Annotated in this window: 57 protein-coding genes and 2 tRNA genes (1 of these 59 running past the window's edge); 27 read left to right on the top strand and 32 right to left on the bottom strand. The window is 46.2% G+C overall.

Translation table 11 applies throughout. The features are described from left to right. The 19 genes from hypD to WB308_RS06880 form a co-directional block, all read right to left on the bottom strand. Positions 1-44, bottom strand: partial view of a hydrogenase formation protein HypD gene (gene hypD, locus WB308_RS06970; protein ID WP_424190410.1) — the beginning only. It extends 1,075 nt beyond the left edge of the window; the window shows 44 of its 1,119 coding nt (coding positions 1-44); the start codon lies at positions 42-44; the stop codon falls past the left edge of the window. 1 nt (position 45) lies between these two features. Continuing rightward, entirely contained in the window at positions 46-336 is a 291-nt protein-coding gene (locus WB308_RS06965) for a HypC/HybG/HupF family hydrogenase formation chaperone (RefSeq protein ID WP_424190323.1), read from the bottom strand. Between the two features lie 2 nt (positions 337-338). Continuing rightward, positions 339-1,136, bottom strand: coding sequence for a hydrogenase nickel incorporation protein HypB (hypB, locus tag WB308_RS06960; RefSeq protein ID WP_424190321.1), 798 nt, complete (start codon positions 1,134-1,136; stop codon positions 339-341). Positions 1,137-1,221: 85 nt separating this feature from the next. After that, positions 1,222-1,782, bottom strand: a complete 561-nt coding sequence (locus WB308_RS06955; protein WP_424190319.1) for a HupE/UreJ family protein — start codon at positions 1,780-1,782, stop codon at positions 1,222-1,224. An 80-nt stretch (positions 1,783-1,862) separates the two neighbouring features. After that, entirely contained in the window at positions 1,863-4,100 is a 2,238-nt protein-coding gene (gene hypF, locus WB308_RS06950) for a carbamoyltransferase HypF (protein ID WP_424190317.1), read from the bottom strand. Continuing rightward, positions 4,093-5,886: a hypothetical protein gene (locus tag WB308_RS06945; protein ID WP_424190315.1), complete on the bottom strand. Its 1,794-nt coding sequence runs from the start codon at positions 5,884-5,886 to the stop codon at positions 4,093-4,095. Before WB308_RS06945 ends, hypF begins: the two co-directional genes overlap by 8 nt. After that, positions 5,870-6,418 carry a HyaD/HybD family hydrogenase maturation endopeptidase gene (locus tag WB308_RS06940; RefSeq protein ID WP_424190313.1) on the bottom strand — a complete coding sequence of 183 codons (549 nt, stop codon included), beginning with the start codon at positions 6,416-6,418 and terminating at the stop codon, positions 5,870-5,872. The genes WB308_RS06945 and WB308_RS06940 overlap by 17 nt, the downstream gene beginning before the upstream one ends. Continuing rightward, positions 6,415-7,161: a Ni/Fe-hydrogenase, b-type cytochrome subunit gene (gene cybH, locus WB308_RS06935; RefSeq protein WP_424190311.1), complete on the bottom strand. Its 747-nt coding sequence runs from the start codon at positions 7,159-7,161 to the stop codon at positions 6,415-6,417. The genes WB308_RS06940 and cybH overlap by 4 nt, the downstream gene beginning before the upstream one ends. A 60-nt stretch (positions 7,162-7,221) precedes the next feature. Continuing rightward, a complete protein-coding gene (locus tag WB308_RS06930) occupies positions 7,222-8,940 on the bottom strand; it encodes a nickel-dependent hydrogenase large subunit (protein WP_424190309.1) in 1,719 nt (572 codons plus the stop codon). A gap of 3 nt (positions 8,941-8,943) precedes the next feature. Beyond that, on the bottom strand, positions 8,944-10,089 hold the full coding sequence (locus tag WB308_RS06925) for a hydrogenase small subunit (RefSeq protein ID WP_424190307.1): 1,146 nt from the start codon (positions 10,087-10,089) through the stop codon (positions 8,944-8,946). A 136-nt stretch (positions 10,090-10,225) separates the two neighbouring features. Next, a complete protein-coding gene (locus tag WB308_RS06920) occupies positions 10,226-11,923 on the bottom strand; it encodes a nickel-dependent hydrogenase large subunit (protein WP_424190305.1) in 1,698 nt (565 codons plus the stop codon). Positions 11,924-11,998: 75 nt separating this feature from the next. After that, positions 11,999-14,425 carry a hydrogenase small subunit gene (locus tag WB308_RS06915; RefSeq protein ID WP_424190303.1) on the bottom strand — a complete coding sequence of 809 codons (2,427 nt, stop codon included), beginning with the start codon at positions 14,423-14,425 and terminating at the stop codon, positions 11,999-12,001. Between the two features lie 3 nt (positions 14,426-14,428). Then, positions 14,429-14,860: a 4Fe-4S dicluster domain-containing protein gene (locus tag WB308_RS06910; protein ID WP_424190301.1), complete on the bottom strand. Its 432-nt coding sequence runs from the start codon at positions 14,858-14,860 to the stop codon at positions 14,429-14,431. Between the two features lie 94 nt (positions 14,861-14,954). Beyond that, positions 14,955-16,040, bottom strand: coding sequence for a nickel-dependent hydrogenase large subunit (locus WB308_RS06905; protein WP_424190299.1), 1,086 nt, complete (start codon positions 16,038-16,040; stop codon positions 14,955-14,957). Further along, entirely contained in the window at positions 16,037-16,381 is a 345-nt protein-coding gene (locus tag WB308_RS06900; protein ID WP_424190297.1) for an NADH-quinone oxidoreductase subunit C, read from the bottom strand. The genes WB308_RS06905 and WB308_RS06900 overlap by 4 nt, the downstream gene beginning before the upstream one ends. Beyond that, positions 16,368-16,898, bottom strand: coding sequence for an NADH-quinone oxidoreductase subunit B family protein (locus WB308_RS06895; protein WP_424190295.1), 531 nt, complete (start codon positions 16,896-16,898; stop codon positions 16,368-16,370). Before WB308_RS06895 ends, WB308_RS06900 begins: the two co-directional genes overlap by 14 nt. After that, positions 16,895-17,713: an NADH-quinone oxidoreductase subunit H gene (locus WB308_RS06890; RefSeq protein WP_424190293.1), complete on the bottom strand. Its 819-nt coding sequence runs from the start codon at positions 17,711-17,713 to the stop codon at positions 16,895-16,897. Before WB308_RS06890 ends, WB308_RS06895 begins: the two co-directional genes overlap by 4 nt. Next, positions 17,710-19,470, bottom strand: a complete 1,761-nt coding sequence (locus tag WB308_RS06885; RefSeq protein WP_424190291.1) for a proton-conducting transporter membrane subunit — start codon at positions 19,468-19,470, stop codon at positions 17,710-17,712. Before WB308_RS06885 ends, WB308_RS06890 begins: the two co-directional genes overlap by 4 nt. A 241-nt stretch (positions 19,471-19,711) precedes the next feature. After that, positions 19,712-19,788, bottom strand: a tRNA-Met gene (locus tag WB308_RS06880). 218 nt (positions 19,789-20,006) lie between these two features. Between WB308_RS06880 and groES the strand changes: the two genes are divergently transcribed. Further along, positions 20,007-20,267, top strand: a complete 261-nt coding sequence (gene groES, locus WB308_RS06875; RefSeq protein ID WP_424190289.1) for a co-chaperone GroES — start codon at positions 20,007-20,009, stop codon at positions 20,265-20,267. Positions 20,268-20,292: 25 nt separating this feature from the next. Then, positions 20,293-21,924 carry a chaperonin GroEL gene (groL, locus tag WB308_RS06870; protein WP_424190287.1) on the top strand — a complete coding sequence of 544 codons (1,632 nt, stop codon included), beginning with the start codon at positions 20,293-20,295 and terminating at the stop codon, positions 21,922-21,924. Between the two features lie 303 nt (positions 21,925-22,227). On the opposite strand, the gene WB308_RS06865 is transcribed toward groL, so the two are convergent. The 12 genes from WB308_RS06865 to WB308_RS06810 all read right to left on the bottom strand — a co-directional run bounded on the left by WB308_RS06865 (position 22,228) and on the right by WB308_RS06810 (position 32,754). Continuing rightward, positions 22,228-23,208, bottom strand: a complete 981-nt coding sequence (locus WB308_RS06865; protein ID WP_424190285.1) for a DUF475 domain-containing protein — start codon at positions 23,206-23,208, stop codon at positions 22,228-22,230. Between the two features lie 33 nt (positions 23,209-23,241). Continuing rightward, positions 23,242-23,937 carry a 2OG-Fe(II) oxygenase gene (locus tag WB308_RS06860; protein WP_424190283.1) on the bottom strand — a complete coding sequence of 232 codons (696 nt, stop codon included), beginning with the start codon at positions 23,935-23,937 and terminating at the stop codon, positions 23,242-23,244. Between the two features lie 2 nt (positions 23,938-23,939). Then, on the bottom strand, positions 23,940-24,329 hold the full coding sequence (locus WB308_RS06855; protein ID WP_424190281.1) for an ExbD/TolR family protein: 390 nt from the start codon (positions 24,327-24,329) through the stop codon (positions 23,940-23,942). A gap of 3 nt (positions 24,330-24,332) precedes the next feature. Then, positions 24,333-24,785 (bottom strand): TonB-system energizer ExbB, encoded by a 453-nt coding sequence (gene exbB / locus WB308_RS06850; RefSeq protein ID WP_424190279.1) that lies wholly within the window; start codon positions 24,783-24,785, stop codon positions 24,333-24,335. Positions 24,786-24,788: 3 nt separating this feature from the next. Beyond that, the gene (locus WB308_RS06845) at positions 24,789-25,622 is read right to left on the bottom strand and encodes a sensor histidine kinase (protein ID WP_424190277.1); all 834 of its coding nucleotides are present in this window, start codon (positions 25,620-25,622) and stop codon (positions 24,789-24,791) included. Continuing rightward, complete coding sequence (locus WB308_RS06840; RefSeq protein ID WP_424190275.1) at positions 25,612-26,268, bottom strand: response regulator transcription factor; 657 nt, start codon at positions 26,266-26,268, stop codon at positions 25,612-25,614. The genes WB308_RS06845 and WB308_RS06840 overlap by 11 nt, the downstream gene beginning before the upstream one ends. Then, positions 26,258-27,265, bottom strand: a complete 1,008-nt coding sequence (pyrC, locus tag WB308_RS06835; protein ID WP_424190273.1) for a dihydroorotase — start codon at positions 27,263-27,265, stop codon at positions 26,258-26,260. Before pyrC ends, WB308_RS06840 begins: the two co-directional genes overlap by 11 nt. 1 nt (position 27,266) lies before the next feature. Beyond that, the gene (locus WB308_RS06830; protein ID WP_424190271.1) at positions 27,267-28,637 is read right to left on the bottom strand and encodes a phosphomannomutase/phosphoglucomutase; all 1,371 of its coding nucleotides are present in this window, start codon (positions 28,635-28,637) and stop codon (positions 27,267-27,269) included. A 212-nt stretch (positions 28,638-28,849) separates the two neighbouring features. Then, the gene (locus WB308_RS06825) at positions 28,850-30,028 is read right to left on the bottom strand and encodes an ammonium transporter (RefSeq protein ID WP_424190269.1); all 1,179 of its coding nucleotides are present in this window, start codon (positions 30,026-30,028) and stop codon (positions 28,850-28,852) included. A 173-nt stretch (positions 30,029-30,201) separates the two neighbouring features. Then, entirely contained in the window at positions 30,202-30,540 is a 339-nt protein-coding gene (locus tag WB308_RS06820; protein ID WP_424190267.1) for a P-II family nitrogen regulator, read from the bottom strand. A gap of 127 nt (positions 30,541-30,667) precedes the next feature. Then, positions 30,668-31,999, bottom strand: coding sequence for an ammonium transporter (locus WB308_RS06815; protein WP_424190265.1), 1,332 nt, complete (start codon positions 31,997-31,999; stop codon positions 30,668-30,670). Positions 32,000-32,415: 416 nt separating this feature from the next. Further along, positions 32,416-32,754 (bottom strand): P-II family nitrogen regulator, encoded by a 339-nt coding sequence (locus tag WB308_RS06810; protein WP_424190263.1) that lies wholly within the window; start codon positions 32,752-32,754, stop codon positions 32,416-32,418. A gap of 182 nt (positions 32,755-32,936) precedes the next feature. Here WB308_RS06810 and gyrA point away from each other — a divergent pair, with 182 nt between their 5' ends. The 9 genes from gyrA (at position 32,937) to WB308_RS06765 (ending at position 41,483) form a co-directional block, all read left to right on the top strand. Further along, positions 32,937-35,420, top strand: coding sequence for a DNA gyrase subunit A (gene gyrA, locus WB308_RS06805; protein WP_424190261.1), 2,484 nt, complete (start codon positions 32,937-32,939; stop codon positions 35,418-35,420). Positions 35,421-35,470: 50 nt separating this feature from the next. Then, positions 35,471-35,926, top strand: coding sequence for an LPP20 family lipoprotein (locus WB308_RS06800; RefSeq protein ID WP_424190259.1), 456 nt, complete (start codon positions 35,471-35,473; stop codon positions 35,924-35,926). Next, positions 35,875-36,294, top strand: a complete 420-nt coding sequence (locus tag WB308_RS06795) for a hypothetical protein (protein ID WP_424190258.1) — start codon at positions 35,875-35,877, stop codon at positions 36,292-36,294. Before WB308_RS06800 ends, WB308_RS06795 begins: the two co-directional genes overlap by 52 nt. A gap of 63 nt (positions 36,295-36,357) precedes the next feature. Continuing rightward, on the top strand, positions 36,358-37,512 hold the full coding sequence (locus WB308_RS06790) for a sigma-54-dependent transcriptional regulator (protein WP_424190256.1): 1,155 nt from the start codon (positions 36,358-36,360) through the stop codon (positions 37,510-37,512). A 147-nt stretch (positions 37,513-37,659) separates the two neighbouring features. Continuing rightward, entirely contained in the window at positions 37,660-38,688 is a 1,029-nt protein-coding gene (locus WB308_RS06785) for an aspartate-semialdehyde dehydrogenase (protein ID WP_424190254.1), read from the top strand. Position 38,689: 1 nt separating this feature from the next. Further along, a complete protein-coding gene (locus tag WB308_RS06780) occupies positions 38,690-39,217 on the top strand; it encodes a YqhA family protein (RefSeq protein WP_424190252.1) in 528 nt (175 codons plus the stop codon). Between the two features lie 149 nt (positions 39,218-39,366). Continuing rightward, on the top strand, positions 39,367-40,410 hold the full coding sequence (hemE, locus tag WB308_RS06775) for a uroporphyrinogen decarboxylase (RefSeq protein ID WP_424190250.1): 1,044 nt from the start codon (positions 39,367-39,369) through the stop codon (positions 40,408-40,410). Between the two features lie 2 nt (positions 40,411-40,412). Next, entirely contained in the window at positions 40,413-41,351 is a 939-nt protein-coding gene (locus WB308_RS06770) for a radical SAM protein (RefSeq protein WP_424190248.1), read from the top strand. Positions 41,352-41,408: 57 nt separating this feature from the next. Further along, positions 41,409-41,483: transfer RNA gene (locus WB308_RS06765), tRNA-Asn, on the top strand. Positions 41,484-41,547: 64 nt separating this feature from the next. Here WB308_RS06765 and WB308_RS06760 read toward each other — a convergent pair. After that, positions 41,548-41,949, bottom strand: coding sequence for a hypothetical protein (locus WB308_RS06760; RefSeq protein ID WP_424190246.1), 402 nt, complete (start codon positions 41,947-41,949; stop codon positions 41,548-41,550). A 97-nt stretch (positions 41,950-42,046) separates the two neighbouring features. Between WB308_RS06760 and rfbA the strand changes: the two genes are divergently transcribed. From rfbA to WB308_RS06680, 16 genes are all read left to right on the top strand, one after another. Next, a complete protein-coding gene (gene rfbA / locus WB308_RS06755; RefSeq protein WP_424190244.1) occupies positions 42,047-42,937 on the top strand; it encodes a glucose-1-phosphate thymidylyltransferase RfbA in 891 nt (296 codons plus the stop codon). Then, entirely contained in the window at positions 42,934-43,506 is a 573-nt protein-coding gene (rfbC, locus tag WB308_RS06750) for a dTDP-4-dehydrorhamnose 3,5-epimerase (protein ID WP_424190242.1), read from the top strand. The genes rfbA and rfbC overlap by 4 nt, the downstream gene beginning before the upstream one ends. After that, a complete protein-coding gene (rfbD, locus tag WB308_RS06745) occupies positions 43,499-44,368 on the top strand; it encodes a dTDP-4-dehydrorhamnose reductase (RefSeq protein ID WP_424190240.1) in 870 nt (289 codons plus the stop codon). Before rfbC ends, rfbD begins: the two co-directional genes overlap by 8 nt. Then, on the top strand, positions 44,365-45,390 hold the full coding sequence (gene rfbB / locus WB308_RS06740; RefSeq protein WP_424190238.1) for a dTDP-glucose 4,6-dehydratase: 1,026 nt from the start codon (positions 44,365-44,367) through the stop codon (positions 45,388-45,390). The genes rfbD and rfbB overlap by 4 nt, the downstream gene beginning before the upstream one ends. Positions 45,391-45,392: 2 nt before the next feature. Continuing rightward, positions 45,393-46,415 carry a glycosyltransferase family 9 protein gene (locus tag WB308_RS06735; protein WP_424190236.1) on the top strand — a complete coding sequence of 341 codons (1,023 nt, stop codon included), beginning with the start codon at positions 45,393-45,395 and terminating at the stop codon, positions 46,413-46,415. 32 nt (positions 46,416-46,447) lie between these two features. Next, complete coding sequence (locus tag WB308_RS06730; RefSeq protein ID WP_424190234.1) at positions 46,448-47,284, top strand: glycosyltransferase; 837 nt, start codon at positions 46,448-46,450, stop codon at positions 47,282-47,284. Beyond that, positions 47,281-48,054, top strand: coding sequence for a glucose-1-phosphate cytidylyltransferase (gene rfbF, locus WB308_RS06725; protein WP_424190232.1), 774 nt, complete (start codon positions 47,281-47,283; stop codon positions 48,052-48,054). Before WB308_RS06730 ends, rfbF begins: the two co-directional genes overlap by 4 nt. Further along, a complete protein-coding gene (gene rfbG / locus WB308_RS06720) occupies positions 48,039-49,151 on the top strand; it encodes a CDP-glucose 4,6-dehydratase (protein ID WP_424190230.1) in 1,113 nt (370 codons plus the stop codon). Before rfbF ends, rfbG begins: the two co-directional genes overlap by 16 nt. Next, positions 49,148-50,929, top strand: a complete 1,782-nt coding sequence (locus WB308_RS06715; RefSeq protein WP_424190228.1) for a thiamine pyrophosphate-binding protein — start codon at positions 49,148-49,150, stop codon at positions 50,927-50,929. Before rfbG ends, WB308_RS06715 begins: the two co-directional genes overlap by 4 nt. Before the next feature lie 3 nt (positions 50,930-50,932). Beyond that, complete coding sequence (locus WB308_RS06710; RefSeq protein ID WP_424190226.1) at positions 50,933-51,796, top strand: acetaldehyde dehydrogenase (acetylating); 864 nt, start codon at positions 50,933-50,935, stop codon at positions 51,794-51,796. Between the two features lie 14 nt (positions 51,797-51,810). Beyond that, entirely contained in the window at positions 51,811-52,818 is a 1,008-nt protein-coding gene (gene dmpG / locus WB308_RS06705; protein ID WP_424190224.1) for a 4-hydroxy-2-oxovalerate aldolase, read from the top strand. 2 nt (positions 52,819-52,820) lie between these two features. Then, the gene (locus WB308_RS06700; RefSeq protein ID WP_424190222.1) at positions 52,821-53,825 is read left to right on the top strand and encodes an NAD-dependent epimerase/dehydratase family protein; all 1,005 of its coding nucleotides are present in this window, start codon (positions 52,821-52,823) and stop codon (positions 53,823-53,825) included. Further along, the gene (locus WB308_RS06695) at positions 53,822-54,751 is read left to right on the top strand and encodes an NAD-dependent epimerase/dehydratase family protein (RefSeq protein ID WP_424190219.1); all 930 of its coding nucleotides are present in this window, start codon (positions 53,822-53,824) and stop codon (positions 54,749-54,751) included. Before WB308_RS06700 ends, WB308_RS06695 begins: the two co-directional genes overlap by 4 nt. Continuing rightward, positions 54,748-56,082, top strand: a complete 1,335-nt coding sequence (gene rfbH / locus WB308_RS06690; protein WP_424190217.1) for a lipopolysaccharide biosynthesis protein RfbH — start codon at positions 54,748-54,750, stop codon at positions 56,080-56,082. Before WB308_RS06695 ends, rfbH begins: the two co-directional genes overlap by 4 nt. Further along, positions 56,069-57,046 (top strand): glycosyltransferase family 2 protein, encoded by a 978-nt coding sequence (locus tag WB308_RS06685; protein WP_424190215.1) that lies wholly within the window; start codon positions 56,069-56,071, stop codon positions 57,044-57,046. Before rfbH ends, WB308_RS06685 begins: the two co-directional genes overlap by 14 nt. Next, on the top strand, positions 57,043-57,671 hold a 629-nt coding region (locus WB308_RS06680), incomplete at its 3' end, for a glycosyltransferase family 2 protein (protein WP_424190213.1). The genes WB308_RS06685 and WB308_RS06680, both read left to right, overlap by 4 nt.

The raw sequence follows: 57,671 nt of genomic DNA, 5'->3' as shown, positions 1-57,671 counted from the left end.
GCATTACGAAAATCATCATAAAAGTTTTTAAGCTCAAGCCCCATCTCAGGTTCCGCCATTTGGACAGTTATCACTCTCTTCTATCGCGGCAAGCCTCTCTTGTTCATTCATCGCATCGAGTATCTCCCGATACACGTTGAGCGATTCGAGGGCATCTTCCTCGTCGATTTTGTTCATGATAAACCCGATATGAAGGAGCACGTAATCGCCAATTTGGACACTTCCTTCTTCCATTAGATCCAGCCCTGCAGTGCGCTGAACCCCCATCGTATCGACAGTAGCCGTATTGGTTTCGGGATCAATTTTGACCACTTTTGAGGGGATTGATAAACACATAATCAGCTTCTCATCTTTCGTTTAAATTCGATCCATTCAATCACTCCCATGATGGAGGCTTCGTCGTTGATATTCACTTCCAAAATATCAACATTGGGTTTGATCTTTCTAGCTTCCGCTTTCTCCCGTTCGATGTCGTATTTGAAATACGGCAACAGATCGGTTTTGGTAATGAGGATCAAATCCGCCGTGCGGAACATCACCGGATATTTGGCGATTTTGTCTTCACCTTCAGGGATCGAGACAAGGACGATATTGAGGTGTGAGCCTACATCGTAACTCGCCGGGCAGACAAGATTTCCGACGTTTTCGATAAAACAGACATCGAGTGGAGCTAACGGCAAGTCATGCAGCCCTTTGTGTACCATAAATGCGTCCAGATGACACGCACTCCCTGTCTGAATCTGCACCGCAGGTATCCCTTTGGCGATAAGACGATCGGCATCGCGCGACGTCTCCAAATCCCCCTCGATCACACCGAATTTAAATGGAGCCAAGCCTGCCATTGCTTCGAGGAGTGCCGTTTTACCGCTTCCCGGAGAACTCATAAGATTAATCGCCAACACCCCATGCTCATTAAAATGCTCACGGTTGTGGTGCGCCTCTTGGTCGTTTTTGTCCAAAATCTTTTTGATGACGTCGATCGTTTTTTTATCGTTCAACTGAGGGTTGTGGTGCAGTGTCTCATGCGCCGCCTGATGGGTATGAGAATGATCATAATCTCCGTGATCGTGGTGATGCGTGTCGTGGTCGTGGTGATGATCGTGATCGGTAATAGAACATCCGCAATCTTTGCACATAATAAAGTCCTAAAAAAAGTATATTTGAGTTCGTCATTCCCTCGAAGGCGGGAATGACGGGAGAGGTGAGAATGATGCTAGTATATCAAGAAAGAACTAATGCCAATCCTGAAGCGGCAATCGCTCCCCCCGCTGCGCGAGAGGCTTTAGATTCGGAAAGTTTATGCATCGCTAATCCAATAGCGATTCCTCCGATATGCAACAACGCCGTTGCCAATACAAACCCTGCCGCATATTCAACACCGCCCGCATTGAGAGGCATTTCCGCACCGTGCGCCGTTCCGTGGAAAATCGCAAACAATCCGACGATTGCCGAACTAAACATGACCGGCATTTTGACACCGAAACCGATCAATCCACCCAAAACGAGAACCGACGCTAAAATCCCCTCTTCGATAAACGGTACTTGAATCCCCATAGCCGCGCCTGCAACCATCATCAACACAAAACTAAGAGGAACTGCCCACAAAGCGCGTCCTCCCATTTGAGCCGCCCATAGCCCTACCGCGATCATCGCCAAAATATGATCAGCTCCCCCAACCGGATGGGAAAATCCCGCGCCGAATCCTGATACACTCCCCGTTCCCGTATGGGCCAAAATCGCCGCTTCTGCCAGGATAAATACACCCGTTATCTTCTTTAACATGCGCACTCCTCTTTTTATATCCTCTCATTATAATCAATAATTATTAAATCATCTCTAACAATCTTAACACACAATGCGCATTAATTAATCCGATTGAATACCCCCCACCATGCCTGCCCTAACGCAATGGAACCGTCATTGACCGGGGTGCGCTGCTGAGCGTAAAACGCCCTCGATGTAAAACGGCGGTAAAGGCGGCTCATCAATACCCGGTTTTGAAATACTCCCCCCCCGACGACGACAGGTAAATCGGGGTACAGAGCCGCAAAATGTTCAATCATCGCACTGATGGTTGCGATAAAACGGCTGGCAATGACCCTTTTTGCATCGTTATGAGACACCAGTGCGAGAATGTCATCGACCATCAAGCCCACATCGATCACCCCCTCGTTCACCTCAAACGCGAACGGCTCATCAATCAAAGGGTCGACGTATCCTTCCATGATCATCCCCCCCTGCCCTTCGTAATCGAGGCTTTGGACAAATCCCCCCAATGATGCCACCGCGTCGAAAAGCCTCCCCATCGACGTACTTTGCAGCGAATTCAACTTTTTGAGCCACATATGGTGCATTTGACGGATTTCATAAGGCAAAAACGCCTCGGTAGTCGGAAAATTCATCGATAATACCTCATCCAGCGAGTAACGTTCAAAGAGCAAGGACAACGCAATCCGACGCGGTTCTTTGATCGCCTTTTCGCCGCCCAGCAAAGCAAAAGGCTTGAGAGATCCGATCCGTTTATAGGTATGGGTATCCGCAATCATTACCTCTCCCCCCCACAATGCTCCCTCATCGCCGTGTCCCGTCCCGTCAAAGGCAAATCCGATCACCTTTTCCGTGAGCCCGTATTCGGCCATGCAGGCGAGGATATGGGCGTAATGGTGCTGTATTCCCCAATGTGAATCGGCGTGGTCGTACGCATAGCGGGTCGACGTGTACAAGGGATGGCGGTCATGGAATATAAGAGACGGTTCAGTCTGGTAAAACCGCTTGAAAGTATGGATGGAACGCTCGAAATACTCATCCGCTTCGATGCTCCCCAAATCGCCGATATGCCCTCCGAGGATCATATTGTTCCCGATACCCAGGGCAACGGCGCTTTTTTGATGTGCTCCTACCGCTAAAACAGGCTCATTCAAAGGTTCGTGCAACGGAAACGACACGGGAGCATATCCCCGTCCCATCCGTAATGTCACCCTCTTTCCATCAGCGATTTGAACGACCGAATCGTCCAATGCATTGACAATGGAACGGTCATGATCCAGTATCCCCTCCACCTTATCACCCAACAAACGGATAACCTCATCACCCCTCACGATAATCGGCTCATCACGGATATTGGCACTCGTTGCTATGAGAGGAACATCCATGGCCTCAAAAAGGAGCTGATGCAGCGGGGTGTAGGGGAGAAACACCCCAATCCGTCCGATTCCCGGCGCCACCTGTACGGAGAGAGCTGTTTCGTGTTTGGCATCGACGATCACGATCGGTTTGATCGCACCGGTGATAAGCTCCCTCTCGGCTTCATTGATGGAAGCATAGCGCTCAATCTGCTGAAGCGACCTAAACATCACCGCGAACGGCTTGGCTTTACGGTGTTTGCGCCGCCGCAGTTCTGACACCGCCGAATCGGAGGTCGCATCGCACATCAGATGAAATCCCCCAACCCCTTTGAGGGCAATGATTTTTCCCAATTTGAGCATTTGAACTGCCAAATCGATAGGATCTCCCGCGATCTCATTTCCCTTATTATCCAAAAACCTCAACTGCGGTCCGCATCGCGGACAGCTGATCGGCTCGGCATGGTAGCGACGGGAGGTCGGATCGCTGTATTCCCCCTCGCATTCGGGGCACATCGGAAAATGTTTCATTGAGGTTCGGACACGGTCGTAAGGGGGAAGCTGCATGATCGTATAGCGGGGACCGCAACCCGTGCAGTTGATAAACGGGTAACGGTATCGGCGGTTGGAGGGATCTTGCATCTCATACAAACACGCTTTGCACAGTGCGCTGTCCGGCGGAATCAGCGCCCCTACCCCCTCGTTATCCTCGCTTTGACGTATCGCAAACGTTTCATAGCCGACATACATCCCCTCCCGGCTCTCCATAGCGTCAATACGCCCCTGCACAGGAAGTTCCCGATGCAGTGCCTCGAAGAACGATGCCATCTGATCACCGTCCCCTTCTACCTCCATATGTACGCCGGAGCCGGTATTTTGAACAAACCCTTTTAGATTATAGCGAGTAGCAAGCTGATAGACGAGTGGGCGGAAACCGACCCCCTGGACAATACCGCGAATCTCTATTTTTTTATTCACTCCCAAGGCTCACCGCTCCCACAGCAACATTGGCCCCATCCATACTCAGTCGCTCATTATGAAATACGGGGTAATTGGGGCTGAGCGCGTTGTAGGTACACCTCAGCAGCTGACGGTTCTCAAACAGACTACCGCCGAGGGTCACACCTTCTATGGAAATATTTGCATCAGCAAGTTCAGCCTGTTGAGCAATAAAATCGGCCAGCGAATCGATGAATCCGTAACTGAGCAGGTATTCATCGACCCCGGCCAGTTTAAAACTCATCGCCGACCGGATAGCCAATCGTGGGTCTATCTGATAGCCATTCTCGCTCTTGAGCACTTTATAATCGATACGGGGTCCCGATTTTCCGTTGAATTCAAGGGCCGTCGCTTCGAGTTGTTCGCATCCGTTTTGAATACTATCCCCATCACAAAGTCCGATAAACAATGCGGCCATAGCCCAGAGTCTGATCAGCATCGACGCATCGCCCTCCCCTTCAAAGCGGGCCTGTTCTATTTTTTCAAACTGCTTTGGAAATACTTTTTGATAATTGGCTATCAGCCGTGCTCCCGCCTCATCCATCCGGGAAATCGACGTCAACATCCTTTTGGGAGAGGCGAGAGATACATCCGAAAAATCGGCCATAGGGGTATACCCTATTTTCGCCGAAAAACTGCATATCTGCGAACGGTGAGTCCGGCTAAGATAGATACCGCACAGTGATTGTCCCTGCAGACCATGTTCCAAAACAATCGAACGGAGGACGGCATGGGAGGGTTCAAAGAAAATCGGATGAGGAGAGGATGAGGGTTCCCCTTTGGCCACAAACCGTACACACCCCGAAGTAACCGGCTTGGCTACCGTATCCACAACAAGACCGTTTTGCCCTCCTGATGCCTCAAACCCCTCAAAGCTGCAGCAAGAGGCTTGGGTGAGAAGCATCGGATGGTGCCATGGAAGCATGTCGCGCCCGGCTGTTACAATGACAGGGTGTTTTAAGGCTGAAGCAACTCGAAGCAAAGGGGGATGGTTGCAATAAACGGCCTCAACCCCTTTACGCAATAAAGCGGTGCTTAAAGCCAGGGTAACCTTGTCATCCGCAAAAAACACCGGGTAAAAAGGTTTTGTCAAATCAAACTCGGCCCGAAATTTCAGCTTTGGCTTTAATCGGACAGAAGGTTTTTCGATTGTCATCAACGCATCCAGTTCCCCCTGTGTGATCAGCCATGAGGCGGAAATGTGCACCGGATCGCAGATTAAAATACCGCTCTCTTTAGCTTCCTCGCACTGCAGCAAAGAGAAACGGCGTATTCCGTTATAGGTAGGCAGCGTGATCGATTCTTCCGCAATCAACTTTTCAGCCAGTGTGATAAACAGCTCCTCCGCACTCAGAGTATCGGTCTGCGTGAATGTCCGCAGATCTTCCAGGGTCAATAACGTATCATTAAACCCGCAGACGAAACACGGTTCAAACGGATCCAGGGTCTGAGTGATCTTTTGCTGGCACTGAGGACAGCAGGGAACCTGATAATGAGTCTTTGTTTCCGCCAGCAGTTGAGGCTCATGCGGCGTCCCGTATTCCGTTAGGGTGTACCCTTGCAAAAACAGCGATTGCGGTACGTATGTTGAGACCAAGTCGGCGAGCGCTTCAAGCTCAGGTTGATCGCCCGACGCGGCTAGGACATACTCATGCTTCTCTTGATAGAGGTTCAGCGGGAGTCGGGAGTGTTTTCCGACCTCTTGCAGCAAACGGCCAAAGAGACCGTTATCGTGAATATAATGAAATCTAAACGCGATGTGCATCGGCAGACCGGAATGAGTCGGAAAGGAGGGAATGGATCATAACATCGCCGCGTCGGATAGGTTTGATCCCAAGGGTTGTCACATAGTCCAACAGGGTCTTTTCCATCAGGGGGATTGCATCGGCAACCCCATCCGAGAGAGAGAACTCCGTTATCTCAATCACTGTCGGTACCACACCCATGATCATGGTGGGGGGACGGTCTCCGAGGAGATCCATCATGTAGAGTGTCTGAAGCATTTCGACTTCATGGGCGCTCCCTTGCCAGTCAACCGCACTGGGGACCGCATCAAAATCAAAAAAATAGAGCTCGCCCGCTTTCACTCCCGGAGCATTGATCGTGTCGACAATGATGAGCCGGTCATACTCGACAATGATCGGGATAAGCCTCTGAGCGAGTGTCCCGCCGTCGAGTATCTCGAACTGATGTTCCCCCTCAAAGCGGTATTTCTGATCGATGTAGTTGATGAAATGGACCCCGATCCCCTCATCTCCAAAGAGAATGTTTCCGATACCTAAAAGCAATATTTTCATTGAGGGTTTGGGGATATTTCTTCCCGTTCCATAATTTTTCCACTCTCTCTTCTACGTTCTTTTATCATATGATAATCATACCCTGTGAACATAACATCAAGAGCATTATGTTTAAAACGGATAGCGGACCAAATCACCATATAAACATGAATCGGGATGAAGATTAAAAACCCCCACATCGTGATATGATGAATCAGACGTACGGTTGAGAGTCCACCCATCCAATATTCAATAGCTTTCATCGGTTCATACAACACTCCTCCGAGCCCTTGATGATACACATGGACATACAGTATCAATCCGCTTATCGATGTCACTACCGTAAATACCATAATCATAAAGTAGGAAAAAAACTGTAAGGGGCCATAAATGCCTTTTTTCTGCAGTTCCCCGATAAAAAAGTACGATTTGAGCTGAATGATCCACGACGTTAAGCTAAATTCATCCTCCAACGAACGCAGTTCCCTTTTGCTATCTTTGCCGAAAAAGAAAAGATAGATCCTCACTATTCCCGCCGAAATGAGGATAAGGCCCAATGCCGTATGCCATGAGACCCATTCGCCGTAGATAAGAGGATGATGGGAAGATCCGTGAGAGTGGAAAGGGCTGGCGATGTAAAACCCCGTCACCGTCAATCCCGTGATGACAATGGCTCGAAGCCAATGCAATAGACGATTTGCTGCACTGTAGACGAAACCAGGATAATATGCCCATTTCCGCTCTTTCATACGACGCTCTTCCATTTGACATTCCTTTAACTCTTAGCTGCATACCAAATCACTATGATTTCAGCAGTTATACTCTCAGCCAGCCGCTCCACTGCTTAAGGGATTGACCTTAAACGCGCTGATCTCTACCCCTTTGATATCCATTACATGGACCGAACACGACATACACGGATCAAATGAGTGAATTACCCTGAGCACTTCCAGCGGTTTGGTAGGATCTTCGAGCTTCAACCCGACAAGCGACGCCTCATACGGACCGACTTTTCCGGCACCGTCCATCGGTCCTGCATTCCATGTCGTCGGGACAACCGCTTGATAATTTTCAATCACCCCGTTTTTAACCCGAACCCAGTGGCTTAACGTACCGCGCGGTGCTTCGCCGATAAAACGCCCTTTGTACTCTTTATCCGGATCAATTTCAAATTTGGTATAGGTGGTATCGTCTGTTTTGATGTTCTCCACCAAAGAGTTGAACGTGATGATCGCGTTATCCGAAATCAATTTTGTCTGTAACATTCGTGCGGCGGTACGCCCCAGCGTCGTGAAGAGCGCGGCAACCGGTAATCCGGTCCGTTTCAAAAAGTCGTTAACCGCTTTTTGGACTTTTTCGTTCCCGCGGCCGTAATTGACCAGCAGACACGCCAAAGGCCCTACTTCCATCGCCTCTTTGTCATAGCGGGGCGCTTTGACCCAGCTGTATTTGTCCTTTTCATTGAGCACCTGTGCTTTGCCGTTCACGGTATCGCCATCGATAAACCCGGTATATTCAGGCTCTGTCACCCCTTCATAGGGCTGTAAGGGTTTCTCCCCTTTATACCAGGCATGGGTCACATCCTCTTCGATTTTCATCTCGTCAATATCATAGACCTTGGTGATGTCTCCGTTTTTGATGTAGCCGCTTTGGAAAAGGGACTCCGTACGGTTGAGTAAAAATGCCTCTGCACTCAGGAAGTTTTTCACCCCGACACCCCCCAAAACACTTGCTTCACTGCCGTATGCTTCTGCTGCCATCACGATGTCGGCATAATAGGCACGGTCGATAAAATCTTTGACTGTTTCGTATTTTGTTTTCCATTCCGCCAAGCGGGTCGGACTTAAAATATCACGAACGCAGGTCACACCCCCAACGACCAGACTTTGGGGATGCGGCTGCTTCGCACCGAAGATGGCAAACATCTGTGCGGCAACACGCTGAAGTTCGAGCGCTTTTAAATAGTGCGACAATGCGATGAGATTTTGTTCAGGGGAAAACCGATAGCTTTTGTTTCCCCAATACGCATTGGCAAACGGCCCGAGCTGCCCCTTTTCCACAAAACTTTTGACTTTTTGCTGTACAGCGCTCAGTTCATCCGTCCCCGTTGCAATCGGGGAATCACTGTACGTGAATGCCAGTTCAGAAGCACGTTTGGGATCGGCACTCAGTGCCGATACGACATCGACCCAATCCAAACCGTGCAGGTGGTAAAAGTGGACCATATGATCATGCATGTAGAGAGACTCGTTCAAAAGCGATCGTACCAGTTTGGCATTGTAAGGAGGTTCGACTCCCAAGGTGTTTTCAACCGCCTCTATAGCCGCCTTATAGTGCGAATAGGTACAGACACCGCAGATACGCTGTGCCATCAGCCCTGCATCTCTGGGGTCACGCCCTTTCAAGATCAGTTCGATACCGCGCCACAGCGTTGAGGAAGAGTAGGCCTTTTGCACCACATTGTTTTCATCCACTTCGACCTCAATCCGCAGATGTCCCTCTATCCTGGTAATCGGATCAATCACTACGCGTCGATTTGCCATGACCTAACTCTCCTTCTCTTCTTTGTTGTTCATGAACAGCGTTGCAACGGCATGCGCTCCGATTCCGATGACCGTCGCGCTCAACAAAGTTGTCCCTATTTTGTCCACCGTAGAATTAAGCCCCATCACCAGATGGGATTCCAACGGCTTCTCAAGCGGTCCCATCGAATCCCAAAAATTCGGTTCACTGCATCCCATACAGCCATGACCCGCGCCGATCGGCCAGTGGGTATGCTGATTGAACCGTTCCGTCGAGCAGTTATTGAACGTGTAGGGGCCTTTGCACCCTTGTTTGTAGAGGCACCATCCGTCTTTGGCACCCTCATCGCCAAAACTCTCGACAAACTCGCCTGCATCAAAATGGCCGCGCCGTTCGCACAGATCGTGGATACGATGGCCATACGCCCACTTCGGACGGCTATATTGGTCCAATGCCGGTAATTCGCCAAAAAGGAGAAAATGCATCAACGTTCCGACAATATTCTCGGCACTCGGCGGACAGCCGGGGACATTGATAACCGGCTGTTTTACCACTTTGTCGACCCCTTTTGCCCCGGTTGGATTGGGAGCCGCCGCCTGAATCCCGCCAAAGCTGGCACACGTACCTATGGAAAAGATGGCAGCCGCATTGGCGGCAGCCTCCTGAACCACTTTGAGCCCTGTTTTCCCCTGTGCACCCAACGTCAGATAGAGGCCGTTCATCGCCGTAGGAATACCCCCCTCTACCAGAAGGATATAGCGTCCTGCATGCGTTTTCATGGCCCGTTCGAGATTTGTCTCTGCCTGCCACCCGGCTGCGGCCATCAATGTCTCATGATATTCCAAAGAGATGTAGTCAAAAATCAGAGAGTCAATCGTCGGCGCATCGGAGCGGATCAGCGATTCGCTGCATCCGGTACATTCCGCCATGTGAAGCCAAATGAGAGGAAGACGATCGGCAAGCTTGGCCGCCTCGGCAAACAACGGCGTGAACTGTGAGGGCAACGCAAGCATCGCGGTGACGCTCGCCGCCCACTTCATAAAATCACGCCGATCGATACCCCGTTTTTCAAGCATCTGTTCAATCGGTTCATCTTTTGTACACGGTAAGCTCGATAAGAGCTTGATACGTTCTTTCGCTTTTGAATAAAGTGCGTCAAAACCATTCATACTGACTCTCCTTTATTGAGGAAGATGAATAAGTATATCATATATTACAACAATGTATAGCGGAATTTACAGCCGCATAAAAACGGCCCGATTGGTTTACAACCGTTCTCTTAGTCCCCTTTGTTTTTCTTCTCTCTTACAAAGAGCACAAAGGGGCGATTTTGTATCGGGAAAGCTCTGTACCTTTGATATCGATCACATGGACCGCGCACGCCAAACATGGGTCGAAAGAGTGGATCACCCGCAGTATCTCCAGCGGCGCCGAAGGATCGGCAAGCTTCATTCCGATCAGCGATTCTTCATACGCCCCACGCTGATTTTGCGCGTCTTTGGGCGAAGCGTTCCATGTCGTCGGAACAACCGCCTGATAATTGGCGATTTTTCCCTCTTCGATCCGGACGAAGTGTCCCAAGACACCGCGCGGAACTTCAAATATCCCGGCTCCTGACGCTTCAAGCGGCAACGCTTCAAACACATATTTTGTCCACGTCGTCTCATCGTAATATTTAATGTTCTCGATCAGATCGCTCATCATGTCAAACAGATAGTCGCAGCAGATCTGCGCTTCCACGGCGCGTGCCGCATTACGCCCTACTCCGCTCGAAAAATGGATCAGCTCCAGATCCGTCTGTTCCATGAACCGTTCCATGTAGGGGCGGATAATCGGTGAGTTTTTAACCACCCCGACAACCATCCGCGCCAGAGGTCCCACTTCCATCACCTCGCCGCCGTATCGCGGGGCTTTTACCCAGCTGTATTTCCCTTCGGTTTTAAGGGTACCGTCTGCATTGAGATCCGTATAAAACGGATTCGTCTCCCCCGCATAGGGCGAAAGAGGTGCATCATTTTCATACCAGGAACGGGATGCTTCTTCCGTGATGTTTGAGGGGTCAAACGGCTCAATATGTGTAAAATCGTGTCCCCGTATCACACCGGATTCAAACAAAATCCCGTTTTTGCCGAAACGGTAGCCGCCGCAGGCCATAAAATTGCCACTCGCCCTCCCCTCCCCGGCGAGGATGGAATCACGATAGACATGAACCATCATCTTCATATCAGGGATATAGGCCCGCTCGATAAAATCACGTACCTCTTTGATAATAAACATAAAATCGTTCAGCCGCTGAGGGTTGAGCATGTCGGCAACACTGGTAACTCCCCCGACCACAAGATTTTGGGGATGAGGGGTTTTCCCCGCGAAAATCGCAATGGCTGCAGATATTTCCCGCTGAATACGAAGCGCTTCGAGATAATGGTTCATGTGCACCAGATTTTGCTCAGGGGTGAGTCGGTAAGCCGTATGTCCCCAGTAGCCGTTGGCGAACAGCCCAAGCCGCCCCGCTTTGACGAACCCTTGCAGTTTCTCCTTCACCTTTTCAAGATGACCGTGTGCATTGCGGTAAGGGTTGTCGCACCATTTCTCCGCCTCCTCCTCCGCTTTGTCGCAATCGGCGGCTAATGCTCCCGTCACATCGACAAAATCGAGGGAATGGAGATGATAATAGTGGACAATGTGATCTTGAACAAATAGCGAAAGTGTGACCAGATTACGAACAATTTCCGCATTGCGCGGAATGACTATTCCATAGGCGTCTTCGACCGCACTGATCGAGGCACGGTAATGGACGTTCGTACACACTCCGCAAATCCGCTGGGCAATCAATGCGGCATCCCGGGGATCACGCCCTTTTAAAATGGTTTCAATCCCGCGAAACAGCTGTCCTGATGCCCACGCCTCACGGACAATATTATCCTCATCAATCTCCACTTCGATCCGTAAATGCCCTTCGATACGGGTTATGGGATCGATCACAATTTTACGCTTATGATTCATTTGTATGTCTCCTTCGAGAGGAGCAAAGCCCCTCTCAAATTCCTTTTACTAAAGCTACGGCTGACGCCGAGAGTCTTATTTATCATGGTTCTCTTCCAATTTTCGGTGGTTTGCGTAGCTATCAAACGCAATTTTACCCTGACCGCATCCAAAACATCCATGCCCAGCCTGTACCGGCCAACTCGTGCCGTCATTAAATTTTACAAGCGAACAGTTCAACTCCGCATAGGGACCTTTACACCCCATCTGAAACAGACACCATCCCTTTTTCGCCCCTTCATCTCCCCATTCCAGGACAAACTCATCCGCGTCATAATGACCGCGCCGTTCGCAATTATCATGTACCCGAAAGCCGTACGCCCATTCGGGACGGTTTTTGCTATCCAGCTTGGGAAGTTCCTCAAACATAATATAATGCAAGAGAGTCCCCACGATGTTGATCGGATTCACCGGACAGCCGGGAAGATTGATAATGTCGCTGCGTCCGAGTGCTTCGGCCACCCCGACCGCACCGGTGGGATTAGGCGCTGCCGCAACGACCCCTCCATCAAATGCGCATGACCCTACCGCCAGTACGGCTGCCGCATTGGCCGCAACCCGCCGCAGAAGTTCCACCCCCGTCTCCCCCTTGGGCCCGATACGGAGATATTTTCCCTCCAGCCCCATCGGTACGGCCCCCTCGACAATCAAAATGTATTTTCCCGCATCTTGACGAATAATGTCGCTGAGTACCTGTTCGGATTGTTCTCCCGATGCGGCCATCAGGAGTTCATGATAATCAAGGGAGATGTAGTTGAGAATCAGATCGTCCACTTTTGGATGGGCTGATTTGATAAATCCTTCCGAATTGCCCGAACAATCAGCAAGCTCCAGCCAAATAATCGGAATTTTATTGAGGCTCGTCACCCCCTCTTTCACAACCCCCTCATACTGCGGATGAAGATGCATCGAGGCCGTAATCATGGAGACCCAGCGGTTGAATTCTTTACTCATCTCATACGATTCCAGAGCTTCATGGAAATTCTCGCTGCTCAGCTGATTGGTCGGATGGAGGCGATTGTATTTTTCGATCCGTGCACGCACCTGAGCCAGTTCCGCCGCCGCCGCAGCCTCGATGCGTTCTTGTTTGAGCCGCGCTGCTTCTGCCGGATCGACCGGAGTCGCGGAAATGATGGCGCAGACATCCTGCTTGCACCGTCCGCAGGTTCGCCCCGCGCTGCTGTGCGCTTTCAACTCCCCAAACGACGTCACCGCATTCTCACGGATAATATCGATCAGTTCCTGCTCATGCACCCCCTCGCAGCTGCAGACGAGTCTCCCCTTCTCCGACATCAGGCGGTTGGAGTAGAGATACGCCGCATCGATCGGCGAATCGTTCTCGATCAGCCGTTTCAGTGCGAGGAGATCGATGTTCGTATTGATCCCGATAAACCGCTTCAACCGATCATGGTTGACGATATACTGATCGATCCGATCTTCATGAGAGATGAGGATCGTTTCATTCTCAGGGTCTTTGGGATCAAAATCGGTTGCCGTGACATCAGCAAACAAAAAGGAACCCACTTTGAGCCCGTCGATGGAGACCTCTTCTTTAAATCTTTTGTTCTCATCTCCGAGGAGATTTGCAATCGCAACATCAGCTTGCAAGGTACACTCTTTGACCCGTCCGGCAATAAATCCCCCCTCTCGGAGCTGTGCCGCTTCGCCGACGCAGTAGATGTTCTCATCCGAGGTTCGCATCCTATCATCGACCAAAATTCCCCGATCACATTCGAGCACGTCGCGAGCATAAGGGATATTGGGATCGATCCCGACACCGAAAATAATAAACGGATTCTCGATCTCCCCCCCTTTGGTCAAAATTTTAGTAATTGTATTTCCGCTCACCTCTTTGTCCACGATCTGATCGTTAAAACGGATACGTACACGCGGATCCGCTTCGAAAATACCCCGTATCAATGCCAATCCCTCACGACTGATCACCTCGGAGTAGAGATAGTTTTTTCGTACCAGAAGGGTAATACTTTGCGGAGCATCACTGCGCATAAGGGTATCGAGCAACTCCAGAGCGATCGGTCCCGCTCCGGCGATGATCACATTTTTGCCGATCATCCCCTGCGCAATCTTTTCAGAGTCTTTCTGACTCCTAAAGGTTGCAGCATTCTCAATGCCGGTGATGTTAAAAAGGGTTTTGGGAACCGAACCCGTCGCGATGATCAGCTTATCGTAATGAAAGGCAGCGTGTTCACTGAAAACCCGTTTTTGGGTAGGATCGATAGAGCTGATTTTTTGGTTTAGTTCCAGCTTGACTTTCGGGTGCAGTTCCAACTCTATCGAATCAACACACTTACAATCGTCCACTAACTTGCACAGATGGATACGGTCATACGGAGGATATTCTTCATCTGAAACGATTACTATTTCAGATTCAGGAGCACTCTCCATAAGCGTATTGGCAATATACACAGCGGAAATCCCGCCACCTACAATAACAATGCGCATACGCTACTCCTCACTCTTCTTTTGGATTTTACCTGCTTTTTTGACAGCAGTATACGCTTCGCGGCTTTGTTTGCACGATTCCTCCCACACAAACCACCCCTCGTTCGCCTCGTCTTCTTTCACGGCACTGCTCTGTTTTGTCTCACTTTGCCACAACGCTTCCTCAGGTTTCGGACAGGCACGGACACATTCGCCGCAGTAGATACAGAGCCACGGATTATAGCGATACGTTTTCGTCCCGTCTTCATTCTGATAAAAGAGAATCGCCCCCGGAGGGCACACCTTTTCGCATTTATCGCAGTAGATACACGCCTCATGATTATGCTCGATCAATCCCCGATACCCCTTGGGCAAAACAATCTCTTCGGCGGGATATTGATGCGTACGGATCGGTCGAAAGAGATTCAAAAATGCTTCGATCATCGATTTAACCATTACATTTTCCTTTTATACGGCAAATGAGCAAAGCCCATTTACCTACGCTATCGCTGTGATTACTTCGGCAGTAGGCCCGTATTTTTTTCATCGGTTATTTCGCCGTACACGACATACACGGATCGAACGAGGCGAGGATGGCGGGAGCATCGGCATACTCAGAGCCTTTAAACACCTCCATCATCGCCGGAATTGCCGAAAAGGTCGGGGTTTTAATCCGAACACGATCGAGCATATTTTGACCGCTCCCCCGCACCAGATAGAAAAGCTCTCCGCGTGGGGCTTCGACACGAACTACCGCTTCGCCGTTCGGTTTCCCTTTTGCCTTCTCCTGAATCTCTCCTACTGGGAGGTTATTCACGATATTTTGACACATTGCTATCGAGTTCACAATCTCTCGAAGACGGACGAAGTTACGCGCATGAATATCCCCCGTAGATTCAAGAATCATTGTGTACCCTATATCTTCATAGGGGAAATCACTCGTTTCGGCGCGAACATCGGTTGCCAATCCCGCCGCACGAGCCAACGGTCCTAGAGCATTGTAGATGTACGCATCCTCCAATCTCAGCACCCCTACCCCTTTGTATTTGAGTGAGAGCGACCAGTTGTTGTCAAACAATCCGATCAGTGCATCGATTTTATCGGATAACAATCCGAGGTTTTTATGGATCAGCGCCACCAGTTCGGGGGTTAAATCACGGTTCACCCCGCCAATGGAGATATAATCAAACTGGACACGGTTCCCGCTGATCGCTTCTTGAACATCCATAATCAGTTCCCGATCCCCCATAATCTGCATAAAAAGGGCTTCAAAACCTGCATTCTCTGCCGTATGGGCGAGGCAGAGCATGTGGGAATGGATACGATCCAGCTCCACCATCAACATCCGCAAATATTTGATCCGATCATTGGCGACGTATCCCAGCAGTTTTTCGACGGCTAACGTATACGAGAGGGAGTGGGTAATAGCACAAAGCCCGCAAACACGAGCAACGACATATCCCACCTGTTTAAATTCGAAACTGCGGGTACACGCCAACTCCACCCCGCGATGGACGAATCCGACATCAGCATCGACCCCGATAATTTTCTCGTTCTCACACTCGAATTTAAACCGTATCGGCTCTAGCAGAGAGATATGCTGTGACCCCAAAGGGATTTGGATCGTTTTTTTCATGATTCCCCCCTAAGCGGGTGTGCCAGTGAATCCTCATCGAGATAAAGTCCTCTCTCCGCCCCTTCCACTTTAAGCCCGAACATATCAACGATTTCCCTCTCCCCCATAAATGCGGAGGGGATCAGAGTGACAATCGAGGGAACGGGAGTTTCATAATCGCTCAAAGCATAATAAATCACCACTTCGTCTTTAACGCCGTATTGGGAAAAAATCCATTGGAGCTCGATTTTCCCCTCCCCTAAATCGATCCCGTTGACACTCAGGAAATGCCATTTTTTCGCTTCGTAAAACGCTCCGATCTCTCTCAACAGCGTCGTGAGTGTCGTTTCAATCTTTCGCATGAGGTTCCACCTTGGTTGCCATATTGAGGCGGCTGAGTTTATTATGTATCGTCTCTATTGCACCGAAGAGTTTGAACGGTTTTTCGATCTCTTTGCTTTTCACTTCGAGCACTTCCAGAGCTTTAACTATCGCATCGATAATGAGCTGCGGCGATGCGGCACATCCGGGGACATAGACATCGACAGGGATATAACGATCGATCCCGTCTTCGACATTGTACATCCCCCGAAATACACCCCCCGTCGCCGTGCACGACCCCACCGCCACGACCACTTTTGGCTCAGGGATTTGGGAGTAGAGCTCGACAAGACGCTCGCGAGAACGGTAGGTGACAGGCCCCGTCACGAGGAAAATATCGGATTGTTTCGGATTTCCCGTGTTAATCACCCCGAAACGTTCCAGATCGTATTTGGGGGCGAGGGAGGCGAGGATTTCGATATCACAGCCGTTGCAACTCCCCGCATTGTAGTGCAATACCCACGGTGATTTTTTCCGAAAAGGGGTAAAGAATTTCATAACAGTACCCCCGCGAGATTGAGTACCGCCAGAGCCATCGCGACGGTATAGATGATTTTCACCATCACGGCAGGTCTGACACGGGCGGTCGCATTATCGACGAGATTGACGAGCAAAAAGACCCCCGCGACCAACAACGCCCCTACCCAATGCGACTCTCCGCCGAAGAGATAAACAAAACTGTAGATAAAGATATATTCGAGAAACCGCGACATATACAAAAACTCGTAAAACACCCCGCTGTACTCGATCTCGACCCCGCCGACAATCTCCTGATGGGCTTCACCGACATCAAAGGGGGATTTTTTCACCTTAATCGGGACGATCATCAGCAATGCGGCAAACAACAGCGGCAACTGCGTCAGGTAGCCGCCAGCTTTGAGGATCTGTGAAACCTCGAAACTTCCGCTCACCAGATACAACCCCACCGCCACCAAAATCAGTATCGGCTCGTACGCCACCACCATCAACAGTTCACGGTTCGATCCAATGTGCGAATAGACGGAACGGACACTGTACCCCGCCACGATAAGGAGCAATTGGGCGAAAAGGTGGAGAAAAATGATATAGAGGAGATTCCATCCAAAAAAGATCGCCGCGATAGTAAACCATAAAACAAAAAAGTGGGCAACTGCGAGGAGGGCATGAGGAGCATGGACGATCAACGTCCGCTTATCAAGGAGCTTGAACATATCGTAAAACGGCTGCACAATCGGAGGACCTTGTCGTCGCTGCATCCGGGCCCGTAACACCCGCTCTCCCCCATAAACCAACCCTCCTAAAATCGGAGCCAACGCTATCCATACCCAGATCATGAGAATGCTCCTACCATCGCTACCGCGACAAAGAGAATTCCAAAACCCCAATAGAGCATCCGCTCTGTTTTAAGAGAAGGTTTATAATAGACCAATGCTGCATCAAACGGCTCTTTTTCGCCGCAATGATACGGCTGTGAGCGATCATACCGATCCATCCGACGAATCAGCGATGGGAAGGCAAAAACAAAGAGCATCGGCAACGCCAACAGTACGACGAAAATATTGTGTTGCATCATAATGTACCCGAACGCCCCGACCACAATGAAAAAACTCAGCAGCACCAACGGAACATTAAAACCATTAGGAATCGCAATCGCCTCGGAAGCTCTAACATCGCACGGCGCAGATAAAAGAGCTGATGCAACTTTAAAATAGAGCAGTACCATCAAAGCACTTCCGACGATCAGGGAGAGGAGAATAATAAGATTGGAGGGGTGTTCTTTGAGCAGTGAGGCGATAGAGCTGATGGCAAAGAGTTTCCCCATAAACAGACCAAACGGCGGGAGGGTCAACGAGACAAATCCAAAGAGGATAAATCCAACAGTTTTAGGCGATCGGGTCACCATCCCTTTCATCTCTTCGATGTTTTTAGCATGATGAAGACGCTCCAACACACCTGCCGAGAGAAAGAGCAAAGCTTTAGAGAGGGCATGAAAGAGCATCAACGCCATGGCGAGATTCATACTTTCCTGTGTCCCGATAGCCGCCAACGACATCATCAATCCCAACAACGCCACGGTGGAGTATCCCAAAATCTCTTTGAGTACCGAGCGCGAAAGCGCCAAATATGACGCGGCAACAAATACCAGCGCACCGATAATCGAGATGATCCCCCCGACCATACTCACCGCCAACGCAGGGGCAAGTTTGAGGATCAAATAGGGGGCGATTTTAACCATCGTTGCCGAGTGGAGCATCGCACTCACGGGAGTCGGTGCCACCATCGCTCCGAGCAACCACCCCTCGAACGGGATCGATGCCCCCTTGACGAGTGCCGCCATCGAGAGGAGTGCTATGGAAAACAACACCATCCCCCCCGAACTTTGGAGCAACGTATCAAACATCACCGTCTTAAACCCGATAATAGCAACCAACGCCCCCATTAAAATCACCACCCCGCCGATCTGATTCATCCAAAGGGCTTTGAGGGCATTCGCACGACTCACCTCATCATTTCTAAAGGCGATCAATAGGTACGATGCGAGTGTCGTCATTTCGAAAAGGAAGAAAAAGAGGAGTATCGAGTTGGCAATAACGATCAGATTCATCACCGCAAGAAACACCAGCAATCCTCCGACAAATAGACGTTTTTTGAGAGGATACGTCGGTTCATCCTCCATATATTTCACAGCATAAAGGACGATAATCCCCCCCACAGTGTTGATAATCAAAAACATAAATTTCGAGAGACTATCCACCACAATCTCAGCCGACCCCGCCTCCGGAACAATAGACTCGATGTATCCGTACAATACCAACTGTACAGCCGCGAGTGCCATCACCTTGGGATGGTTAAAAAGTTTACCTTGATAGAGAAAAAAGAGGAGAAGGAGAACATCGGCGGCGATAATAAAGATGTTCATAAATGAAGAAAGGTGATAGGTAAAACTACCGAAAGAGTTATATAGGGCAAAAGCAACTCCGCTGAGTAATACCAAGACAGCTCCGCTCACAATATACTGAGACCGCCCCAGCGGGATCGATAGGAGTAAAAATGCGGCAATAATCGGTAACAAAACAAGTGCTAATACCATATCCATTTTTTATAACCTTTAGGAACGGTTTTGGATGATTATAGCATAGCTAAAGCTTAGAAAAGCTACTCAGGATAAGTCGTAATTTTGTTGAAAATCGAAAACAAGGGTCAGGTATTCAATCTTCACTTTTTGAAAACGAGCCTAAATCAAAATGGATAAAGTCATTGCTGAATGAGCATGGATAAAATGGTGCGGTGATTTTTGCAGAGTTTTAAACGGGTGGATGATTTTTAACAAGTGGTGGCGGGGGGGGGACTCGAACCCCCGACCTCCGGCTTATGAGACCAGCGCTCTAACCAGCTGAGCTACCCAGCCACTTGCAAAGAAGTCTTACAAAGAAGGATGGAATTATAATAGCGATTAACTTATTAAAAGCTTTAACAGAAAAATATTCTAAAACAAAAATATATAGCTCACTTTTATAGCTATGATTAAGCTCACAATTATTGAGTCTAATAGACTAAGAGTATTGACATATTAGGTAAACTCGTGTACAATCCCGCACATAAAATCTCAACATAAAAGGAAATGCTATGAACTTTCAACCGCTTGGAAAACGTGTCTTGGTACAACGTCTCGAAGAGGCAACCAAAACCGCATCGGGTATCATTATCCCCGACAACGCTAAAGAGAAACCTTCGCAAGGTACCGTTGTTGCCGTAAGCACTGAAGTAGAAAACGTTTCTACTGGAGATACCGTCGTATTCGGTAAATACGCAGGAAACGAACTAACTTTAGACGGAAAAGCCTATTTGGTGATCGAAACCGACGATCTTCTTGGAATTATCAAATAACCTAAACACTAATAAGGAATATACTATGGCAAAAGAGATCCATTTTTCAGACGATGCACGCAATAAACTCGCTGCCGGGGTACAAAAACTTACCGATGCAGTCAAAGTAACCATGGGACCGCGCGGACGTAACGTCCTCATCCAACGCAGCTACGGCGCACCATTGATCACCAAAGACGGTGTATCGGTAGCCAAAGAGGTAGAACTCAAAGACGCTTTGGAAAATATGGGAGCGCAACTCGTTAAAGAGGTTGCTTCCAACACGGCGGACGAAGCGGGTGACGGTACGACTACGGCAACTATCCTTGCCAACTCGATTTTCAAAGAGGGTCTACGCAACATCACAGCGGGTGCCAACCCGATCGAAGTAAAACGGGGTATGGACAAAGCGACCGAAGCGATTTTGGCAGAACTCAAAGCCGCGTCACGCATCATCAATGACAAAAAAGAGATCGCGCAAGTCGCTACCATCTCTGCAAACTCGGATGAGCGGATCGGTGCGATGATCGCCGAAGCGATGGATAAAGTTGGCCGCGACGGCGTAATCACCGTCGAAGAAGCCAAAGGGATCAATGACGAGCTTGACGTTGTTGAGGGGATGCAGTTCGATCGCGGTTACCTCAGCCCGTATTTCATCAACAATTCTGAAAAAATGACCGTTGAGTTGGATCATCCGTTTATCCTTTTGTTCGATCAAAAAATCTCGAACCTCAAAGACCTTTTACCAGTACTCGAGCAAGTGCAAAAAAGCTCACGCCCGCTCCTCATCATCGCTGAAGATGTTGAAGGTGAAGCGTTGGCAACCCTCGTTGTGAACAAACTTCGCGGTGTACTCAATATCACGGCCGTTAAAGCTCCGGGATTCGGTGATCGCCGTAAAGCGATGCTCCAAGATATCGCCGTATTGACCCGTGCACAAGTGATCAGCGAAGAGATCGGACGTACACTCGATAGCGCAACCGTAGCCGACCTCGGTCAAGCGGCGCGTGTGGTTATCAGTAAAGACAACACCACCATCGTTGACGGTGCAGGAGACAAAGATGCGGTTAACTCACGTATCAAAGAGATCCGTACTCAAATCGAAGCGACTACCAGCGAATACGACAAAGAAAAACTCCAAGAACGTTTGGCAAAACTCGCAGGCGGTGTTGCGGTTATCAAAGTCGGTGCGGCAACCGAAACCGAAATGAAAGAGAAAAAAGACCGTGTCGACGATGCACTCTCAGCGACCAAAGCGGCAGTTGAAGAGGGGATTGTTATCGGTGGCGGTGCGGCATTGATCCGTGCGGCGGCCAAAGTGCAACACGACCTTACCGGCGATCAAAAAATCGGTTGGGAGATCATTCTCCGCGCAATCACCGCTCCGGTGAAACAAATCGCTGAAAATGCGGGATACGATGCGGGTGTTGTCGTCAATACGATCGTTTCTGCTACCAATGAGAACATCGGATTCAACGCGGCAACCGGTGAATACGTCGATATGTACGAAGCGGGAATCATCGATCCGTTGAAAGTTGAACGTGTCGCGTTAACCAACGCAACGTCGGTATCGAGTATGCTCCTCACGACTGAAGCAACGATCCATGAGATCAAAGAAGACAAACCTGCCGCTATGCCGGATATGGGCGGCATGGGCGGAATGCCAGGTATGATGTAAGGACGCTAAGAAAACGATAATGTAGTTATCGTTTTCACCTCCGAAACCAAAAGCGATGTACCCAAGGTACCGCTGGCGGCTTAGTATAAAATAAAACCCTGCCTCTCACTACGCACGAACGAAATCACATCCTCTCCCTCTAAATACATCCTATATTTTAAACTGTAATAAACCGCGTATTATGGATCTACCCTTTGGAATCTCACATCATATTTAAGGGAATCAATTCGGATGGTTATTGGTTTGCAGGGGATTGTAAAATGAAGATAAAAAGTGAGGATGCCGTCTGAAAAGACGACATACTTATGGAAGCTGATTCGCTTTTTTGTTTTCCCATATAGAGTGGAGAAACGCGATCGCGATCAGACCGATACCAATCGTTCCCGTCACCATTTCACTGATATGGGTCGTGATTTTCATCAACATAATGATCGCTAAAATCCCGATTGCATAATGGGCACCGTGTTCGAGATAACGGAAATGCGAAAGCGTTTTATGCTCAACGAAATAGAGAGTAATACTCCGGACGAACATTGCCCCCACACCGAGCCCGATCATAATGATGAAGATATTGCTGGTGAGGGCAAACGCTCCGATAACGCCGTCAAAGCTGAAGCTCGCATCGAGAACTTCGAGATAGATAAATCCGGCGATACCGCTTTTGACCGTGTCAGAAGAGAGAAAATGATCCAACATCCCCAGTAATGAGTGAAGCAATACTCCGTACATAAACGCCAATACGACTCCAAAATCCTGTGTAATGTGCCCCAGAGCAATCCCCACCATAATCGCGGTAATCAGCTCGATATTGGCCACACCTGAAAATTTTTCCATGGCTTTGGAACCTTCGACGAAGGTCACCCATTTGACATCGTGATCGCCGAAGAAAAAGTCCAAGAAGACCATCAACAAGAACGCTCCCCCGAATGCGAAGATTGTCGATTCCGTTGCTTTGAGCACTTTTTCGTACTCTGCAGGCTGATTCATCGCCACTTGAAGGGTTTCAATCAACCCCATCCCTGTCACAATCGACACAATCGCAAGGGGAAAGACCAAACGCATCCCAAAAACGGCAATCGGAATACCGAATACGATAAATCGTTTCTGCCAAATCGGGTCCATCGTTTCGAGTACTTTGGCATTGACTACCGCATTATCAAACGAAAGAGAGATTTCAAGAATGATCAACAAAAAGGTGATGTAAATAGCGGCAAGTCCGCCGAGGTAAAACGCTGCAATCAGACCGATAGCCATAATCGCAAACGAGCTGTAAAAGTAGCGCATGTGCATCCTTCGAAAGTAATGCGCAATTATAACTTACATGTGGGCATTATGCCATTGAACAAGTGAAAGACGAAATCCCTCTTTGACAGGAAGCACTTCATGGGAGAAATAGGGATTACTGAAAAACACCACCATATCCCCTGCTTCGGGACGAAGGGTTATCGTATTGCCATGCTCGTCACATAAATAATTAAAAAGGAGCTCTCCCCCGCTGAAATGGTCACTGTCGGTCGGATGGGGCGTATAGGAAGTCGTAAAAAGTACGGTAGTAAGCTTGCGTTCGGGGGCAACCGTTTTATAGCCGATCACATCTCCCTGATTATTTCTTAGCTCACTTGAATCGTCACTGTGTTTAACGTAAAACGAGCCCCTTTCATACCCTAACACCTGCACATCTGTCGCTTTGGCAAGAGAAAGGGTAAAGAATTTTTCAATTTCAGCTTTCACCGCTTCAAAACGACGATTATAAATTTCTTGGTGTTCGGCACTCAGAGCATGTATATCAGTTTTACGAATAGCGGTATCGAGAGAGCGTCCGCGAAGTTCCGCCTGCACCGTTTCTTTATCCGCTAGCGCAGCAGCAGTGATAGCTCGGCACTCTGTAGGGTTAAGCACCCCTTCGAGTACCATATAAGGAAAATCATAATAGGGATTCGGCAACCGCTTGGTCGGAATATCCCACTCTAAGAGTTCATCACGTGCGTATACATAGTTGCTGATTTGATGCACGGCTATTTCTGTTTATCGGTCACAATATAGAGTTGTTCATGCCCTAGACGTTTGAGAACATCCATGACGCCGACGAAATTTTGGAATGCCGCCTCTTTATCACTGTAAAGAACCACCGTCATCTCTTTGCCTCCGGCAACAACACGCTGCTCAAACTCAGCAAGGGTAATCGGTGTTTTCTCCTCACCCAACATCAGCGTCCCGTCTTTTTGGATGGTCAGTTTCAATTCACTCGGTTTATGCTCTGCCGCTGTCCCTTTGGCTTCCGGGAGATCGACAGGGATCAATCCCGTTTTAATAAAGGTCGCCGTAGTAAGAACCATAACCAATAGAACGAGCATGATATCGATAAACGGAATAACATTGATCGTATCGATCCGTTTCATTTTCATGGGTTACCCTTGTTTTTTATGGGCGTTAATTTCCCATAAAGTGATCAGACGCTCCATTTTACGAAGCAAGATATTGTAAAACACAATAGCCGGAATCGCAACGACAAGCCCCATTGCCGTTGCTTTGAGTGCCAACGCAAGCCCTGTCATAATTTTCTTCGGATCAACGGCACCCACGTCTCCGAGAGAATAAAAAGTGATCATGATCCCCAAAACGGTACCGAGCAGCCCTACATAGGGTGCATTTGAACCAATTGTTGCAATGGTCGAGACGTTATTACCAAGATCGAGTTCCAATTCCTCTTTCGTCTCATATTCTTCGATACGAACGGCACCATACGCCATCATACGTTCGATAAAAAGCCATAAAGAAACGATGCTCATGATCACCAGAATTCCGATAATTCCGTAATCCACTGCCGAGTGTGCAAATTCCAACCAGCTACTATTTTCCATTAGTTATTCTCCTTTTTTAAATTCAAGTTTGACACAGGTCCCTTCTCCGACTCGGGAAGCAACATGCAGATTAATATGATGGCGATCACAATACCGTTTCACGAGACTAAGCCCGATCCCGAATCCCGCCATCGTCGAATCGTTTTGGTAGTAGCGATCATAGATACGCATGAGCGTGATCTCATCCATTCCGATCCCCTGATCGCAGATACTCAGCGATTGATCTCGTAGATTTATCGCGATATGCGGTATCTGCCCGGAGTATTTCACACCGTTTTCTACCAAATTATCAATCACTTTACCCAATCCGATCCGATCGCACGTCACCCTCTGCGGCTCCAATGAAAGTTCCCAAATGACGGAGGGGTAAAGGGAACGCAAGAATCCTAAACGCTCCTCAATTAACTCACTCAAATCAAAAGATTCGATTCTCTCTCGTTCCGTCTGCTTTTTGATCAAATAATCGAGCTCATTATACCGCTCTTTTAGCATCTCTGTCGCTGTTTCAATCCGATCGAGACGTTTTAAGCTCTTTTCATCATTATGCGTTTTACGCAACATCTGAGCGTTTGCCGTTATCGTATTGATCGGGAGATTCAGCTCATGCAGCGTCTCTTTCGAAAAACGCTCCAGATGTTCAAAATGCTCTCGCAAAGGGGTAATTGCGATTTTTGCCAACACTCCACCCGCGATGAGGGTCAGGATCAGCGAAACGAAGGCTATAATACCCCACTGTTCTACCCCCAATACCTGATGAACATAATAGATACCGGCAATCAAAATAGCGGTGGTTGTAACGTAGAGCGATGCTAACGCAATTTGGACACTACGAAACAAGACGATATCCTACCCCACGAATATTAACGATCAGCTCCGATCCGATCTCCTGTTTGAGACGGTTGATATAAACCCGTATCGCCCCGTCACTGATCATTTCCGAAGGGTTCCAGAGGGTATCCATAATCATCTCTTTCGTAACGATCTCCCCGGCATTACGGATAAATAGTGCCATCAGTTGGTACTCTTTGAGTGAAAAAGGGATCTCTTTTCCCCCCATTAAGACACATTTATGAAGTTCATCAAGGCACAGTTCGCCGACACAATGGCGACTTTTTCCCTTGGTACGACGCAACAATGCATGGATTCGAACAAGGAGTTCATCGGTATTAAACGGTTTTTTGAGATAATCATCGGCTCCGACTTCGAATGCCAGGGAGAGGGTTTCAATATCTTGATAGGAGGTCAGGTAAATGGCCGGAGTCGTATCATTGGCACGTCGAAGCTCACCCAACAGGGATAACCCGTCGATAAGGGGAACATTAATGTCAAGAAGGTAAAGATCAAAATGGTTCTTGTAAGTCTCATCCAGAGCACTCTGCCCATTGCGGCAAAGGGTTACCCCAAACCCCTCTTCCTCGAGGACATCTGCTATCGATTCACCGAAGAGGAGATCATCTTCGAGGAGGAGAATTTTAGTCGACACGCTCAATCGACCACTTCAGAGTTTCGCCCGCTTTCATCGGTACAACAGTTCCGTAGATTTCAGGGACAACAAAATCGTGTTTGACCAACACCACCTCTTTAAATTCGGCACAGATGCCGTAAATGCGTTGCGCATTATCACTGACAAAGGCTTGAAGGTTACCCAATTGATCGTGTGCTTCAAACACTTCACACAGCAGTTGCAAAGCGATTGGGGCGGTAAAGACCCCTGCTCCGCATCCGCATGATTCTTTGGTATGTTTGGGGTGCGGTGCGGAGTCGGAACCGAACATCACTTTCGGATGAGCACTCAGAGCCACTTTGAGAAGTGCCGCACGGTCTTCCGGACGTTTTGCAATCGGTTTGCAAAACAAATGCGGTCGCAGCATCCCCCCCGCTACGTCATCAAGGGTAATGATGAGATGGTGCACCGTAATCGTCGCATACAGATTATCGTATTTATCAAGCATCGCTACTGCATCGGCGGTCGTAATGTGTTCCATAATGATTTTGAGTTTCGGGAAATTGAGTGCCAGCTTCTCATAGACACTCATAAACTCCGCTTCACGGTCCATCACAAATCCATTCGTCTCGCCGTGAACCGAGAGGATGATTCCCAGATCAGACATCGCCTGAAGCGTTTCACGCATCGGCTCGATATCGAAACTTACCACTCCTCCCTCTGAGTTGGTCGTTGCCCCGCTTGGATAAATCTTGATCGCGGTAATTTCATTTTGAACGCTCTCTAAGAATTCACGGCTGTAATTTTGGTAAAAAAGGGTCATATACGGTTCAAAATCGTCACGCCCGATAGCATGCTTGATCCGTTTTCTATACTCTTTGACCATCTCCTTGGTCGTAACGGGCGGGACGAGATTGGGCATCACCAACGCACCGCTAAAGCTGTACGACGTAAGCGGAGCCACCGTCTCCAACATCTCGCCGTCACGTAAATGTAGATGCATGTCCAACGGCATCGTTAACGTAATCGATTCCATATTAGACCTTTAACTGATTTTGAGCATCTTGAATGAGAGCGTTTAACGCCTTTTCATATCGCTTGGCTTCATCCGCATCCGTTGATTCAAAACGGGTAACGAGGACCGGCGTCGTATTACTCGCCCGCACCAATCCCCACCCTTTATCAAAAATGACCCGTACACCGTCCACATCGATGATATCACGGATAGCAGGAAAATCACTCGGAGGTGTTTGCAAAAGCTCTTTGAGTTTCGCAATGAGGGGAAATTTTTCCTGTTCCGTTGTTTTGACTTTGATCTCTTCGGTCGAAAATACCTGCGGAAGTTTTGCAATCTCCGCATCGAGATCGATCCCTTCGTGAATGAGTTCAAGCATACGAAGCGTCGCATAAATCGCATCATCGTACCCGAAATAACGATCGGCAAAAAAGACATGCCCGCTCACTTCGCACGCCAAATCGGCATGAAGCTCTTTCATTTTGACTTTCAGGTTTGAGTGCCCCGTCTTGTACATCACGGCAGTCGCACCGCGTTCATGCAAAATATCGTACATTACCTGTGAACATTTGACTTCGCCGATAACGATCGGATTTTTCATCTTGAGGGCAAACAGCAACGCCATCATGTCCCCTTTGATGTTGTTTTTAGGGGTCAACACCGCAATACGGTCGGCATCACCGTCATAGGCAAATGCGATATCCCCCTCTGAGGCGAGGAGTTTTTTGATGTCTTCGAGATTATGTTCTTCACTCGGATCAGGGTGGTGATTTGGGAACGTCCCATCAGGATCGACATAAATCCCTTTGGTTTTGAGCCCCAATTCGTTAAAAATATCTTCGATTGCCAGACCTGCAACCCCGTTTCCACAGTCATACACGATCCGCTCACTCATCCCACGCAAATGGCCAAATGATTCCACCATAAACCGCTTGTAACGGCTTAGAGCATCGATTTCCGTGACGTTCCGCTCTACTTTGTGAGGAAAAGGGAGAGTCTCGATGTTGCGTCCGAGCGCGTAAATCGATTCACCGAAAAAAGGAAGTTTATTGATCGTGATTTTAAATCCGTTGTATTCACTCGGGTTATGCGAACCGGTAATCATCACCGACGCACACGCATTAACCCCATCAAATTCCTGATAATTACAAAAATAGTTTACCGGGGTAGGTACCATACCCATCCCAAGTACTTTCATACCGCCGGCGTTCAAACCGGCAGTCAAATATTCAAAAAGGATCGGTGAATGGGAACGTGCATCATAACCGACTGCAACGTATTCACCGTATTGTTTCATCTCGTTCGCTAACGCATATCCTAGACGGGTAATCGTCTCTTCGTTCAACTCTTTTTCATAAATCCCACGGATATCATATTCACGGTAAATGCTCATATTTTCCCTTATTTATCAATATTAACAAATTATACAACGAGGTAGTTAAAGGAGTCTTTGATGAGGCCTCAAGCCCCAACGAAGAATAGTGAAGAAGTGTTACAACAGTGTTAAGTATCTCGTCATCCTCGGACTTGATCCAGGGATCCATCCCCAAATTTAATAAAAGCTGGATTCCCGCCTTCGCGGGAATGACGATATAACGTGATAAATTAGATGGCTCTTTTAAATTCAGGATACGCTTCAAGTCCACATTCACTGACATCAAGCCCCTGAACCTGATCTTCATCCGAAGCGCGGAACGGTATAAATTTATTGAGTAGGTAAATCACGCTAAAAGAGACCGTAAAGACAAAAAGAGCCATCACCCCTACCCCTTTGAGCTGATTGAGGAGCGTTACGTTGTTGACCGGATCAGCGGCAAAAATACCTACCGCAACGGTTCCCCAAATACCGTTAACCAAGTGAACCGATAATGCCCCTACCGGATCATCGATACGGAAACGGTCAAAGAGCGGTACGGCAAGAACCACCAACGCTCCCCCGATCCCGCCGATGAGAATTGCATCGATCATCGTATACAAATGGGGGCCTGCCGTAATCGCGACCAATCCCCCCAACGCGCCGTTGAGAATCATCGTAATATCGAACAGTTTATAGCGTGCATAGATAGCGATACCGGCGATAATCGCTCCGGCGAGACCTGCGGTGTTCGTATTAAAAATAGTCAAAGCAACACTGTCTGCCGCCTCTTTCGTCGAAATTGATCCTACCGAACCGCCATTAAATCCGAACCATCCGATCCATAACAACATTGCCCCAAGAACGACCAGCGGGATATTGGATGCGGGAATAACACGGATTTGATTTCCGACATAACGTCCTTTACGGGCCCCGATGACCAAAATTGCCGCGAGCAATGCCCATCCTCCGGTCGAATGAATCACCGTTGAACCTGCCAAGTCGACCATGTTCAAATCAAAAATGGTATCTTTGAGCCAATCACTTCCCCAGCTGATGTTGACTGCTGTCGGATAGATCAACGCACCCATAATAACGGTAAAAAGGGTTAATGGGAGCAGACGGGCACGCTCACCGACTCCGCCGCTCATAATGTTGATTGCTTTACCGACAAATGCCATTTGAAACATAAAGAAAGCCCATTGGCTCATCGTTTGCGATTGAAAATCACCAAATGCCAGATGAAATCCCACCAAAATAAATGCCATCGACGCAACCGCATAAATCATGACATTCACCGTCAATACACTCGAGACGTTTTTAGTACGAACCAAACCTGCTTCGAGCATCGCAAAACCGGGGACCATTAAAATGATTAACGTGATAGAGAAAAGGGTAAAAAGGGTATCAATAACGTAGGTAGTATCCATGCGGCACCTTTAATACTAAAATAAAGGTGTGCATTATATATTCATATAAATGGATTTGAGAAGAAGTATTGATTAATTTTTAATCAACTTGTTTTGTCATTACGAGTAACGAAGTGACGCGGTAATCCATAAAGATAGATTGCCACGCTATCGCTCGCAATGACGAGAGAGGATTAAATAGCTTCCATATCCGTTTCACCCGTACGAATACGAACGATTTTATTAATATCACTCACGAAGATTTTACCATCCCCGATTTTGCCGGTACGTGCCGCTTCGACGACCGTATTCACTACTGAATCAACCATCGCATCATCGACAACCATCTCCATTTTGATTTTCGGGAGAAAATCAACCACATACTCGGCACCGCGATAAAGTTCGCTATGCCCTTTTTGACGTCCGTAACCTTTTACTTCACTAACCGTCATACCCGTAATACCGATTTCGGCAAGGGCGTCTTTTACATCTTCCAGTTTAAATGGTTTGATTACCGCTTCAATTTTTTTCATGTTGTATTCCTTGTTTACTTTATTCTTAGATTTAGCGTGGCTAGCCACGCAAGAGCCTTCTGCTGAAGAAAACTCAGCGTTAGCGCAGCCAAAGGGATTTTATTCCTTTGGCGTTCCAAACTGTATCTTATAAATTAAACCCACGTTCACCGTGTACCGACTCATCCAAACCTTGGCTCTCTTGTTCTTCGTTAACACGTGAACCGCCTGTTAATGCCATTGCAATATAGTAAACCACGATCGTACCGACCAAAGTAAACATTCCGACAACAAGTACCGATTCAAGCTGAACCATGATTTGTCCCATACGATCACCTGAATCTTTCAACGGTCCAGCCCAAAGAAGTGCATTGTCCGTATTTGGCGTGTATGCAGCGAAGATACCGGTTGCAATCGCACCCCAAAGACCTGCAAGGAAGTGAACCCCAAATGCATCCAACGAATCATCGTAGCCCAATTTTTTCTTAAGCGCCGTTACCCCGAAGAACGCGATCAAAGCACCTGTTGCACCGATAATAAAAGCACCCGATACTCCTACGAAACCCGCTGCCGGAGTAATCGCTACCAATCCTGCAATCGCACCGGTTGCCGCACCGAGCAATGTCGGTTTTTTGAATACCGCATACTCAACCACGATCCATGTTACCGTAGCGACGGTAGCCGCAATGGTTGTTGTCAAATACGCAAGACCGGCAATAGCGTTTGCACCGAATGCAGACCCGCCGTTAAAACCGTACCAACCGAACCATAAAAGACCCGCACCCACTGCAGTGAGAATAACGCTTGCAGGTTTCATAGCCACTTTCGGGTATCCCGCACGTTTACCGATCAAAAGCGCGAGTACAAGACCGGCCAAACCACCGTTCATATGTACAACCGTACCCCCAGCGAAGTCAAGAGCACCTTCATTGAAAAGGTAACCGCCACCCCATACCATGTGCGTAATCGGAGCATAAACAACAATCGTCCAGATAAAGGCGAATACCATCCAGGTTGAAAATTTCATACGCTCAATCACTGAACCGGCAACGATTCCGACCGTAATTGCCGCAAATGTCCCTTGGAAGACAACAAATACCAATTTAGGGTAAAGCTGACCAAGATCAACACTCGCAAATTCCGTCCAGCTGATACCGCTGAGCATAATGTGATTAAAACCACCGATAACTTGGTTCATTGAACCTTCAGCCGTACCAAACGCCATTGAGAAACCGGCGACAACCCATGCGATAAAGGACACCGAAAATGCACCGAATACCATTGCAAACGTATTAAGAATATTTTTAGAACGGGTCATACCGCCATAAAACAACGCTAACCCGATTGGGGTCATCAACATGACGAGTGCCGTAGACATCATCATCCATGCAGTATCCCCTGAATTGAGTACAGGTGCTGCAGCATCTTCGGCAAATGCCGATACGCCCAGTAGCGATAAAGCTAAAAGCCACTTTTTCATTTTCTCTCCTTATTTGGACTCTTTAATTGTCCGTATTGACTTGAATCTCGAATACCATTGTACAGAGTAATCGAAACACGAGAGTGCAAATGGATGATTAATTTTTAATCAGTACTGCAGATGAATTTAAAAACAGATGGATTTTTATAGTATAAGGAAAGAGAATAGCAAAATTAGTATTGCGCATTTCCTAGAAAGTAGCTAGCTTTCAAAATCTCCAGCATTTATGCAAGTAGCGTTTCAGGAAACATCCCTATGGGAGCGCTTCGCTTGTTTTGGGGATTGCAAAGGTGAAAAGCGTCAGAAAAATTCAACTGCTTGAATTTTTTAGCTTTGAAACCAAAGGCTATATGCGAAAGCATAGCCGAAGGAGTCCTTGCCACCGAAATGGACTTTGCTCATTTTGTTGTGTGCTATCAAATCGCGTCGCTACCGGTTTCACCCGTACGAATACGGATGATTTGGTTGATATCGCTGACAAAGATTTTACCGTCCCCGATCTTACCGGTTCGTGCCGCTTCCACTACGGTATTAACAACCGTGTCGAGCATATCATCATCAACCACCATCTCTATTTTAATTTTAGGAAGAAAATCGACGACATACTCGGCACCGCGATAGAGTTCGCTGTGCCCTTTTTGACGTCCGTATCCTTTGACTTCACTGACCGTCATACCCGTAATACCGATTTCGGCGAGTGCATCTTTCACATCTTCGAGTTTAAATGGTTTGACAACCGCTTCAATTTTTTTCATTATAAGTAAACTCCCTACACATAGTGACGTAATTGTAGCTTCTTTTACCCTCAGAACCAAATTATCGTTAACTTTTTCAAACGATTATATGAATCTTTTAAGGGTTCATTTTTTCCCTTTTAGGGTTCTTAAGTCTCGTTGAGATATAATCGGAAACTTAATCTTCACTTTTCGGGGGCGAAATGAACGATCTGCTTGACAACAGCGAAATCAACGACATTAATATAGAAGATACCCTTAAGAGCAGCTATCTTGACTACTCTATGAGCGTTATCATCGGGCGGGCTCTCCCCGATGTACGCGACGGTCTCAAACCGGTTCATCGCCGTATCCTTTATGCAATGGACAAACTGAGTCTCTCAGCCGGTGCTAAGTATAAAAAATCGGCCCGTATCGTCGGGGATGTTATCGGTCAATACCACCCGCACGGTGACACTTCTGTCTATGATGCGTTGGTTCGTATGGCACAACCTTTTGCAATGCGTGCACCGCTCGTAGACGGTCAAGGAAACTTTGGTTCGGTTGATGGCGATAACGCTGCGGCTATGCGTTATACCGAAGCGAGAATGACCCGCTATGCCGGAGAATTGCTTAAAGACCTTGAAAAAGATACCGTTGATATGGTCGATAACTACGACGGTACGACGCAAGAACCGGATGTTCTCCCGACTCGGGTTCCCAATCTTCTCATCAACGGTTCAAGCGGTATCGCCGTCGGTATGGCGACCAACATCCCTCCTCACAATCCCAATGAAGTGCTTAGCGCACTCGTACACCTTATGGATAATCCGAATGCTACCCTGATTGAGATTATGCAGTTTATTAAAGCACCCGATTTTCCAACAGGGGGAACCATCTACGGTAAAAAAGGGATTTTGGACGCGTATGAGACCGGCCGCGGCCGTATCCGAGTACGGGCGAAAACCCACATCGAGAAAAAATCGAACAAAGACGTTATCGTTATCGATGAATTACCGTATCAGGTCAATAAAGCGCGTCTGATTGAAACGATCGCCGATTTGGTTAAAGACAAATTCATCGAAGGGATCAGCGAAATTCGCGACGAATCCGACCGTGAAGGGATTCGCGTTGTCATCGAACTCAAACGCGATGCTATGAGTGAAATCGTTCTTAACAATTTGTATAAATCAACCAATATGGAGACCACGTTCGGAATCATCATGCTCTCGGTTTACAATCAAGAGCCCCGTGTTTTCACTCTCCTCGAAATGTTGGGCCACTTCATCAATCACCGTAAAACGGTCATTATCCGCCGAACCATTTTCGACCTCGAAAAAGCGAAAGCGCGTGCCCATATCTTGGAAGGTTTGAAAAAAGCGCTCGATCATATCGAAGCGATTATCAAACTGATCCGTGCCAGTGCCGATGGCGAGAGTGCAAAAAACGGCCTTATTTCAGAATTTGGGTTCTCCCCGATTCAAGCTCAAGCCATTCTCGATATGCGCCTCCAGCGTCTTACCGGATTAGAGCGTGATAAAATTGAAAATGAGCTCAAAGAGATTTTGGCGCATATCGAGTACTTAGAGAGCATTCTCCGCAGCGAAGAGGTACTCAAAGATATTATCAAAGGAGAGTTTGTCGAGCTTGTTGAGCAATACAATATTCCGCGCGTCACCGATATCGAAGATAATTACGATGATATCAATATCGAAGATTTGATCCCGAACGAGCCAATGGTGGTTACTATTTCTCACCGTGGATACATTAAACGCGTTCCACTGGTAGCGTATGAGAAACAAATCCGAGGCGGTAAAGGCAAAATTGCCGTAACGACCTACGACGATGACTTTATCGAGAAATTCTATACCTGCAACACCCATGATACGTTGATGTTCGTGACCGATCGCGGACAGCTCCACTGGCTCAAAGTGTACAAAATCCCTGAAGGATCACGTACGGCCAAAGGGAAAGCGGTCGTCAATCTCATCAACCTCGAAGCCGATGAGAAAATCCGTTCCATCATCCCGACAACCGATTTCGATGAGAAAAAATCTCTCGTATTCTTTACCGAAAACGGTATTGTAAAACGTACCGCATTGAACGAGTTCTCCAACATCCGCAGTAACGGAGTCCGTGCGATCGTTCTGGATGATGATGACGCACTCATCACCGCACACATCGCGAACGAAGAGACCAAATACCTCTTTATTGTGACCAAATTCGCCCAATGTATCAAATTCGAAATCGAAAAAACGCGTGATCAGGGACGCAGTACCCGCGGTGTACGTGGTATCAAGTTCAAAATCGAAGGGGACGTTGTCGTTGATGCCAACATCATCAAATCCGACGAAGAAGAGATTTTGATGGTCAGCGAAAAAGGGATTGGAAAACGAACCACGGCTGAAGAGTACCGCCTTACCAACCGTGCCGGTTCCGGAGTCATCGCGATGAAACTCAACCAAAAAACCGGAACCACGGTCGTCGGATGTGTTATGGTCGATGAAACGATGGATCTTATGGCGCTCACCAAAGCAGGTAAAATGATCCGTGTCGATATGCAAACCATCGCCAAATCGGGACGCAATACCAGCGGTGTTTACATCGTCAAAGGGGACGATGTCGCCAGTATTTCACGTTGTCCGAAAAAAGAAGATGAAGAGGATGAAGAATCCGAAGGGGCTGAGGGAACTCTTGGATTGGAATAGTATTTGCTTTAATTAAATCAATTATTCCAAACCTAACCGAAGGAACCTGAATGCGCATTTCTGCTGCTCTTGTACTGCTTCTCACTGTTCCCGCGCTTCATGCGGGATTCTTATCCAGCAATGCCTCCGAATCCCAAGTCAAATGTGTCTACAGCGGCACCGACGGCCATTGCGTCGAACCGATACTCAAATCAGAAAACGAACTGGTGATTACCGTCGTAGGTCAAGGTGTTGCCCCATCGGTAACCGCCTCTCCGGCTCAAGCGTATGCCTTGGCAAAACGTGCTGCCATCGCGGATGGATACCGCCAAATCGCTGAAAAAGTGCGCGGAGTCCATGTTGAAGGTCAAGACAGCATCAAAAATATGATGCTTACCCAATCAAGCACCCGTACCTCGGTCGAAGCACTGGTGAGAGGGGCCAATGTCAACAACACTACATTCAAAGAGGGTCTGTGCGAAGTCGAAATGGAAATTGCCCTTTCATACTCACGAGTCTTGCAGTAACCTGTACCCTCTCCCTTGCAGCCGACCACTACTATATAGGGTATCGGCTCACCTCTAAAAATACACAGCCCATTGAAGAAACGCTCACCCTCTCCAAAGCAATGCGTCCCTGCTCAACCCGCCCTCTTTCCAATATATCACTTCAGCGATTGGAAAATGAAACCCTTGACGCACTCCTTGAACGGGAACGAACCCGTTTCTTACAATTTGCCGCTTCTCAAGAGTTCAGAGTCAAAAGCAACGAAACACTCACCCCCATACATATCGAAACACTCCATACCCTTACCCTCCCCACACAGTGCTATGCAGTCGAGTTTAATGATCGCTCTGTTACAATCACCTTACTACTTCAGAATGACGACAATTGAGCAAAAGCCCATTTGTCTTCGCTACTAAAGATTGCCTCTACCGAGGCGGAGATAAGGATGTAAATGAAGATTGCGATTGTTGAAGATGATATCAATATGCGCAAATCGCTGGAAATTGCGATGGGCGATTATGAAAAATACGATGTTCATACCTTCAAAAACGCCCGAGATGCCCTCAAAAAACTTGATGATACGTTTGAGCTGATAATCAGCGATATCAATATGCCGGGGATGGACGGCATTGAGTTTGTCAAAACCCTCCAGGGGAAGTTTGAGGTGATCATCATCACCGGGAATGCTACCCTCACCCGCGCCATCGAATCGATCCAACTCGGAGTCAAAGACTTCTTGCTCAAACCGTTCGAAATTGAGACCCTGGTTGCCGCCATCGAACGAACAGCCAGTGTTGCTAAAAAAACACCGCAAACCGTCATCACCACCGTCTCGTCACCTTCCAGTTTTTTAGGCAGTTCTCCGGTCCTCGAAAAACTTCTCAATCGTACCGCCAAAGCCGCTACCACCGATGCGAGTATTATGCTCTTAGGGGAAAGCGGAGTGGGCAAAGAGGTGTTCGCCCGCCACATTCACGATTCATCGCCGCGTTCGTCCAAGCCTTTTATTGCTATCAACATGGCAGCAATCCCCGACAACCTGATTGAGAGTGAACTTTTCGGGTTTGAAAAAGGGGCTTTCACCGATGCCATCGAAGCCAAAATGGGTCAATTTGAACTCGCCTGCGGCGGAACCCTTTTTCTTGATGAAATCGCTGAAATGCCCTATCCTCTCCAAGCAAAATTATTACGGGTCCTTCAGGAGCGTGAGATTCGCCGTCTGGGTGCTTCCAAAAACACCAAAATCGATGTACGCCTTATCTGCGCTACGAACGCTGACTTGCACAGCAAAATTACGGAGGGAAAATTCCGCGAAGATCTCTACTATCGCCTCAACACTATCCCCCTTAATATTCCCCCCCTACGTGAACGGCGTGAAGAGATCCTGAGCATTGCCGAAGCGGCGCTGATACGCTACTGCACACAATACGGCTTTGAACATAAATCTTTTTCACTGAATGCCCGCCATGCACTGGAATACTACAATTGGCCGGGAAATATCCGTGAACTGATATCCGTCGTTGAGCGTTCGGCGATTTTAAGTGACGGGAGCGTGATCGATACCGAAGACCTCTTTTTGGAAGCACGGGGCTTAGGAAGAATTTAGCCTGCCGTCATTGCAGGCTTGATCCGCAATCTCAGATCCTGAACCCGATTCAGGATGACAGCATCAATGCGGCAATAACACTACAGTTTTTTTCAAGCCCCTCTTCGCTATAATCGCGCCATTATTTTCCACTTTTAGGAAGTGTCTATGAAACTTTACAATGTTGCCATCGTCGGTGCCAGCGGTGCCGTCGGAGAAGAAATTTTACGTATTTTCGAAGAGATCGATTTTCCTCTGGCAAAACTCGTCCCGTTGGCCAGTGCACGCAGTGCAGGCACTACCGTTACTTTCAACGACAAAGAGCTCGTTATTAAAGAGTTGACCCCTACGGTATTCACTGAAGAAGCAATCGATATTGCCCTTTTCAGTGCCGGAGGAAGTGTTTCAGCCGAGTTTGCTCCCTACGCCGCTAAAGCCGGAGCTGTCGTTATCGACAACACCAGCCACTTTCGTATGTTTGAGGATGTCCCTCTCGTCGTTCCTGAAGTCAATCCAGAGGATATCGCTCAGTGGAAAAATACCGGAATCATTGCCAATCCTAACTGCTCTACAATCCAAATGGTTCAAGCTCTCAAACCTCTCGATGATGCGTACGATTTACAACGTATCGATGTCAGCACCTATCAGGCAACATCCGGTGCGGGTAAATCAGCGATGGAAGAACTCGTAGAGCAAATGCAAGCCTTCTTTGCCTTCAAACTCGATGATATGGAACCGAAAAAATTCCCTCACCGAATCGCTCTTAATGCCATCCCGCAAATCGATTCGTTTACCGACAGCGGATACACCAAAGAAGAGCTCAAAATGGTAAATGAGACCCAAAAAATCATGCACAAAGATATCGAAGTGAGCGCAACCTGTGTCCGTATTCCGACGCTCCGCGGTCATGCCGAAACCCTTACCCTCACGTTTGACGGTGCGGTGGATGCCGATGAAGCGCGTGAGCTGTTACGTAAAGCACCCAATATCATTGTACTTGATGAGCCATCTGAAAGCATTTATCCGATGCCGTCTCTGTGCATGGATCAAAATGAAACCTTTGTCGGGCGTATCCGCAATGATCTTTACCGCGAAAACGTCCTTCATCTGTGGGTTGTTGCCGACAACCTCCGTGTCGGTGCCGCTACCAATGCCGTACGAATCGCCCAGAAATGGGTAGAGATGCAGGGAGAATAAAATGAACTTCATCGAAACACTGTTTGAAAAGGGTCTTTGGAGTTCACGATTTATCATTATCCTGGCAGTCATTTTTGGTCTTCTAGGGGCTATTTTACTCTTTACCATTGCGAGTTTCGATATCTACAATACGATGCGGTATGTCATTAATACCTATGTCACCCATGCCCATCCGGAACACTTCCATGAAGAGGTCGTAGGGGGTATCATCGGTGCGGTTGATTTATACCTTATCGGTGTCGTCATGATCATCTTCTCATTCGGTTTGTATGAACTGTTTATCTCCGACATCGATCCGGCAAAAGACGAGAACGGTAAGGAAAACCAGTTATTAGCGGTCCATTCACTCGACCAGCTCAAAGATAAAATTTCCAAAGTGATCGTCATGGTGCTTGTGGTCGGTTTTTTCCAAAAAGTGGGACATACCGTATTTACCGGAGCATTAGAGCTCCTTTATCTTGCCCTCTCAATCACCGCCGTTGCCGTTGGACTTTATTTCCTCAGTAAAGTGGGCCATCACGACCATTAATTATTCGTCTCTGCGGTATCCTTGGAAGCCATATGCAGAGGCAGTAGTGCCGAGAGCATACGAGCGATTTGCCGCAGAGATGCACTTCTTTTGTTTCTTTTCTTGGTGACAAGAAAAGAAAGAGAAGAAAACAATAAAGGATTTGTATTATGAGCAAAATTTTCGTCGATGCCTGCTTCGGCAAAGAAACCCCTTACACCCCAGTATGGATGATGCGCCAAGCAGGACGATACCTTCCGGAATATATGGAAGTACGTAAACGAGCCGGAAACTTTTTAAACCTTTGCCACGCTCCGGATATGGCGGCAGAAGTGACAATTCAGCCTCTTGATATCGTCGGTGTAGATGCGGCGATTTTGTTCAGCGATATTTTGGTCGTTCCGAATGAGATGGGGATGAAACTCGACTTTATCAAAGGGGAAGGTCCTGTTTTCGAAAAACCGATCACTTCCGAAGAGGATTTGGATGAGCTAATCGGCGGTGAAGAGGCAGCCTCTAAACTTACCTATGTGTATGAAACGATCCAAATTTTACGCCGCCAACTCGATGAGCGGGGTGATAACAAAGCCCTTATCGGTTTTACGGGAGCACCGTGGACGTTAGCCACCTACATGATCGAGGGACAAGGGACAAAAACTTATAATATCTGTAAAAAGATGATGTACTCAAATCCTGAGCTTCTCCATAAAATCCTTCGTAAAGTGACCGATGTGGTCAAGCTCTACATGGAAAAACAGATCCAATCAGGGATTGATGTCGTCCAAATCTTCGACAGTTGGGCAGCGGCGATCGAGCCGAGCCGTTACGATGAATTCTCGTGGAGCTACATGGTTGAAATCGCCGAGTATTTAAAAGAGAAATACCCGCACGTGCCTGTCATTATGTTCCCCAAAGGTATCCCTGCCTTTTTAGATAAAGTGTACGGGAATTTCGATGTTTTCGGCGTAGACTGGAGTACCCCTATGGCGTTAGCCAAAGAGAAATTGGGCGATCGCTACGTATTGCAGGGAAACATGGAGCCGTGCCGTTTGTACTCCAAAGAGGAAACCACCGCGTGTGTCGAAGCGATCCAAGAGATCATGGGGGGAAAACGCCATATTTTCAACCTCGGGCACGGAATCCTCCCGGATGTTCCGGTTGAGAATGCACAGCACTTTGTCCGTGAATGCCAACGTGTGAGCAAAAAAGGATAACTATGTCCACCATTTTTGGTCCCGTTTTTTCACGCCGCTTTGGTGCGTCACTCGGGATCGATCTTTCCAGTTCCGGAAAACAGTGTAACTTTGATTGCCTCTACTGTGAACTCGCCCCCGCACCTGCTATCGCACACCAGCATACGATTACACCCGTAGAGACAATCATCGCCGATTTACAAGAATCATTAGCAAAACATCCCGCTATCGATGTCATAACTATCACCGCTAACGGCGAACCAACCATGTATCCTTTTTTGGATCTTTTGGTCGATCAGATTGATACGATAAAAGGGGATATCCAAACCCTTATCCTCTCGAACAGTGCCTGTCTCAATGATTCAAATGTCTTTAATTCCCTTTTGAAACTCGATCAAGTAAAGCTCTCTCTCGATGCCGCGACACCCGAAGTATTTAAAAAAATCGACCGTCCTGCTGAGGGGATCGACATCGGCACCATCATCGAGAGTATTACCCGATTCTCACAGGTGTTTAAGGGAAAACTGTTTTTAGAGATACTCTTTGTCAAAGGGGTCAATGATTCAATAAACGAGGTAGAAGCACTTAACGATGCCCTACTCGCTATCCGTTGCGAGCGTATCGATATCGGCACCATCGATCGCCCTCCGGCCTATGCCGTGCAAGGCTTGAACTTTGAAGAACTTTATGCACTCTCCCGCCATTTTGATCCTGCATTACCGATCCATATCGTTTCACGTACGCATGCCTCAGCTACTCCAAGTCCCTACACCGATGAAGAGATCCTCACCACCCTTGATAAGCGTCCTTTGACACGTGATGATATCCATGCCCTTTTCGATGAAGAATCCAAACAACGTTTTCAAACTCTATTAAATCAAGGGAAAATAGTCCAAATTGAGCGTTCAAATGTGATCTTTTTCACTCCGACTGAAAATTTGCACCGAAAACGGGCTAAATAAACCTATTTTTATTGACATTCACCCCTTCATAACGTATAATTACGCCCTCATAAACATTCCGGATTAGCTCAGCGGTAGAGTAGGTGACTGTTAATCACTTGGTCGCTGGTTCGAATCCAGCATTCGGAGCCACCCTTTTACAAATCTCTCTCAAGAACTTGTTTCGTAAATTGAATTTTCCAAGTTCCTCTTTGTTTTAAACTTTTATTTTATTCGTCTCCGGATCATAATGATCACAGGCATACCCTCGAAATCCCTCTACCATCCGGATAATATTTTTAATCGGTGTTGGATTGAACAAACGGCGCATCTGGTGATTGTCCACACAGTCCTGACATCGAGTGACAACGCAGTGAATCGCCGTACTCACGACCAATATCTGCTGTTGCGGATCTATTTCCAAAATATGATCGACACATTGCTGCCCGTTTTCGATACCGTGATCAATGATCACAACATCATAGACCCCTTTTTGATAAGCCATAAAAACGTCACCCAAGGCGGAAGCACTCTCAACCGTCTCCTCAAAAGCCTCTTCGAGTAACATTTTTCGTGTTTGAAGCTGAAAACCTCTTTGATCTATTATTAATATTTTCATAATCTCATTATTACTAAAAGTGCGTTAAAGTTGATTAAACCAACCCATAATATTTTTACACTATAATTATAGTAATATAATATTTTGTAGGAGCAGCATGAAAGGGATCATATTGGCCGGAGGTAGCGGCACACGCCTTTATCCTATCACCAAAGGGGTCAGCAAACAGCTTGTCCCTATCTATGACAAGCCGATGATCTATTACCCTCTTTCGGTTCTCATGCTCGCCGGTATCCGCGAAGTACTGATTATCTCCACTCCAACCGATCTTCCCCGCTTCGAAGAACTATTGGGAGACGGAAGCGATATCGGAATGCGTTTCGAGTACTGCGTTCAACCCTCTCCGGACGGATTGGCTCAGGCCTTTATCCTCGGTGCCGAGTTTATCGGCAAGGATGATATATGCCTTGTACTCGGAGACAACATCTTCCATGGCCACGGTCTGACCAAAATGCTTGCTCAATCGGTACGTAACGTCAAAGAAGAGAACAAAGCGACCGTATTCGGTTACTGGGTCAAAGATCCGGAACGCTATGGAGTTGCAGAGTTTGACAAAGAGGGGAACGTCCTCTCGATTGAAGAGAAACCTGCGTCGCCCAAAAGCTCCTATGCCGTTGTCGGACTCTACTTTTATCCGAACAGCGTCGTCGAGATCGCACAGAATGTCAAACCGAGTGACCGAGGCGAGCTTGAAATCACAACAGTGAACCAAACCTATCTAGCCCAAAACGCCCTCAAAGTGGAATTGATGGGACGCGGTTACGCATGGCTGGATACCGGTACCCATGAAAGCCTGCTCGAAGCGAGTATGTTTATCCAAACGATTGAAAACCGCCAGGGGCTCAAAGTCGCCTGTATCGAAGAGATCGCCTACGAAATGGGCTACATTTCCAAAGAGAAACTCCTCGAACTCGCTCAGCCGTTAAGCAAAAACCAGTACGGTCAGTACCTGATCCGCAGAGCGAATGAAGGGAAGATCGGCGAATGACCTTCACCCGTACTGCCATTCCGGATGTCATTATCATTGATCCCAAGGTGCATGGAGATGATCGCGGCTATTTCGTCGAAACCTTTCGTGCCGACAAGCTCGAAGCCTTTTTAGGCTATCCCCTCCCGTTCTGTCAGGACAACGAGAGCAAATCTTCGTATGGCGTACTGCGGGGACTGCACTATCAGCTCCCCCCTTATGCGCAAAGCAAACTGGTCCGCGTTATCGAAGGAGAAGTGCTCGATGTTGCCGTCGATATCCGCCGCGGTTCACCTACCTTTGGCCAACACGTCGCGGTACACCTCTCAGGGGAGAATAAGCGTCAGCTTCTGATTCCGCGCGGATTTGCCCACGGGTTCGTCGTCCTCTCCGAAACCTGCACGTTCGCCTACAAAGTGGACAACTACTACAGTATCGAATGCGACCGTGGAATGGCCTTTAATGACCCGGCCTTAAATATCGACTGGATCGTTCCGCACGAGAAGCTTCAACTCTCCGCAAAAGATACCAAACAACCTCTTCTGAGTCAAGCAGATCTGTTCGCTTATGGAGTTGATCTGTATGCCTAACATTCTCGTTACCGGGGCCAACGGACAACTGGGAAGCGAACTCAGAGAACTCAGCAGCGCTTATCCCCGATACACCTTTACCTTTACCGACCGCGATACACTTGATCTCTCTAACCTCTGTAAGATGGAAGATTACTTCGAAGATAAAATCTTTGATGCCATCCTCAACTGCGCGGCCTACACAGCCGTAGATAAAGCGCAAAGCGAAAAAGATCTGGCCGATGCAATCAATCACCGCGCAGTCTCGATCCTGGCCAAAATCGCCAAGCTCCGAAACATCTCTCTGGTCCATATTTCGACCGATTATGTCTTTAACGGACAAAACTACCGTCCCTATGTCGAAAGCGATCCCGCCGATCCGCAGGGGGTCTATGGACATACCAAGCGCCATGGGGAAAATACCATCCTCTCCGTAGCTCCCAAAAACACGATCATCATCCGTACTTCGTGGGTGTATTCCTCTTTCGGCAATAACTTCCTCAAGACGATGTTGAGACTGGGTAAAGAGCGTGACAGCCTCGGCGTGATTTTCGATCAGGTCGGGACGCCGACCTATGCGCGTGACCTGGCCAAGGCTGTTTTAGAGATTCTTCCCCATATCAACAACGAATCGCCTGAAATTTACCATTACAGCAACGAAGGTGTGGCAAGCTGGTACGATTTCGCCCAAGCGATATTTGAACTCAGCGGGGTGAAGTGCACTGTCAATCCCATCACAAGCGATCAGTATCCGACCCCGGCCAAGCGCCCCCATTACAGTCTGCTCAATAAATCAAAAATCAAAAATGATTTTAATATCTCAATCCCGTATTGGAGAGATTCACTCAAAGAATGTTTGAATACCTTAGGAGAAACCAAATGAAAACCCTTTTAGTCACCGGATGCGCCGGATTTATCGGCAGCAATTTCGTCCCGTATTTTTTAAACAAATATCCCGATGTCCGTCTCATTAATCTCGATCTCCTCACCTATGCGGGAGATATGAATAACCTCGGTGATGCACCCCAGAATGAACGTCATATCTTCGTCCAAGGGGACATCTGCGACCGATCTTTGGTCGAATCGCTCTTTAATACCTACGGTATCCGAGGTGTGATCCATTTCGCGGCGGAGAGCCATGTCGATAACTCCATTAAAAATCCGGGCGTATTTGTCCAAACCAACGTCAACGGTACCTTTACCCTCATCGACGTCGCCTACAAACACTGGATGGAAAAACCGTTTGTCTATAAAGCAGGATTTGAAGGGTGCCGTTTCCACCATATCAGTACCGATGAAGTCTACGGAACACTGGGTGAATCAGGGCTCTTTACCGAAGAGACTTCCTATGCTCCCAACAGTCCCTACAGTGCTTCTAAAGCCGGATCTGACATGATCGTAAGATCGTATCATCATACCTACGGAATGAATACCGTCATCACCAACTGCTCCAACAACTACGGCCCCAAACAGCATAACGAAAAACTTATCCCGACCATCATCCGTAAAGCACTTGCGGGTGAGAATATCCCGATCTACGGAGACGGCAAAAATATCCGTGACTGGCTCTACGTCTTAGATCACTGCAAAGGGATCGATCTCGTTTATCATACCGGACGCAGCGGAGAAGTTTATAATATCGGCGGACGCAATGAACGCAATAACAACCAGATTGCGGATCGCATCTGTACTCTCCTCGATACGATGCGACCCAAAGCAGACGGCAAAAGCTATAAAGAGCTGATCACCTACGTCGAAGACCGTGCCGGACATGACCGCCGCTACGCAATCGATGCAACGAAGCTTGAAAATGAACTCGGATGGAAAGCCGATGAAAACTTTGATACCGGTATTGTGAAAACGATAGAATGGTATTTGCAAAAATACACTCAAGACATGAACTAACCATGACCAAACCGAAGGATGTGAAACGGGCATTGGTTTTACGGTGCGGTGCATTGGGCGATTTGGTGTATGCGACCAGTGTCATCGATGCCCTCAGAAAAGAGTATGGAGAAGAGATTGCCATCGATTTTATTTGTACTCCGGGAACGGGCAAACTCTTTACGAACGATGATCGGATCAATCATATTTTTCCCCTCAAGCATAAAAAACTCCCCATTTGGCTCAGTCCGCAAAAGCGCGCTATCATCCGTCATTCAGAGCAGCACCCATACGATCTGTTAATCTCGTTGGAGTTCGGCAAACAGTTTAAAAGTCTTATCAGCGCCATTCATGCAACCCATAAAACCGGAATGGGGCTTCTCTCAACAAACGTAGATGCCACCGCTCTGAATCGGGGAGAAACAACCAAACTCTATTATCGTGACATCATAACTCCTGAACATCTTGCACAAGCAAAACCTATACTGTATGGGGTTCCGGAAGAGACCTTGCATGCCAAATTCGATCTGCCTGCGAATGCCATCGTTATAGCCCCCAGCAACTCCCATAATCAAAAAAAAGGGCTCAACTACCGGGCATGGCCGTTTGAACACTGGCGCTCACTTATTGCAACCCTTTCGGAACAGACTCCCGTTCTAATGGTCGGCGCAGCGGGAGAAGAGTCTTTTTTCAACCATATCAAGCCTTATCCGCCCAATGTCATCGATCTGGTCGGCAAACTTTCCATCCCAGAGCTCATCACCGCCGTTCAGTACGCAGACGGACTCATCTGTACCGACTCTGCTACAGGTCATATCGGTGCTGCTGTTGATACCCCGACATTTGTTTTAATGGGGCCGAATAATCCTCTTACCGACAGTCCTTATAAAAGTGACACGAATCAGGTATATCCGATATCCTTAGGACTCCCCTGCTCTCCTTGCTACAAAACAGAAACGATGAAACAATGCAGGGAAAACATTTGTATGAGTCAAATCACCCCGACCATGGTGATAGAGTCGTTAAAATCAACCAAAATCTTATAAAATACCATCATAACTTTCAGGAGATACCGTATATGCCTTATCCTAAAACCACTATCATTATCTCCGTTTATAAAGACACTGAAGCGCTTGGATTTATATTAGACAGTCTCGAAAACCAAACCTTGCTTCCCGATGAAATCATTGTTTCTGAAGATGGTGAATCCTCTGAGATGCGCGAATTTATCGCTACCCAAAAAGAGCGTTTCCCCAACCTCGTCCATCTCACACAAGCAGATGACGGGTGGCGTAAAAATATCGCGATGAACAATGCCATCAAAGCCTCATCCCATGAGTACCTTATTTTTATCGACGGAGACTGCGTTCCCTACAGCACCTTTATCCAAGGACATGCGGAAAATGCAGAGCACGGTATCGTTCTGTGCGGAAAACGGTTCGAACTTGGCCCAAAATTTACCGATAAAATCAAAAGTCACAAGCTGAGTATGTCAGAATTAGAAAAAAAATTCTTATGGTATCTTCCATGGATGGCCAAAGACGGAGCAAGACATGTTGAAGAAGGATTTTATTTTCCCTCAGGCAGTTGGTTGAGCAATATCTCAAAACGCTACGTCCGGTATATCATCGGCTGTAATTTTTCATGCTACAAAGAAGATTTTTTAAAAATCAACGGTTTCGATGAGACCTATCGCCTCCCTTCTGTCGGTGAAGACATTGATTTAGGATGGAGATTCCGCGGTTTGGGAATAGAGCTCAAATCGTGTCGAAACAATGCCTGCATGATGCATCTATGGCATAAAAAAAGATTTGATGCGACACAAGGTGATATTAATAACAAAATTTTAAAAGTCAATTTCGACAACAATACCTTTGTTTGTAAAAATGGGATTATTAAGGAGGAGAATAAATGAAAGTCGTCTTACTCGCCGGTGGATACGGAACACGTATTTCAGAAGAAACGGATCTAAAACCGAAACCGATGGTGGAGATAGGGGGAAAACCGATCCTTTGGCATATTATGAAAATGTATTCGGCACACGGTTTTAATGATTTTGTCATTTTACTTGGTTATAAAAGCTACTACATCAAAGAATATTTTGCCAACTATTTTCTCCACCAAAGCGATATAACGATCAACCTTCAAACCAATGCAATGGAAGTACACAACAACAGTAGCGAGCCATGGAAAGTGACTCTCGTCGAAACGGGACTCGACACGATGACCGGGGGACGAATCAAAAGAGCTGAAAAGTATCTCGGTAACGAACCCTTTTTGCTGACCTATGGTGACGGTGTCAGTGATGTCAATATTGCCGAAACGGTAACATTTCACCAAACACACGGTAAAGCGCTGACCATGACGGCAATTCAGCCGGAAGCACGTTTTGGAAACCTCGATATTCAAGAGGATATGAGCGTTACCAGTTTTGTCGAAAAACCAAAAACTGAGGGGGGATGGATTAACGGAGGATTTTTTGTTTGTGAACCCAAAGTCCTCAACTATTTGAGCGCAGACGAATCATGTATTTTTGAACAAGCTCCACTTCAAAATTTGGCAAAAGACGGTGAGTTGGTTGCTTTTAAACATCATGGATTTTGGCAATGTATGGATACACTTCGTGATAATCAAAAACTAAATCAAATGTGGCATGATGATAAAGCCAAATGGAAAAACTGGTAATGCAAAATCTTTTCGGCGGTATATATCATGGACGAACTGTTCTGGTAACAGGGCATACAGGATTTAAAGGGTCATGGTTAGCATTATGGTTAAACCAAATGGGGGCCAATGTTATCGGCTACTCATTGAAAGCGCCAACAGAACCAAATCATTTAGACCTTTTAAACCTTAATATCATTTCTGTTATCGGAGATATCCGAGATCTAAATAAACTGAATGAAACCTTTCAAACGCATCAACCCGAAATCGTTTTTCATCTCGCAGCACAGCCTCTGGTGCGCCTCTCCTATGAAAACCCAATCGAAACCTATGAGACGAATGTCATCGGTACCCTCAAAGTCTTTGAAGCGTGTCGAGCGCATAACGTCAAAGCGATCGTCAACATCACGAGCGACAAAGCGTATGAGAATAAAGAATGGGTTTGGGGATATCGCGAGAATGACCCGATGGGGGGGTATGATCCGTACAGCTCTTCCAAAGGGTGTGCCGATCTCCTCGCCAACTCTTACCGAAGTTCCTATTTCAATCCGGAGGAGTACAAAAAATCGCACCATACCCTTTTGGCATCATGCCGTGCTGGGAATGTCATCGGAGGGGGAGATTGGGCAAAAGACCGTCTTATGACCGACATCATGCTCTCCGTATCACAGGGGAAAAAAGTGAGTATTCGCAACCCTCACGCAACCCGTCCCTGGCAACATGTCCTCGAACCGCTCAGCGGGTATCTCGCTATCGGACAAAAGCTTCTCGAAGAGAAACGAGAATTCGCAGAAGCGTGGAACTTCGGTCCCAGTGACGAGGGAAGCATCACCGTCGAAGAGGTTGTGAACCATGTCAAAAAACATTGGAATACAATCAACTACGAAATCAATCGTGATCCGCACCAGCTTCATGAAGCGAATTTATTAAAACTCGATTGTTCCAAAGCCCATCTCCGTATAAAGTGGAAAGATGTATGGAACAGCGAAACAACGTTCGAAAAAACGGTATTATGGTATAAGAACTTTTATGAAAATAATACCGTCGATACAATCGATGATTTAAATCAATATATTTTAGATGCAAAAAAGAAAAACTTAGAGTGGAGTATGGTGTGAAGATTAGAGTGGCAGATTATATAACGCAAAAATTAGCTGAAGTAAGCGGTAATAAACTTTTTATGATTACCGGCGGTATGATCATGCATCTTACGGATGCTGTATACAAGCAAAAAGAGACACTGGATACTTATTTTTTTCATCACGAACAAGCGGCTGCGATGGCAGCGGAAGCTTATGCCCGATATTCTAAAAAAATAGGGGTAGTTTATGTTACAGCTGGGCCAGCTGCCCTTAATACATTGACTGGTGTTGTAGGGGCTTATGTCGATAGATCTCCTTGTATTATTGTCTCTGGACAATCTAAGGTTGAACAAGTTCATATAACTGCGCCTCGCCAGTTTTCTTTGCAAGGATTCAATACCTTGCCAATTTTTGAAAAGGTTACAAAGTTCGCAGTTATACTGGATGATCTTACTACAGTACGGTATAACATTGAAAAAGCGATTCATATTGCTTCGCAAGCGCCTTTCGGACCCGTTTGGATTGAATGCCCTATTGATATACAAGGAGCGATGTTTGATCCTGATGATCATGCCAGTTTTGTACCGGAACAGGTTGCTCAGCAATCTACAATCGACATTAGGCCGATTATAGAAGTATTGGAAATAGCAAAAAGGCCTGTTATCTTGATGGGCGCAGGGGTGCAACAAGCGAATGCAGTACAGGAAGCTCACAAAATAGCAGATACCTTTGGAATTCCTATTGTTACTACAAGAATGGGAATGGATATTTTAGATCATGAACATCCAAATTTTATTGGTAGACCGGGTACGTATGGGGACAGAGCCGGCAACTTTGCTGTGCAAAACTCTGATGTATTGCTGGTATTGGGTTCAAGATTGAGTATCGGACTCATTGGTCATGATTATCAAAGTTTTGCACCAAAGTCGAAGATTATACTAGTGGAAATCGATCCTCTGGAATTTGAAAAACCGTCTGTCAAAAATGCAACGAAAATATTGGGTGATGTAAAAGAAGCTATGCATCTTCTTCTGCAAAATTTCTGTCCTCAAAAAGATCAGTACATCAAATGGTTGGAAAAAGCACGAGGATGGAAACACAACTATCCGGTTGACCTCCCTGAATATATACATGAAAAAGAGGGCGTTAATTCGTACCATTTTATGCGGGTTTTTTCCGAGTATTTGACACCAAATGACGTTATTGTTACCGATACAGGATCTTGTTTCCATGTACATGCACAAGCGTTTAAAGTAAAATTCGGACAACGGCATATTATTACAGGCGGTTTGTCCACTATGGGGTATAGTCCTGCTTCGATCGGTGTAGCGGCCTTGGCGAAAGATGAGCATAAAGATGTTTACTGTATTAGCGGTGATGGATCTATTCAGATGAATTTACAAGAGTTCCAAACGATTGCGCATTATAAATTACCGATAAAAACAATTATTTTAAATAATAATGGCTACCTTTTAATACGCCACACTCAAAATAATTTTATGGAAGGTAGATTGTTTGGTGAGAGCAGTGAAACGGGTGTAGCCACTCCATCTATGAAAAAAGTAGCTGATTTGTATGGTATTAAATACATGTCTGTATCCAATTTAGACGAAATGGAAAATGCGATCAAAGAGCTTATCACATATGATGGAGCTGTTATTTTTGAAGTCATGACTCCAACAAATCAGTTGTTAATACCAAGGGTTGCATCCAAAAAATTAGAGGATGGCAAAATCATTTCCATGCCGTTTGATGATATGTTCCCTTTTTTGCCTAGAGAAGAATATGAAAAAAACATTCAGGCAGATTTTTAATTAATGAAACTTAAAGTTGCTATTTTAGGAACAGGAAATATCGGTACTGATTTATTGATGAAAATCAAACGATCAGAATATTTAGAATGTACTTTGTTCGCTGGCAGAAATATAAACTCCAAAGGGATGTTAAAAGCTATGTCTTTAGGCGTTCCTCTGAGCGATAAAGGGATTCAATCCATTATAGATCACCCCGAATGCTGTGATTTGGTTTTTGACGCAACTTCGGCTGCCAGTCATACAATGCATGCAGAAGTCCTTAAAAAATTGAGTAAGATTGTTATTGATTTAACACCGGCTAAACTTGGACTGCTAACAATCCCTTCCGTTAATTTATCAGAAGCACTGAAATACGATAATTTAAATATGATTACTTGTGGAGGGCAAGCTTCAATTCCCATCGCTCATGCTATCAGCCAAACTGAAAAAAATATCGAATATATTGAGTTGGTATCGACTATTGCATCAAAAAGTGCCGGACCAGGCACACGGGCCAATATCGATGAATATATTGAAACGACTGAAAAAGCACTTTCTCATTTTACCGGCTGTAAGAATGTGAAAGTAATTCTAAATCTGAATCCTGCGCAGCCCAGTATAGATATGAATACAACGATATATTTAAAAATCCAAAATCCAAACATGGATTTGATACGGGCTGAAGTGGCTAAAATGGCGGCTACAATTCGATCGTACGTTCCCGGATATATTCTGGCGCTTGAACCTGTTTATGATAACGGTTTGGTAATTTTGTCTATTAAAGTGCAAGGGCTGGGAGATTACCTTCCTAAATATGCGGGAAATTTAGATATTATTAATTCTGCTGCGATTGCAATAGCCGAAGAGTTCGCAAAAAATAGAAAATAGAGAGAGATACCATTATGAAAAGTAAAATCAATCTTTATGACGTAACGCTAAGGGATGGCTCTCATGCGATTTCGCATCAATTAACTGAACAACAAATAGACGCATATACTCAGCTTATAGATAAAACAGGTATTTATGCTATCGAGGTTGGCCATGGTAACGGGCTCGGTGCTTCGTCTGTGCTAGTCGGACAAAGCAGAATCAGTGATGAAATGCTCATCAAAACAGCCAAAAACAATTTGCACAATACAAAGCTTGGGATACATGTTATCCCAGGATTTGCAACAATCAATAAAGACATAAAGAATGCTTTGTCCTGGGGAGTTGATATCGTACGAGTTGCCAGTCATTGTACCGAAGCGGATACCACAGAAAGACATATCGGCTATGTTCGAGAAAAAGGGAAAGAAGCGTACGGGTTGTTGATGATGAGCCATATGACAACGCCTGAAATTTTGTTTGATGAAGCTATTAAAATGCAAACGTATGGTGCGGAAGCCATTGTGATTTTAGATTCCGCCGGCAGTTATTTGCCGAATGATGTAAAAGAAAGAATTTCCTTGCTATCTCAAAATTTGAATGTACCGGTCGGGTTTCATGCACATAATAATTTAGGATTGGCAATTTCAAATTCGCTGGTTGCTATTGAAGCGGGTGCTCAAATTATTGATGGTGCGGTGAAAGGGTTCGGGGCCGGAGCCGGAAACGCGCAGCTTGAAGTCTTAGTTGCCGTACTTGAAAAGCTGAAATACAGTACGCATGTCGATTTGTATAAGATATTAGACGTAGCGGATATGGTGGAAAAGAATCTCATAAAAGAACCGATCACCATCTCTTCTTTAAGTATTGTCAGTGCCATCGCCGGAGTATTTTCCGGCTTTTCAAAGCATGTCAAAAGAATATCCAACGAGTTCGGAATCGATTCTAGAGATATTTTTATGGAACTCGGCCGCCAAAAAATAGTTGCAGGGCAGGAAGATACAATCATAGATATAGCAATGAAATTGCAAAAAAGGATTTGACGTTGTTTTTATTTAATCTAACGGAAAATGAAGCATCAAATCTCAAAAAATTAAAAAATAAACAAATTCTTATAACAGGCGGAAGCGGTTTTATCGGAATTTGGCTGACACATCTTGTGTTATATCTAAATGATACCCAAAATTTCAATATCAAATTGTATTTGATTGCGAGAAACATAAGCGATGAGACAAGTCAGATAATTGCAAACAGAAAAGATGTTACTTTTATAAAAAGCGATGTAAGAAACTTATGCGAGTTCCCGAAAGATATATCTTATATCATCCATTCGGCTACATCGCCGGACAATAGGGTTTATATGTCTAATCCAGTAGAGTCAATGGATATTATTGCAAATGGCACAAAAAGTGTTATGGAAAATGCCTTGCATTTAGAAAAACTGGAAAAAGTAATCAACTTAAGTTCAGGACAAATATACGGTACAATCGATAGTCATAATATCAGAGAAGGTGATTTCGGCAAGATCAACAGTAACAGTATTGCGGCAATCTACCCAGAAGCTAAAAGATACGCAGAGACATTGACAAATGCTTATCGAAGTTTACATAAATTACCGACAGTCCAAATACGTCCATTTTCATTCATTGGCCCTTTTATGGATATGAATAAACCATGGGCTGTTAATAATTTTATTAGAGACGCTTTAAAATTTAAACATATTAGGATTTTAGGAAATGGCAAGCCTATAAGAAGTTATATGTATCCTACAGATATGGCAATATGGATATTAAATATTTTAGTGCATGGGAAAGTTGGATCCGCATACAACCTCGGGAGCAATGTGGGAGTTTCACTTGAAGAAGTAGCCTTGAAAATAAAAAATATTATCGGTTCTAGTGTCAATATTGAGATTCTAAATATGAATGACAATTGTTCGGAGTTTGTTCCGAATATTGATCATGTACGGCAAGAACTTGGCCTTGATATTACCGTTGATATTGATGAAACACTCACTAAATCGATAAATTGGTTTGGAAAATTTCTATGAAAATCCTCATCATCGGTGCCAACGGATTCATCGGCAAGCATTTACGCGAATATTTGGCAGAAAATACTATGTACACACTTTTAACTCCGAGTAGTAAAGAACTTAATGTTGCTCAGGAAGAAAGTGTTGATGCGTATATGGAAGCACATAAGCCTGACATTATTATCAATTGTGCTAACCGAGGAGGGGGGCGAGACAGTGGCAATGAAAATATCGTTCATGAAAATCTCCGCATGTTTTTCAACATCGTCAAACACTCCGATAAAGTCTCTAAAATCATCCATTTCGGCAGCGGTGCAGAATACAGCAAGCATAAGCCGATTGTGGATGTCAAAGAAGAGGATGCAGATACGGCAATGCCTTTGGATGAATACGGATTTTACAAATCTGTCTGCTCGAAATTCATCGAAAAAAGTGACAATAATCTCAATTTGAGAATTTTCGGCTGTTACGGTGAATACGAGAACTACGAGTTTAAATTTATCTCAAATGCCATTGTCAAAAATCTTTTGCATTTACCGATCACGATCAATAAAAATGTATTTTTTGATTATATCTATGTGAATGATTTAGTAAAAATCATAGAACATTTTTTACACCATGAGGGTCATCATAAAATCTATAACCTCACAACCGGGAAAAAAGTCGATTTGATCACACTCGCTCATTTGATCAATGAAACGAGTGATTTCACCTCTGAGATCAAGGTCATCAATGATGGGCTGAATAATGAATATACATCTGACAACAGCCGATTGATTAATGAAATCAACACGTTTGAGTTTACTTCACATCGCGAAGCGATCATACAAATGCGACATTATTACGCTTCGATTTTGGATCAAATCGACAGAGATAAAATTGAGGCTGATCCCTACTTACAACTATGCACTACATTTTGGAATAAACACGAGGAGAAAGAATGACGCCGGCAGAACAACTTAAAAATGAGATATTGCAAAAAACAAAAGAATATTATGAGCTAGTACATAAACCAACACAAGATAAAGAGTTTGTAGCAGGCAAAAGCCGTGTCAACTATGCAGGACGTGTTTTTGATGAAAAAGAGATGATCAACCTCGTCGACAGCTCCCTCGACTTTTGGCTCACCTACGGAAACTACTCGAAAATATTTGAAAAAAAACTTGCTGAATATCTAGGGGTACGATGGGCATTTTTGGTCAATAGCGGAAGCTCGGCGAATCTCCTTGCCTTCTACGCTTTGACTTCACCTCTTTTAGGTGATCGCCAAGTTAAGCGTGGCGATGAAGTGATCACCGTAGCCGCCGGATTTCCGACGACGGTTGCTCCCGTAGTCCAATATGGTGCCATTCCGGTATTCGTCGATATGGAGCTGGAGCATTTTAACATCGATACAACACAGCTTGAAGCGGCACTCAGTCCAAAAACTAAAGCGGTCATGATCGCCCATACCTTAGGGAATCCGTTTAACCTCCGCGCTGTCAAAGCGTTTTGTGACAACCATAATCTCTGGATGATCGAGGATAACTGTGATGCGCTAGGGTCCACCTATGAAGGAAAACCGACAGGGACATGGGGTGATATCGGAACATCAAGTTTTTACCCACCCCATCATATGACGATGGGAGAAGGAGGCGCGACCTACACCGATAATCCCCTCCTCAAAAAAATCATGCTGAGCATGCGTGACTGGGGACGTGACTGCTGGTGTGAAAGCGGTATCGACAATACCTGCGGATGCCGTTTCTCTCAAAGTTTCGGAACGTTGCCGAAAGGGTACGATCACAAATACGTCTACAGCCATTTTGGATTTAACCTCAAAGTCTCCGACATGCAAGCCGCAATCGGCGTTGCGCAGCTCGAAAAATTTCCTACGTTTGTCGAAAAGCGAAAAGAAAATTTCACCAAACTTTACAAAGGGCTAGAAGGGGTTGATGGATTGATCTTAAACTCTGCCACCCCCAATAGTGATCCCAGCTGGTTTGGGTTTATGATCACCCTCAAAGACGGCGTACCATTTACCCGTAATGCACTCGTCGAACATCTCGAAAACGCAAACATCCAAACACGCAACCTTTTCGCGGGAAATATGCTTCGCCATCCGATGTTTGACAGTATGGTACAAAACAGTGATTACCGTGTGATCGGTGATCTGCCTAATACGGACAAGATTATGAATGACAGTTTTTGGATCGGTCTTTATCCGGGGATGGGTGATGAAGCAATCGAGTATATGATTAAAACCATTATAGACTTCACCAATGTCCAATCCTAAAGTATCTGTACTCATTCCGGCGTACAATTACGCGCAGTATCTTCCCGAAGCAATCGATAGTGTTTTAGCCCAAACCTTTGAAGATTTTGAAATACTTATTGTAGACAACTGTTCTACAGACAACACCGAAGAAATTATCATGGAATATCTTAAAAAAGATAGAAGAATACAATATTTCAAAAATGAAGAAAACATTGGTCCCTATCGAAATTACAATCAATGTCTATTATATGCATCAGGTGAATATATCAAATTTTTAAACGCCGATGATAAGTTTGCACCTACACTTCTTGAAAAATTTGTCTCTATTTTAGATAACAACCATGACATTGCCATTATCACATCTTATCGCCAATACTTCGGGTCCAAAACTGATATACTAAAAACTCCGTATAAAGGTCAAGTCGAGTCGAAAACAGCTATTCTCTCATCTCTCAAATACGGTAACTGGATAGGTGAGCCAACTACCGTTATGTTTAGGCGAAAACATCTTAATTTAGGATTATTTGATATTTCATTATTACCGTTTGCGGATCAGGATATGTGGCTACGACATCTTAGAGTAGGCAGCCTCTATACGATTGATGAGGTTCTTTCATATTTTAGGATACATGATGAAATGGGAACATTTCAAATTTCTAATAATAAAGACAAACGCTATTTTAATATATTACAATACGCCGAATATCGACGAAATGCAATTTTAAATCATCGCTTCGGCTATAATTTGTATACACATGCACCGAAAGAAGCACGAAAGATTTTAAATGATGCGACTAAAAGAATTGTAAAACTAATCGAAACCAAAACAACTTCCATAGAACCTTTAGCCTATCTATACCGTTTTATTATTGTACAAAAATTCTTTCAAGTCGCAATCACCCCCGATTTTATTTACCGGACTTATGCCAAACTAAATGCGGTTCGTAAAACGATAAAAGCTTTTTTTAAAGTAAGCAAATGAAAACCGTCTCAGTTGTAATATGTACTTACAATGGAGAAAAATATCTCCGGGAGCAACTCGATTCTCTGATTCATCAAACACTTCAACCGACAGAAGTTATTTTGCAAGACGATGGCTCATCGGATCATACGATCGAAATAGCCCATTCTTATTGCGATAAATTGAATCTGAAAATCTATAGAAATGAAACCAATTTAGGATTTTCCAAAAATTTTGAATCGGCGATATCCAAAGCAACCGGGGATTTTATTGCACTTTGTGATCAAGACGATATTTGGGAAAAAAACAAACTTGAATTGTTAGCGAATGCACTTGGAAAAGCAAGTTTAATCTATTCGGATTCCCTATTGGTAGATTCGAACAATGCATCTTTAAATCTTTTGTTTTCTAATCGGCTAAAACGCCATTTTGCTCCATCAAATACAGCATTGAATTTTTTATTTTCAAATGTCGTTGCAGGTCATGCGATGTTATTTCAAAAAGAATTAGTGAAAGATATTATCCCTTTTCCAAACGATATTTATTTCGATACGTGGATTGCAGCAACTGCAGCCAGTAAACAAGGGATAGTCTATTTACCAATCCCGCTCGTTCGATACAGACAACACTCTTCAAATACCCTTTC

Origin of the sequence: Sulfuricurvum sp., assembly GCF_049587615.1 — a bacterium.
Lineage (GTDB): Bacteria > Campylobacterota > Campylobacteria > Campylobacterales > Sulfurimonadaceae > Sulfuricurvum.
This window is presented reverse-complemented; position numbering and strand designations above follow the sequence as displayed.

Bases quoted from the DNA above. Each gene is read 5' to 3' on its own strand.
- WB308_RS06940 (WP_424190313.1), bottom strand. From the start codon at position 6,418: ATGAAAATATTGCTTTTAGGTATCGGAAACATTCTCTTTGGAGATGAG.
- WB308_RS06710 (WP_424190226.1), top strand. From the start codon at position 50,933: ATGAAACTTAAAGTTGCTATTTTAGGAACAGGAAATATCGGTACTGAT.
- WB308_RS06820 (WP_424190267.1), bottom strand. From the start codon at position 30,540: ATGAAAAAAATTGAAGCGGTAATCAAACCATTTAAACTGGAAGATGTA.
- WB308_RS06770 (WP_424190248.1), top strand. From the start codon at position 40,413: ATGTCCACCATTTTTGGTCCCGTTTTTTCACGCCGCTTTGGTGCGTCA.
- gyrA (WP_424190261.1), top strand. From the start codon at position 32,937: ATGAACGATCTGCTTGACAACAGCGAAATCAACGACATTAATATAGAA.
- WB308_RS06810 (WP_424190263.1), bottom strand. From the start codon at position 32,754: ATGAAAAAAATTGAAGCGGTTGTCAAACCATTTAAACTCGAAGATGTG.
- hemE (WP_424190250.1), top strand. From the start codon at position 39,367: ATGAGCAAAATTTTCGTCGATGCCTGCTTCGGCAAAGAAACCCCTTAC.
- cybH (WP_424190311.1), bottom strand. From the start codon at position 7,161: ATGGAAGAGCGTCGTATGAAAGAGCGGAAATGGGCATATTATCCTGGT.
- WB308_RS06855 (WP_424190281.1), bottom strand. From the start codon at position 24,329: ATGAAAATGAAACGGATCGATACGATCAATGTTATTCCGTTTATCGAT.
- groES (WP_424190289.1), top strand. From the start codon at position 20,007: ATGAACTTTCAACCGCTTGGAAAACGTGTCTTGGTACAACGTCTCGAA.
- WB308_RS06900 (WP_424190297.1), bottom strand. From the start codon at position 16,381: ATGCGAAAGATTGAAACGACACTCACGACGCTGTTGAGAGAGATCGGA.
- WB308_RS06830 (WP_424190271.1), bottom strand. From the start codon at position 28,637: ATGAGCATTTACCGTGAATATGATATCCGTGGGATTTATGAAAAAGAG.
- WB308_RS06685 (WP_424190215.1), top strand. From the start codon at position 56,069: ATGTCCAATCCTAAAGTATCTGTACTCATTCCGGCGTACAATTACGCG.
- WB308_RS06815 (WP_424190265.1), bottom strand. From the start codon at position 31,999: ATGAAAAAGTGGCTTTTAGCTTTATCGCTACTGGGCGTATCGGCATTT.
- rfbC (WP_424190242.1), top strand. From the start codon at position 42,934: ATGACCTTCACCCGTACTGCCATTCCGGATGTCATTATCATTGATCCC.
- rfbD (WP_424190240.1), top strand. From the start codon at position 43,499: ATGCCTAACATTCTCGTTACCGGGGCCAACGGACAACTGGGAAGCGAA.
- WB308_RS06800 (WP_424190259.1), top strand. From the start codon at position 35,471: ATGCGCATTTCTGCTGCTCTTGTACTGCTTCTCACTGTTCCCGCGCTT.
- WB308_RS06885 (WP_424190291.1), bottom strand. From the start codon at position 19,470: ATGGTATTAGCACTTGTTTTGTTACCGATTATTGCCGCATTTTTACTC.
- rfbB (WP_424190238.1), top strand. From the start codon at position 44,365: ATGAAAACCCTTTTAGTCACCGGATGCGCCGGATTTATCGGCAGCAAT.
- WB308_RS06785 (WP_424190254.1), top strand. From the start codon at position 37,660: ATGAAACTTTACAATGTTGCCATCGTCGGTGCCAGCGGTGCCGTCGGA.
- pyrC (WP_424190273.1), bottom strand. From the start codon at position 27,265: ATGGAATCGATTACGTTAACGATGCCGTTGGACATGCATCTACATTTA.
- WB308_RS06760 (WP_424190246.1), bottom strand. From the start codon at position 41,949: ATGAAAATATTAATAATAGATCAAAGAGGTTTTCAGCTTCAAACACGA.
- WB308_RS06695 (WP_424190219.1), top strand. From the start codon at position 53,822: ATGAAAATCCTCATCATCGGTGCCAACGGATTCATCGGCAAGCATTTA.
- hypB (WP_424190321.1), bottom strand. From the start codon at position 1,136: ATGTGCAAAGATTGCGGATGTTCTATTACCGATCACGATCATCACCAC.
- WB308_RS06920 (WP_424190305.1), bottom strand. From the start codon at position 11,923: ATGAATCATAAGCGTAAAATTGTGATCGATCCCATAACCCGTATCGAA.
- dmpG (WP_424190224.1), top strand. From the start codon at position 51,811: ATGAAAAGTAAAATCAATCTTTATGACGTAACGCTAAGGGATGGCTCT.
- WB308_RS06730 (WP_424190234.1), top strand. From the start codon at position 46,448: ATGCCTTATCCTAAAACCACTATCATTATCTCCGTTTATAAAGACACT.
- WB308_RS06780 (WP_424190252.1), top strand. From the start codon at position 38,690: ATGAACTTCATCGAAACACTGTTTGAAAAGGGTCTTTGGAGTTCACGA.
- WB308_RS06915 (WP_424190303.1), bottom strand. From the start codon at position 14,425: ATGCGCATTGTTATTGTAGGTGGCGGGATTTCCGCTGTGTATATTGCC.
- WB308_RS06930 (WP_424190309.1), bottom strand. From the start codon at position 8,940: ATGGCAAATCGACGCGTAGTGATTGATCCGATTACCAGGATAGAGGGA.
- rfbH (WP_424190217.1), top strand. From the start codon at position 54,748: ATGACGCCGGCAGAACAACTTAAAAATGAGATATTGCAAAAAACAAAA.
- groL (WP_424190287.1), top strand. From the start codon at position 20,293: ATGGCAAAAGAGATCCATTTTTCAGACGATGCACGCAATAAACTCGCT.
- WB308_RS06925 (WP_424190307.1), bottom strand. From the start codon at position 10,089: ATGAATGGTTTTGACGCACTTTATTCAAAAGCGAAAGAACGTATCAAG.
- WB308_RS06895 (WP_424190295.1), bottom strand. From the start codon at position 16,898: ATGAAATTCTTTACCCCTTTTCGGAAAAAATCACCGTGGGTATTGCAC.
- WB308_RS06735 (WP_424190236.1), top strand. From the start codon at position 45,393: ATGACCAAACCGAAGGATGTGAAACGGGCATTGGTTTTACGGTGCGGT.
- rfbF (WP_424190232.1), top strand. From the start codon at position 47,281: ATGAAAGTCGTCTTACTCGCCGGTGGATACGGAACACGTATTTCAGAA.
- WB308_RS06790 (WP_424190256.1), top strand. From the start codon at position 36,358: ATGAAGATTGCGATTGTTGAAGATGATATCAATATGCGCAAATCGCTG.
- WB308_RS06890 (WP_424190293.1), bottom strand. From the start codon at position 17,713: ATGATCTGGGTATGGATAGCGTTGGCTCCGATTTTAGGAGGGTTGGTT.
- WB308_RS06965 (WP_424190323.1), bottom strand. From the start codon at position 336: ATGTGTTTATCAATCCCCTCAAAAGTGGTCAAAATTGATCCCGAAACC.
- rfbA (WP_424190244.1), top strand. From the start codon at position 42,047: ATGAAAGGGATCATATTGGCCGGAGGTAGCGGCACACGCCTTTATCCT.
- WB308_RS06825 (WP_424190269.1), bottom strand. From the start codon at position 30,028: ATGGATACTACCTACGTTATTGATACCCTTTTTACCCTTTTCTCTATC.
- WB308_RS06905 (WP_424190299.1), bottom strand. From the start codon at position 16,040: ATGAAAAAAACGATCCAAATCCCTTTGGGGTCACAGCATATCTCTCTG.
- exbB (WP_424190279.1), bottom strand. From the start codon at position 24,785: ATGGAAAATAGTAGCTGGTTGGAATTTGCACACTCGGCAGTGGATTAC.
- WB308_RS06865 (WP_424190285.1), bottom strand. From the start codon at position 23,208: ATGCGCTACTTTTACAGCTCGTTTGCGATTATGGCTATCGGTCTGATT.
- WB308_RS06910 (WP_424190301.1), bottom strand. From the start codon at position 14,860: ATGGTTAAATCGATGATCGAAGCATTTTTGAATCTCTTTCGACCGATC.
- WB308_RS06955 (WP_424190319.1), bottom strand. From the start codon at position 1,782: ATGTTAAAGAAGATAACGGGTGTATTTATCCTGGCAGAAGCGGCGATT.
- rfbG (WP_424190230.1), top strand. From the start codon at position 48,039: ATGGAAAAACTGGTAATGCAAAATCTTTTCGGCGGTATATATCATGGA.
- WB308_RS06945 (WP_424190315.1), bottom strand. From the start codon at position 5,886: ATGCACATCGCGTTTAGATTTCATTATATTCACGATAACGGTCTCTTT.